The sequence below is a fragment of the Nonomuraea sp. NPDC049158 genome (assembly GCF_040648335.1).
In the GTDB taxonomy this organism is placed as follows: Bacteria; Actinomycetota; Actinomycetes; order Streptosporangiales; family Streptosporangiaceae; genus Nonomuraea.
Genome location: NZ_JBEZDM010000031.1, coordinates 1 through 55,454, shown reverse-complemented (window position 1 = coordinate 55,454; position 55,454 = coordinate 1). Strand labels below are relative to the sequence as shown.

Sequence of the window (55,454 nt, the reverse complement as noted above, 5' to 3'; positions counted from 1 at the left end):
GCCGCGGGCCGGCCGCGCCCGTTGAGGAGGGCGGCGGCGCGACGCCGGGCGGGGTCGACGGCCAGCCAGGTGCCGCCCGCCTTGAGGTCGCGCCCGCCCAGCACGCCGGGGTGTTCGGGCCAGTGCTCTCCCGGCCCCTCCCAGGGCCGGTCGGCGAACTCGTCTCGCACGCCCATCAGCGTCAGGGGCTGACCCGTCTTCACGATCACCGTGCACATAGGGCAAAGCGTAGTAAACGGTTTTCCATGGGCGGCCAGGGGATGGCCAGTTGAGCCGGTCGGTCTACATGGGCGGCCAAGGGATGGCCGGCCAGTCGCGGGAGGGGTAGGGGTGCAGGCCGGTTTCGAGCAGCTTCCTGATCCGATTCCAGGTCGCCTCGACCTCGGCGAGTGTGAGCAGCTCACGCAGCCTGCGGCCGAGCTGACCCGACTCGATGTCGCGCTCCAGCTTGGTCAGCGTGGCCACGGCGTCGCGGGCCAGCGGCTTGCCCCGCCACTGCCAGAGCACGGTGCGTAGTTTGTCCTCGGCGGAGAAGCAGACGCCGTGGTCGACCCCGTAGACGTGGCCGGTGGGCAGCGGCAGCAGGTGGCCGCCCTTGCGGTCGGCGTTGTTGACCACCGCGTCGAACACCGCCATCCGGCGCACCACCGGGTTGCGGCTGCGTACGAGGCGCATGAGGTCGACCTCACGCTCGGTGTCGATCCAGAGCTGGCACATCCCGGGACCGAACGGGCCCTCCCGCAGGACGGTCGGCGGCACGATCTGCCAGCCGGTCGCCTGGGAGACCTCGAACGCCGCGACCTCGCGGGCGGCCAGCGTGCCGTCGGGGAAGTCCCAGAGCGGGCGCTCGCCGCGTACGGGCTTGTAGACGCAGGCGGCGGTGCGCGAGCCGAGCGTGATCGAGCAGTAGAGCGTCATGTTGGTCGCCTCGACGAGGCGGCCCGCGACTTCCAGGCTGCCGTCGCGGAGCAGCTTGAGCGCCCCCTCGTCCTCCATGGGCGACGGGTGCGACGGCGGCCTGGTAGCCGGCTCGCTCTCCGGAGCGCTCATGATGTCGCCTCACCCCCGCGATAGCCGTTGAGACGGACGCAGACGTGTCCCTCGGGGTCGAGTGGCTGCCCGCAAAGGGGACAGGCCGGTCGGCCCGCAGCGACGAGCTGGAGCGCCCGCTGGGTGAACGCACGGGCGACCCCGGCGCTGATCCGCACCCGCAGCATGGCGGGCTCGGGTGCTTCGACGGCTTCCTCGTCGATGATCTCCTGCGCTTCGATCACCACCTGTGAAGTATCGGGATCCCAGGCCAGTGCCATGGTGCCGACCCTGAAGTCCTCCGTGACAGGCACCTCTAGGGGCTTGTCGTCCGTCAGGTCGGCGGGCGCCATGGCGGGCACGTGCGCGGTGCCCCCGCTGCGGCGCAGCACCTCGTCGAGCAGCTCGTCCAGCCTGCCCGCGAGCGCCGCCACCTGCAGCTTCTCCAGCGCTACCGTGGTCAGTCTGCCCTCGGCTCTGGCCTGCAGAAAGAAGGCTCGCGCGCCCGGTTGCCCCAAGGCACCGGCCACGAACCTCTCTGGTGGGTCGTAGTCGAAGACCGGCATAGCCTGACCTTACGTGGTTCCGGGTCCACCGCCGACGGCGGCATCGCTCCCGGAGAGTTTTTCTCCCCCGTCTTTCTCCTCCGAATCCTCGGGAAGCTGCAATTCCCCCATATCGTTAAGCCTGAGAACAAAGGGGCGCAAGGGGGCATAGCGAATGACGGTGAGAGCTCCGGGATCTGCAGTTATCCGCTGAAACTGATCCAGGTGGAGCCCCAGCGCGTCGGCGACGATGGCCTTGATCACGTCTCCGTGGCTGCAGGCCAGGTAGACTCCTTTCTCCCCCAGGCGTTGATTCCACTCCCGTACGGCGGCCACGGCCCGGTGTTGCATTTCCGTCAAGGCCTCCCCTTCCGGAAATGTCACCGCACTGGGGTGCGCCTGCACCACCTGCCACAACGGCTCCTTCGCCAGCTCCTTGAGCGGCCGCCCGGTCCACGCCCCGTAACCGCACTCCACGAACCGTTCATCGGTCTGTACGGCCATGCCGCGCCCCTCGGCGACGGCCAGGGCCGTCTCCTGGCAGCGTTCGAGCGGGCTGGAGACGATCGCGTCGAGCCGGACGCCCGCGATGCGCCCGGCCAGCGCCGCGGCCTGCGCCCGGCCCGCCTCGCTCAGGTGCACTCCTGGAGTGCGGCCGGCCAGCACCGGCCCGGTGAGTGCGGTGAGCCCGTGGCGGGCGAGAAGGAGGGTGGTCACCGACCAAGTGTCGCAGGCGTGGATCACGGCGTTTGACGCACCCGGGCGGTAACCTGGCGGGATCATGGAGCAGCGCTATGTCGGCCGGAGCGGCCTGTCGGTGTCCCGTCTGGGGCTCGGCACGATGACCTGGGGGCGTGACACCAGCGCCGACGACGCGGCGGCGCAGCTGCGCACCTTCATGAGCGCGGGCGGCACCCTGGTCGACACGGCCGACGTCTACACGGGCGGCGACGCCGAGCGCCTGCTCGGCCGGTTGCTGCGCGACTCGGTGCCGCGCTCCGAGCTGGTGATCTCGACCAAGGCGGTGGTGACGCCGTCGGGCCGCCGGCCGCGCGACGCCTCAAGGCGCCATCTGATCGCCGCGGTCGACGACTCACTCAACCGCCTGGGCCTCGACTACATCGACCTGTGGCAGCTGCACACCTACGACGCCGAGGTGCCGCTGGAGGAGACGATGGCGGCGCTCGACGCGATCGTCTCCTCGGGCCGGGCCGTCTACGCGGGCGTCTGCGACTACGCCGGCTGGCAGCTGGCCGCCGCCGCGGTCATGCAGCGGTCGATCCCGGGGCGCATCCCGATCACCTCCGCCCAGGCCGAATACTCCCTGCTGGCCCGCGAGCCGGAGCGCGAGCTGCTGCCCGCCGCCGAGCACGTGGGCGCGGGCGTGCTGGCCTGGTCACCGCTCGGCAGGGGGGTTCTGACGGGGAAGTATCGGACGGGTATCCCGGCCGATTCGCGGGCTGCTACGCCGCATTTCGCCGATTTTGTCCGCCCTTATCTCGACGAACGCAGCCGTCGTGTGGTCGAATCCGTGATGACCGCGGCCGACGGGCTCGGGGTCTCGCCGTTGGCGGTGGCGCTCTCATGGGTACGCGACCAGCCGGGCGTGTCCTCCGCTATCGTCGGTGCCCGTACGCACGCTCAGCTCGCCGGCGCACTGACCGCCGAGGACGTGGTGTTGCCGCGAGAGATACGTGAGGCCCTGGATGACGTGTCGTCGCTCGACTGAGGGCGAACGAGAGTCATGCTCGCGTGTCACGCGTCGATACCGAATCGCAACTTTAGCCGGAAAACGCCTGCGACACACCGCCGATGTCCATAAAGATTTCCTCCGTAAGCGACGCAGGAGGGGACGGATGGGCAGCAGGACCGCGATCTCGGCTGGAGCTCTCGCGCTGGCGCTGGCCGCGATCCCGGTCGTCTCCTCGCCCGCGCTGGCCGAGGCGGCCGACTGCAAGCGCGGCGACGGGCTGCTGTCCGGAGTGACGAACGGCCTGTGCGACGTCGTGGAGGCGGTCACCGGCACGGTCGACAGCCTCACGGGCGACACGCTCAAACCTGTGACGAAGAAGGTCGACGGCACCGCGGACGATCTCCTCGGTACGGTGGGCGACGCGGTCCCGACGGCGATCCCCACCAGGTCGGGGCAGCCCCAGCCGACTCCGTCGGACGACCTGCTGCCCAACACCCTCAGCGAGGCCTGCCTCCCGGTGCTGGCCTGCGAGCATGACGGCCAGCCGCACAACAAGGACCCCGAGCACGTCCTGGAGACGCCGGATCCCCACGACTCCGCCAAGCCCACTCCCACGGCGAAGCCGAACAAGCGGGAGAAGAAGGAGTCGACGACGACCCTCCCGACGGGCGGCCCGACGCCACCCGATACCGAGCCGCACCAGCTGGACACGAACGCCGACCCGATCAAGATCCAGACCGCCGACACCGACGAGCCCCGCATCGACCTCCTGTGGCCCAACCCCTTCGCCCAGGACCTCACGGCTCCCCTGCGCGACCAGCCGATCATCCGCCCGTCGAAACCCGCCTCGGACGTCCTGGGCACCTCGTTGACGATCGCCCTGCTGACCTCGGCGATCCTGGCGACCCGCATCGTCCAGCAGCGCCGCCAGCGCACGGAGCAGCCGGACTCGATCCCCTTCGAACCGGCCAGAGCCAACAACGGCCGCCGCCACCGCCTGGCTTAGCGCCCTGCTCGACAGCCGTGGCGGGCGCGAGCAGATTGATCTTGTACTCCACGATCAGCACCTCCGCTGTCTCCGGGAACAGGGTGAGTGCCGCGTAGCCGCCGCGGTGGCCGCCAGATGCCCGATCAGCAGGCCGCCCACCGCCGGCAGCACCGTGCGATGCCGCAGCCCCGCCGCGATCGCGTAGGCCCAGTCCGCCCCTGGCGTCACCACGAAGGCCGACGACACCGCCCGGCGCCTCAGCTCCAGACACGCTGTCGCGCGGCGAGGCCGACCTGATCTGCCGGCGCGGGGTGTGGCTGCTGCACGGTGCAACTCCACCACGGCGAAAGTGCGGTGCTGCCACGCCAGGCGGGACACGACGGTGGCCGCCTGATCGCACAACAGCACCGCCGCGGCCAGCGCGTCGGCCTGGGCCGATGTTGGCGTGAGCCGCAGCTGCACGATCGAGGGCAGGCCGTGGCGTTTGGTGGCGGAGCGGCGGATCGCCATCGCGCACCTCCTGTCACAGTTGCCTCACCCACCGCACACATTACCGAACGTGACCAAGGCTTTCCATACTGTTTTCGAAAGGAGGGGTGGCGGCTTCCTCCCTGCCCTGAAGGACCGGGTCTCCGCGCCACCATTCAGATGAAGAGCGTCGTGGAGAACCGGCCCCCCGCCTCTGCGAGCCGCCGGATAGGAACACCTTCACGCAAACTACGCATAAGCTTCCATTTCATGGCTTTGGGTGGAGGAAGGGGCGAAACCGCGTGACCGGCGCTGTAGATCGTGGGGTGAGAATCTCGCGACGCGCGCAGGCTGTCGCGCCGTTCTTCGCGATGGAGTTCGGCAAGCACGCCGCGGCGCTGGAGTCCCAGGGGCATCACGTCATCAAGCTCAGCATCGGCGAACCGGACTTCGGCGCGCCCCCGGCCGTCCGCGACGCGATGCGCGAGGCCATGGACGGCAGGCCGATGCCCTACACGGCGGCGCTCGGGCTGCCCGAGCTGAGGCAGGCGATCGCCCGGTTCTACCGGAACGAGCACGGCGTCGAGGTCGCCCCTTCCCGCGTCGTCGTGACCGCGGGAGCCTCGGCCGCCTTGGTGCTGGCCACCGCGGCGCTCGTCGACACGGGCGACGAGGTGCTGATCGCGGACCCGTCGTACCCCTGCAACCGGCAGATCGCCGAAAGCTTCGGCGCGCACGTCACGCTCGTCCCCGCCACCGCCGAGACCCGCTTCCAACTGGACGCGGCATCGGTGAAGGAGAACTGGACGGACCGGACCCGAGGGATCATGATCGCCACCCCGTCGAACCCGACGGGCACCTCGGTTCCGGCCGGCGAACTGGCCGCGATCTGCGAACTCGCCCGCGAGCGTGACGCGTGGCGCCTGGTCGACGAGATCTACCTCAACCTGAGCGACCACGATGAGCGGGGCCGGCCACCGCGGAGCGTGCTGTCGTTCGATCCCGGCGCCATCGTCATCAACAGCTTCTCGAAGTACTTCGGCATGACCGGCTGGCGACTCGGCTGGTGCGTCGTCCCGGAGATCCTCGTACCGGCGATGGAACGCCTGGCCCAGAACTACTTCCTCTGCGCGTCCGCCCCCGCCCAGCAGGCCGCTCTGGCCTGCTTCACCCCCGAGTCCCTGGCGGTCTGCGAGGCACGCCGCGTCGAGTTCGCCGAGCGGCGCGCGCTCGTCCTCGACGGGCTGGCGCGGATCGGACTGCCGGTTCCCGTCCCGCCCGACGGCGCGTTCTACGTGTACTTCGACGTCGGCCACACCGGGCTCACCTCCTGGCAGTTCTGCGAGCGCGCGCTGCGGGAGGCCCACGTCGCCCTCACCCCGGGCAGGGACTTCGGCGTCCACACGGCGGAGACACACGTCCGGCTCTCGTACGCGGCGCCAGCGGACGATCTTCGCGAAGGACTCACCCGGCTCGGGAAGTTCGTGGCCACCCTTCAGTGAGCCGCGCGGCCGGCGAGCGACGCGTCACAGGTTGAAGGTGATGTCGTCTTGGTCGCCATGTTGAGGCCGTAGCTGCCGTAGGGTGGCGCGGTTGTCGACGTACGCCTGGTGGAAGAGTTCGGGGTCGTGGGCGGCGAGTTCCCGGTACAGGTCGACCGCTTCCTGTACTACCCGCAGTTGCTCGTCGTGCTCACCCACCCGGTCCAGCGCGGCCGACAGGTTGCCCAGGGCTTCGCCGAGGACACGGCGGTGGGCGGGGTTGCCGTCCGCCAGCTCACGGCACAGGCCGGCCGCTTCCCGTGCCACCCGCAGCTGCTCGTGGTGTTCACCCACCTGGTGCAGCGCGAACGACAGGTTGGCCAGGGCATCGGCGAGGTCAGACCGGTAAGCGTTGCCGTCCATCAGCTCACGGCACAGGCCGACCTCTTCCCGTGCCACCCGCAGTTGCTCCCCGTGCTCACCCACCCGGTGCAGCGCGACCGACAGGTTGCCCAGGGCTCGGCGGAGGGCGGGCCGACAACCGGGGTTGCCGTCCGCCAGCTCACGGCACAGGCCGACCGCTTCCCGCGCCACCCGCAACTGCTCGCCGTGCTCACCCACCCGGTTCAGCGCGGTCGTACATTCGATCAGGGCCTCGGCGAGGTCGAATCGGTGGGCGGAGTTGCCGTCCGTCAGCTCACGGCACAGGCCGACCACTTCCCGCGCCACCAGCAGCTGCTCGCGATGCTCACGCACCCGGTTCAGCGCGGCCGACAGGTGGATCAGGGCGTGGGCAAGGGTGGGCCGGAGGGCGGGGTCGCCGTCCGCCAGCTCACGGCACAGACCGACCGCTTCCCGCGCCACCAGCAGCTGCTGCTCGCGATGCTCACCCGCCTGGTGCAGCGCGCCCGCGAGCCTGATCAGTGATCGGCCGAAACCGGGCCGGTGGGTGGGGTGATCGTCCGCCAGCCCGCGTCGCAGGTCGACCTCTTCCCGTGCCACCTGTAGCTGTTCGCGAGGGTCACCCGCGCGGTGCAGCGCGACCGACAGGTTGCCCAGGGCTCGGCCGAGGTCGCGCCGATAAGCGGGGGCACCGTCCGCCAGCTCACGGCACAGATCGACCGCTTCCCGCGCCGCCAGCAGCTGCTCGCGAGGCTCACCTGCCCCGTTCAGCGCGACCGACAGGTTGCCCAGGGCATCGGCGAGGTCGAATCGGCGGGCGGGGGTGCCGTCCGCCAGCCCGCGCCGCAGGCCGACCGCTTCCCGGGTCACCAGCACCTGCTCCCTGTGCTCACCCACCCGCTCCAGCGCGGCCGCGAGGTCGGTCAGGGCGTCGGCGAGTTCAGGTGGGGTGCCGGTGGCGCGGGCGCCATGCAGGCGGCGGCGGGTCAGCGTGAGGGCGCAGCGGGGCAAGGCGTACGCGGGGGTGAGCCGCAGAAGCCGGGTGGTGGTGTCGGGGTCGAGGTCGGCGGCGGCAAGGGCGGTGGCGGTGGTGTGGTCCAGCTCGCGACGGTTCGTGGCGGTGGTGAGGGCGGCGTAGATGGCGTGGCGGGCCAGCCGTACCGGGTCGCCGCCCAGCAGCTGCTCGAACAGCAGCCGGGCGGGTGGGTGATGTTCGCCCGCGCGGGCCAGCAGGGTCAGGATCCGGGCGGCCTGCTCCTCGGTCGGGTCGTTCAGCAGGTGGCGGGCGAAATGGCGGTCGCCCTCCGTACGGGTCAGGCTGGTGGTGATGAACCAGTCGGCCAGCAGGTTCGGGCCGAGACGTACTCCCGCCCCTGTGGCGGGCGGGTAGAGAGAGTGAGCCCAGCGGACCAGGTTGGTGACCCGTTCGGCGGGGGCGTCGGCCAATTCAGGGACGCGCCTCAGCACCCCGATGGCGTCCGGCTCATCGGCGGGGGCGAACAGGGCCAGGGCGGCGACGATGCGGGCCAGCAGCAGGTCGGTGACCGGGCCGACCGCCCACCGGTCCAGTGCGGCGGTGCCGCGCCACCAGCGTGCCTCGTGCTCGAACAGTACGCCGGCGACCTCGTCCAGGGGCGCGGGTGAGCCGGTCGGCGCGGCTTGGCGCAAAACCGTCACCATCGCCTGGGTCAGCACCTCGACCATGGTCTGGCCCTCCCGGACCGGCGCGATCGTGTCCGAGACCGGGGGCGCCGGCGTCGCCCGCGCGGCCGCGAACGCGCGGACGGCCTCGCCGTACCAGCGGATCAGGTCGGAGGCCTCCCCCAGCGGCAGCAGCGACATCACCGGGGCGCTCTTCACCAGCAGGGCGTGTTGTTCGGGGAGGTGAGATTGCAGCGCCTGGCCGAGTTCGACGCCGTGCCGGGTGATCAGCACCACCCGCAGCCGGGCCCGCCCCTCGTAGCGCGCCAGTGCGCCCAGCAGGCTCGCCAGGTCGGTTCGGATGTCGGCGTTGTCGACCAGGACCAGTACCTGGGAGTCGGCCACCGCCGCGGCCGCGTCGACCAGGTCGGCGGCCTTGCCCTCGCGCAGCCAGCCGGCCACCCACCCGTCCGCGGCGGCCTCCTGGGCGGCCCGTAACGCCAGCCGGGTCTTGCCGCACCCGCCCGGCCCGTCCACCACCAGCAGGCCCGGCACCGCCTCCTCCTGGCACCAGGCCCACAACCAGTCCCGCTCGCCACGCCGCCCCCAGAAGGGGGTGGGGCACGACTGGGGCAGCAGCAGCTCGAACACGCTGCGCTCTCCGCCGGCCGGGCCCTGCGGGTGGTGGATCAGCGGGTCCAGAACCAAGTGCAGCGCCTCGATGGCCGCGGCGGCGTCCTCGGCTCGGGTCAGCACCACGCCGAAGTACGATCCGCTGGCGCCGGCCAACGCGGCCGCCACGACCGCGATCAGCGCCCGCCACACCAGCGGCCACTCCCCCGGCACCACCAGGGGCAGGACCCCGGCACCGATACTGGCCACCGCGCCCAGCACCCACGGGTTCTTCAGCCGGCTGAGCGTCTTCAGCCTTGCCGGGTTCTTGAGCCAGCGCCCCATCGCACCAGCATCCGCGCTCGCCCGCCCTCCATGCCAGGGCCTCACCATGACAAGCCTCAGCGAAATAAGCCTCAGCGAAATAAGAAGGGCGACGCCTGTGCGGCGTCGCCCAACGTACTAGCCCGTTCAGCCTGGTATCACGCGCCGATCGCGTGAGCGCCACCGTCCACATGGACGATCTCGCCCGTGGTGGCGGGGAACCAGTCGGACATCAGCGCCACGCACGCCTTGGCGGCGGGGACCGTGTCGGACAGGTCCCAGCCCAGCGGGGCGCGCTCCGGCCAGCTGTCCTCGAACTCCTTGAAGCCCGGGATCGACTTGGCCGCCATCGTGCGCAGCGGCCCGGCGGCGACGAGGTTGACGCGGATGTTCTGCTTGGCCAGGTCGCGGGCGAGATAGCGGTTGCACGACTCCAGGCCCGCCTTGGCCACGCCCATCCAGTCGTAGACCGGCCACGCCTTGCTCGCGTCGAAGTCGAGGCCGACGACCGCGCCGCCCTCCTTCATCAGCGGCAGGCAGGCCACGGCCAGCGACTTGTAGGAGTAGGTCGAGATGTGCAGGGCCGTGGCGACGTCTTCCCAGGTGGTGTTGAGGAAGTTGCCGCCCAGGGCGCTCTGCGGGGCGAAGCCGATGGAGTGGACGACGCCGTCGAGGCCGTCGACGTGCTCGCCGACCCGGTCGGCCAGCGTGTCGAGGTGCTCGGTGTTCTGGACGTCGAGCTCGATCACCGGCGGTGTCTCGGGCAGCCGCTTGGCGATGCGCTCGACCAGGCTCAACCGGCCGAACCCGGTGAGCACCACGGTGGCGCCCTCCTCCTGGGCCAGTTTGGCCACCGAGAAGGCGATCGACGCGTCGGTGAGCACGCCGGTCACCAGGATCCGCTTGCCTTGGAGAATTCCCACGTCAGTGCCCCATTCCGAGTCCGCCGTCGACCGGGATCACGGCCCCGGTGATGTAAGAGGCGTCGTCGCCGGCCAGGAAGCGGACGACGCGCGCGACCTCGCTCGGCGACGCCTGTCGCCCGAGCGGGATGTTCTTGGTGATGGCCTCGACGTCGAGGTCGGCCGTCATGTCGGTGGCGACGAATCCGGGCGCGACCACGTTGACGGTGATGCCGCGCGAGCCGTACTCGCGCGCCATGGACCGGCCGAAGCCGATGAGGCCCGCCTTGGAGGCGGCGTAGTTGGTCTGGCCGGCCGAGCCGGACAGGGCGACGACGGAGGAGACGAGGATGACGCGGCCGCGCTTGAGCTTCATCATGGGCCTGATGGCCCGCTTGGCCACGCGGTAGGCGCCGGTCAGGTTGGCGTCGATGACGTCGGTGAAGGTCTCCTCCTTCATCATCGCCAGCAGCGTGTCCTTGGTGACGCCGGCGTTGGCGACCAGCACCTCGACCGGGCCCTGCTCGGCCTCGACCTTGTCGAAGGCGGCTTCCACGTCGGACATGCTGGTCACGTCGCACTTGACGCCGAACAGCCCCTCCGGCGGCTCTCCCGATCGATAGGTGACCGCGACGGCGTCGCCGGTCGCGGCTAGTTCACGGGCGATCGCGAGGCCGATGCCGCGATTGCCTCCGGTGACGAGTACAGAGCGTGCCATGACACCTGACGCTATCTCCTACCGGCGGGTATGCACTTGTCCGGGGGATACAAGATCGCAGGGTTAGGATCGTGGACATGCGCCAGATCGATTCCGATTTCCTGGAGCTGCCGATGCGGCAGCTGGCGGACGCCGCCCTGCAACGCGCCCGTGACCTGGGTGCCGAGCATGCCGACTTCCGGTTGGAACGCGTGAGAGCCGAGTCGCTCAGCCTCTACGACGCCCGGCTCGAAGGAGCCATGGACGCCGACGACCTCGGCTACGCGGTCCGCGTCGTCAAGGGCGGCACGTGGGGCTTCGCCGCGGGCATCCATCTCACGCCCGAGGCGGCCGCCAAGGTGGCCGAGCAGGCCATCCGGGTGGCCGAGGTGAGCGCCCCGATCAACCGGGAGCCCATCGAGCTGGCCCCCGAGCCGGTCCACGCCGAGGTGGTGTGGGTCTCCGCCTACGACGTCGACCCGTTCGAGGTGCCGTCGGCGGAGAAGGTGGCGCTGCTGGCCGACTGGTCGGCCGGGCTGCTCAAGGGCGCCGACCACGTCTCGGCCCGGCTGCTCCAGGTCAAGGAGCAGAAGTTCTACGCCGACACGGCGGGCACGGTCACCACGCAGCAGCGGGTACGCGTGCATCCCAAGCTCAACGCGATGAAGGCGGCCAACGGCGGATTCGACGACATGTCGACGATCGCGCCTCCGGTGGGCCGCGGCTACGAATACCTGACGGGCACCGGCTGGGACTGGGCCGATGAGCTGGCCCAGTTGCCCGCGCTGCTGGCGGAGAAGCTGGCCGCGCCCTCGGTGGAGGCGGGCGACCACGACCTGGTGATCGACCCGTCCAATCTGTGGCTGACCATCCACGAGTCGATCGGGCACGCCACCGAGCTCGACCGGGCGCTCGGCTACGAGGCCGCCTACGCGGGCACCAGTTTCGCCACCTTCGACCAGCTCAACGAGCTCGTCTACGGCTCCCCGGTGATGAACGTGACCGGCGACAGGACCGTCACGCACGGCCTGGCCACGATCGGCTTCGACGACGAGGGCGTGCAGGGGCAGAGCTTCGACATCGTCAGGGACGGCATCCTGGTCGGCTACCAGCTCGACCGGCGGATGGCGCTGATGAAGGGGTTCGGGCAGTCCAACGGGTGCGCGTTCGCCGACTCGCCGGGGCACATGCCGATCCAGCGGATGGCCAACGTCTCGCTGGCCGCCGCGCCCGGCGGGCCGTCGACCGAGGAGCTCATCTCGCGGGTCGAGCGGGGTCTCTACATCGTCGGCGACAAGAGCTGGTCGATCGACATGCAGCGCTACAACTTCCAGTTCACCGGCCAGCGGGCCTACCGGATCTCGCACGGCCGGCTGGCCGGGCAGGTGCGCGACTTCGCCTACCAGGCGACCACGACGGACTTCTGGCAGTCGATGGAGGCCGTCGGCGGGCCGCAGACCTACGTGCTGGGTGGCGCCTTCAACTGCGGCAAGGGTCAGCCGGGCCAGGTCGCGCCGGTCAGCCACGGCTGCCCGTCCGGCCTGTTCAGGGGCGTACGGATCCTCAACACCGTGCAGGAGGGTGGAAAGTGAGCGAGCAGCGATCCGGGGCGGGCCATGCCGGTCTGCCGGTCCAGATCTCTCCGCAGGACATGGTGGAGAAGGCTCTGGAGCTGTCCACCACCGACGGATGCGTCGTGCTCGTGGACGAGGGGTCCACGGCCAACCTGCGGTTCGCGGGCAACACGCTCACGACCAACGGCGTGGCCCGCTCCGCCCAGCTGACCGTGATCTCGATCGCGGGCCAGGGTGTGGGCGTGGTCTCCCGTGCCGCCGTACGGCCGGATCAGCTCGCCGACGTGGTGGCCGCGGCCGACCGGGCGGCGCGCGAGGCGCAGCCGGCCGAGGACGCGCGGCCGCTGGTCGAGGGCCTGCCGGCGAGCGCCTCGTGGGCGGAGCCGGTGACCCCGACCGACATCGGGGTGTTCGAACGGTTCGCGCCCGCGCTCGGCGACGCGTTCGCCGCCGCGGAAGCGGGCGGCAGGAGGCTGTACGGCTTCGCGGAGCACTCGCTGAACTCGACGTTCCTCGCCACCTCCAGCGGGCTGCGGCTGCGCCACGACCAGCCGTCCGGGCGGCTGGAGCTCAACGCCAAGTCGGCCGACCTGAAGCGCTCGGCCTGGACGGGCGTGGGCACCCGCGACTTCTCCGACGTGGACGTGGCGGCGCTCGACGCGTCGCTGGCGCAGCGCCTCGAGTGGGCCAAGACCCGGGTGGACCTGCCCGCGGGCCGCTACGAGGCCCTGCTGCCGCCGAGCGCGGTGGCCGACCTGATGGTCTACGCGTACTGGTCCGCGGGCGCCAGGGACGCGCTGGACGGTCGCTCGGTGTTCGCCAAGCCGGGTGGCGGCACCCGCGTCGGCGAGCGACTGGCCACGCTGCCGGTGACGCTCGTCAGCGATCCGGCCGCCCCGGGCATCGAGTGCGCGCCGTTCGTGGTCGCCCACGCCTCCAGCCGCGAGAGCTCGATCTTCGACAACGGCCTGCCGCTGTCGGCGACCGAGTGGGTGCGGGACGGGCAGCTCACGGCGCTGCGGCAGACGCAGTACTCGGCCGAGCTCAGCGGGCTGCCGGTCACCCCTTCGATCGACAACCTGATCGTGCGGGCCCCCGGCGACGGGCGCTCGCTGACGGAGATGATCGCCGGCACCGAGCGCGGCCTGCTGCTCACGTGCCTGTGGTACATCCGCGAGGTCGATCCGCAGACGCTGCTGGTGACCGGGCTCACCCGTGACGGGGTCTACCTGGTCGAGCACGGCGAGGTCGTGGGCGAGGTGAACAACTTCCGGTTCAACGAGAGCCCGGTCGACCTGCTGGGGCGGGTGTCGGAGGTGGGTTCCAGCGAGCAGACGCTGCCGCGCGAGTGGGGCGACTACTTCAGCCGTACCGTGATGCCCGCCATCAGGGTGCCGGACTTCAACATGTCCACGGTCAGCCAGGCGAGCTGACCCTTTCGCCGTAGCACCGGCTGTAGGGCCACGAGCGCGTCCGGGACTCACCTGGGCGCGCTCGTGGCCGTCTCAGCGGTGCTCGCGTGCTCGCCGGGGCCGTCAGGAGTCCTCGAGGCGGAAGCCCACCTTCATGCCGACCTGGAAGTGCGCCACCTCGCCCGCGTCGATGTGCCCGCGGACCTCCGTCACCTCGAACCAGTCGAGGTGCCGCAGCGTCTCCGACGCGCGTCTGATCCCGTTGCGGATGGCCTGGTCGATGCTCTCCCCCGACGTGCCGACGATCTCGGTCACCCGGTACGTACGATCCGTCATCTCCACACTCCTTACTCGAAGGCCATGATCGCATGACCGCTGCCGCCGTCCCTGGCCGCTGTCGCGGGCGGCGCACCCGGGGTCTACCGTGGATGTCATGAAGGGGTGGCGCAAGAAGCAGGACGTCCACCAGGTCACGGACGCGAAACCGTCGCTGAGCTCGGACATCCACCGGCGGGAGATCAGCTACCTCATCAAGATGGGGATCCGCACGCTGTGCCTGATCCTGGCCGTGGTCGTCCCGGTGCCCGTGCCGTACCGGCTGCTGTTCATCGCCGCGGCCGTCTTTTTGCCATACATAGCCGTAATCGGGGCCAATGAGAGGGGCAGGGATGCCCCTCCCCCTACCTTTCACACACCGGAAGCTAACCAAAGCGAGATACCAAGGCATCGACGCGAGATCGGGTCGTGACTAAGTCTTGACGCATCCCATGGGTTGTAGGTGTACGCTTTAGGCAAGCGCTCCGGTCCCCCGTCGGAGTGCTGGTGCCGGCGTTCCGGGCCCCCGTCGGAACGCCGATGAAGCGACGCCGGGTGGTTTGCCCCCGTAACCACCCGGCGTCGCCCTTTTCCTGGGGAAACTCTCACTCGGACGATCAGTCCCATGCCCCGGAACCCTGTTGGGTAGGGCCGCTTTCCCAAAATCGTTTACGCTCTGTGCCGCTCATTATTGTCAGGAAATTGGCAACTTTGAGCATGGCTTGACACCAACAGTTCGTTGGAGTGTCAACTCTCGGTCAGCGTCTCGGCCGTGGCCGCGCCCCAGTTCTTGGCGAGCGCGGTAATCCGGGCGACGGCGTCCTCGGGCGCGGTGCCGGCGCCCTCGGCGAGCCCCAGCAGATAGGCGGTCAGCGGCGCGGCGGGCCTGGCGACGCCGTGCGCCACCTCCTTGGTCAGGTCCAGGATCAGGTCCCGGTCGACGCGGGCCGGGTCGATGCCCAGCTCCTGGCAGGCCAGGGCGGTCCACTCGTTCAGCACATTCATGCGAGCCTCCTCTAGATCGTCCATTGTGTCGCAGTCGAACCACGGCCGGCCGGGCAGCGCGACGCGCGCGTGGACGAGCGGTCCGAGCAGTCCTCTCAGGGAGCGCCCGGAGTAGCCCTCCAGCGCTCGGCGCAGCCTCTCGGCAGGCCACAGGCTCAGCAGCCACTGCTCCCGCCCGCCGTCGTCCACCGCCACCACCCCGCCCCCGGCATGGCCGGCACCCGTATCCGAGGCGCGCAGCAGCTCGGCGAGGTGTCCGGCTCTGAGGTACGGGAGATCTCCGGCGAGCAGCACCACCCGGGGGGCCGTGACCTCGCGCAGCCCGGCCCGCAACGCCGGAACCGGCCCGCCGCCCGGCGGATCCTCCCGCGCGAACGACACTCCTGGCAGGGGGCGTTCGGGGCCGACCACGATCACCCTGCGGGCTCCGGAGACCGCCAGGACGACGCCCTCGATCATCGCCCGCGCCCCGACACTCAAGCCGGGCTTGTCCAGACCGCCCAGCCGCCGCGCCTGTCCCCCGGCCAGGATGACCGCGTCGTACTCTCCGCCGATCGTCACGCCCCCACGGTACGCACCCCGGCCACGGCTCTCGGTCGGCGGGGCAGCGCCCGCACCGCGTACGGATACGGGCAAGCAGCTCCGTACGGCGTACGGCTAAGAGGGCTAGCCGCCGATCGCCGACATCGGGCGGGACGGCTGGAGGAACGACGGGTCGTCGATGCCGTGCCCGGCGCGCTTGCGCGACACGGCGGCGATCCAGCGAGCGGCGAGTTCCTCGTCGGAGGCGCCGGCCCGCAGGGGTGTCTTCAGGTCGGACTCCTCGGTGGCGAACAGGCAGTTGCGGATCTGCCCGTCGGCGGTCAGCCGTACGCGGTCGCAGGCGCCGCAGAACGGGCGTGTCACCGACCCGATCACGCCCACCCGGGCGGGGCCGCCGTCCACCAGGAAGCGCTCGGCGGGGGCGCTGCCGCGATCCTCCAGATCGTCGGCCGTGAGGTCGAACGAGGCCGACAGCATCGCGAGGATCTCGTCGGCGGTCACCATGTTCTCGCGACTCCAGCCGTGCTGGGCGTCGAGCGGCATCTGCTCGATGAAGCGCAGTTCGTAGCCCTGGTCGAGGCAGTAGCGCAGCAGCGGCACGGCCTCGTGGTCGTTGATGTCGCGCATCAGGACCGTGTTGACCTTGACGGGGCGCAGGCCCGCCTCGTGGGCGGCGCTGAGCCCGGCGATGACGTCGTCGAACCTGTCGCGGTGCGCGAGCCGCTTGAACGTGTCGCGGTCGAGGGTGTCGAGTGAGACGTTCACCCGGTCGAGGCCGGCTTCGACGAGCACCCCGGCCAGCCGGGCCAGCCCGATGCCGTTGGTCGTCAGCGACACCTGCGGCCTGGGATCGAGCGCCACGGTGCGGCCGACGATGTCGGGCAGCTCGCGGCGCAGCAGCGGCTCGCCGCCGGTGTAGCGGACCTCGGTGATCCCCAGCCGTTCGACGCCGATGGTGACCAGCCTGACGATCTCATCGGCCGTGAGGAGCTGGGCGTTGGGCAGCCAGTCGAGCCCTTCGGGCGGCATGCAGTAGGTGCAGCGCAGGTTGCACTTGTCCGTGAGGGACACCCGTAGATCCGTCGCCACCCGTCCGAACGAGTCTCGCAACATGGCGTCACCTCCAATCCGTCGCCAGAGCCCAGCCTATGTCGGTCTTCCGGCCGCTCCCAAACCCGGCAACTCACCGGAGGACAACGCGGTTCGCGATCAGGTGATTCCTCGCTGGGCGTTCCGGAACTCGGTGGCGTGGCGGGTGAGGTGTTCGATGTCCGTCAGGTAGAGGTCGGCGTGCCCGTCGGCCAGGTGGGCGGCGAACGCCTCGTTCCCGGCCGCCGCCTGCCGCCGCATGTGATCGACCATCGCCCGCAGCCGTTCGGCCGCCACCTCGGGCAGCGCCGTACGCTCCTCGCCGGAAAGGCCGTAGGCGTCGGCGAGCAGCCGGAGCCGCCTGGCCTGCTCGGTCACCGACGTCACGGCCTCGCCGTTGCCGACGGCCGACAGCGGCACGAACCGGTAGGCGGCGTAGGCGACGTCCCACAGGCGCGGCCCGGGATGGGCGGTGTCGAAGTCGATGAGCGCCACCGGCAGGCCGTCGCGGTAGACGCAGTTGTAGGGGGCGATGTCGCTGTGGCAGATGACCTCGAACGGCTCGCGCGCCGGGAAGTACCACTCGGCGTCCTGCGCCGCGAAGCCGGTGGTGGCCTCGTGATAAGCCCGCATGAGTACGGCCAGCGCCTCCAGCGCGGCGTCACTCCAGGCGTAGGCGGGCAGCGGGTAGTGCGCCACCTCGCCCGGGACGAAGTCGAGGATCTCCCGGCCGGCCTCGTCCAGCCCGTACGCGCGGGGCGCCCCGTCGAACCCGGCCGCGGCGAGGTGATCCAGCAGACGGTGTACGGCCGGCGTCCAGGGACCGGTCGGCCGCCGGACGGTGTCTCCCACCCGGACGACCTCGTTGACCCCGCCGCCCGCCAACGGCTCTTCGATCATTCGCGGGACTCTACGCCATCACCGCGTCCCTCTGCCTGGGTGGCGCGCACCTAGGAACAGCGCTGCCTACACCGGCCGCTACACCGTGACGGGCGCCCATCTGGACTATGTGGACGACACCGGGTTCACCGCGACGGGCGATATCCGCGACGGCGTCCTCTCTCACGAGCATCTGGTGCTCTACCGGAAAGCCTGAATACAGAAATGCCCGGCCCCCGTGCCGGGGACCGGGCATTTCTCGAGCCGCGTACGGTCAGTGGCGGCGGCCGACGACCTTCACCCAGTCGGTGGCCTGTGAGCCGTCGAGCCACTCGGCGCCCTCGAAGACCGCCTTCCAGGTGCCCGAGGTGTAGGCCGGGACGCGGGTGGAGAAGTAGCCGTCACGGCTGGTCCGGACCGACTCCACGTACTCCCACCGGCCGCTGCCGTCGGCCTTGAAGAGGATCGAGATCCGCTTCCAGCCGAGGCGGTGCCACGACTCCGACTCCTTGCAGTAGTCGGCGTGGTGGACGGACACGAAGCCGCTGATGTAGTCCTCTTCGCACTGCACCGACAGCTTGCCCTCGAGGTTGAGGGGCTTGCCGCGCCAGGCGGGTTCGGGGTTGGCGTCGAACTGCAGGGCGGTGTGACCACCGTCGGGCTCGGGTTCCGCCAGCGCCGGAGTGGCGGCGGTCGCCACGACCGTGGCGCCCAGAGCTGCCGCGGCCAGTCCGGCGGCGAGACGTCGCATCATGAATGAACTTCCTTCCCCGTGGTAGAACGCGCCCCAAGGACAGAGCACGTCAACGCCATTGACGCGTTGGGGAAAGGAAAAGTTGCGAAAGCCCCGATCACAATCTTGCAACGACAATTCACCCGACGGGGTTTATGACACCGTTTTTAGGTGTTTATCCCGCTTTCATGGATTTTTGAGACCTTTGGGGCGTAATGGTCGGTTCCGAGATAGCGGACCCGCCAGTAGCCGCCGTTGCGGCCCCGCACCGTCCTGCCGAAGTCGCCCGTCTCGCCGGTGGTCGCGATCGCCGCCCGCTCCCACGTGTCCTCGGCCTCCGCGCGCCACAGGATCTCCACCTGCTGGTCCGCGAACGGCGCGTAGTCCTCGTAGCCGCGCGGGTCCACCCTGGTCAGGGAGCCGCGCAGCCGTACGGAGTCGGCGCCGCCCGCCTTCTCCGCCCGTACGGACGACATCTTGGTCTCCCGCTTGAGCTGGAACGTCTGGTTGCGCGTCACGCTCTGCCCGTCGTCGCCGGTCGCGGTGGCGGTGATCGTCCAGGTGCCCGACGGGTAGAAGCGGGTGAGGACCTTGTCGGGCAGGAACCGCCAGGTCTGCCAGCCGTCCAGCATCCGCATCCCGACCGGCACCGTCCGCCACTCCGGCATGAACGGCAGCGCGGGTTCCACGGTGATGGGCCGCGGCTGCGGCCGCCTGGCCGACGCCCAGATGTCCGGCCCGAACCAGGCCGGCCACCCCTCCCCGACAGGCCGCGCACCGGCGTCCACGGCCTGGGCGGGATCCACGACGGCCTCTCCGCCCGGAGCGGGCTTGATGCCCGGAGCGGCGACGCGCAAGGCGCCTCGGTGCCCGACGAGTCCCGGGCGCGGAGCCGCCGTACCACGCCGGGCCGCCCCCGTCGGACCGGGCGCGAGCACCCCGGTACCCGTGGAGGAGGCGGGAGGCGTACCGGGGACCGACGGTACGGCGCCGACGGGTGGTCCGCCGGTGATGGGCGGCTGGCCCGTGGCGCCGGGCGTGGAGCCGGGCTCCACCTTGATGCTCACCCCGTCCTTGCCCTTCACCCCCTTGGCGACCACGTCGATCACCAGGCGGACGGTGTTCCCGGCCCCGACGACGGGGCTTGCGGGCCGGATGTTGATCTCACGAATGGCGAGCTCGCTCGCTGCGGAGGACGCCGGTATGGGCACCGCGAGGGCCCCCGCCGCGAGCGAGACGAGAAGAAGACTTCTGGTCATGGTCGAGACGCTAGGAAGCACCCGGTAATGACCAGGACCACGACGCACGCCCCGAACGGCAAAGGATCAGCCGGAGTACAGGCCCTCGATGACGTCGGCGTACTTGGCGTGGATGACCCGCCTCTTGAGCTTCAGGCTGGGCGTCAGCTCCTCGGTCTCGGCCGTCCACTCGGTGCCGAGCAGCGCCCACCGCTTGACCTGCTGCACCCTGGCCAGCTTGGCGTTGGCCACCACGACGGCGGCCTCCACCTCCTTGAGCACGGCGGAGTGCTCGGCCAGTTCGGCGAGCGAGCCGAACGTGATGCCGCGCGCCTGGGCCCAGCCGGGCGCCACCTCGGCGTCGAGTGTCAGCACGGCCACCGGGTAGGCCCGGTTGTCGCCGTAGGCGAGGGCCTGGCCGATGAGGGGGTGCTCCTTGAGGTGGTTCTCGATCTCGGCCGGGGAGATGTTCTCGCCGCCGGCGGTGATGATCAGCTCCTTCTTGCGGTCGACGACCCGGTAGAAGCCGTCGTCGTCGACCGAGCCGATGTCGCCGGTGTGCAGCCAGCCGTCGTCGTCGATCAGCTGGGCGGTGTCCTCGGGACGGTTGTGGTAGCCGCGGGTGTTGAGGGGGCTGCGGGCGAGGATCTCGCCGTCCTCGGCGATGCGGACCTCGACGCCCGGCTCCGCCCGCCCGACGGTGCCCAGGCGGTAGCAGGAGGGGCTGTTGCCGGTGAAGGCGCCGGTCGTCTCCGTCATGCCGTACACGTCGATGACCTTGAGCCCGAGACCGGCGTAGAAGCGCTGCACCTCGGCGGGCAGCGGCGCGGCGCCCGTGGCGGTCCACTCGGCGCGGTCGAAGCCGATCATGCCGCGGATGATGGACAGCAGTGAGGAGTCGGCCTGCTCGTAGGCGGCGGCGATCTCGGGGGTGAGCGTGCCGCCGTACTGCCCGGCCTCGACGTAGGCGACGCCGGCGGCCATGGCCCGTCGTACGGCGTCCTGCTGCTCGTCGGTCTGGGTGGCGAGGACGGCCAGCAGGCGGGCCATCATCTTCTCCCACACGCGCGGCACGCCGAAGAACATCATCGGCTTGACCTGCCCGAGCGTGGCGCCGAGATTGGCCAGGTCGGTGCAGAAGTACACGTGGGAGACCTTCACCAGGGGCAGGTAGAGGCTGAGCACCCGCTCGGCGATGTGCGCGTAGGTGAGGTAAGAGATCTGCGTGCCCTGGAGGGGCAGCGAGGTGATGCGGTCGGTCGACTCGACCTCGTAGAAGACGTTCGTGTGGGTGAGGGGGACGCCCTTGGGCCGGCCGGTGGTGCCCGAGGTGTACAGGACGGTGGCCACGTCGTCCGCGGTCACGGCGCGCCAGCGGGCCTCGACCTCGTCCGGGTGCGCGGCCAGCGCGGAGCGGCCCAGCTCCAGGAAGTCCGGCCAGGACAGGAACCGGTCGTCGTCGGGCGCGCCCTCCAGCATGATGATCTTGCGGAGTCCCGTCAGCCGGTCCAGCACCGGCTGCCAGCGGGCCAGCTCGGCGGGCCCGCCGAGCACCACGATCCGGGCGCTCACATCGGCGGCGACGAACGCGATCTGGTCGGGCGCGAACGTCGAGTAGACGGTGCAGCCGACGCCGCCCGCGTGCACCGCGCCGAGGTCGGCGAGCACGTGCTCGCTCCTGTTGATCATCATCAGCGCGACGGATTCGCCGGGTTCGAGGCCGAGCGCGGCGTATCCGGCCGCAATCTCGAGCACCCGCTGCCTGGCCTCGCCGTAACTCAGCGTGTTCCAGCCGCCGTCGACGGGGTCGGAGTAGGCGGGCGCGTCGGGGTAGCGCTCGGCCAGCTCGCCGAGCTGCCCGCATACGGTACGGCCGGCGATTAACCGCTCGATCTCGGCCCGGACTTCGAGGACATCTGCCATGGCACCCGCCTCCAGTCAGTACTCACTTGCCCAGCTGGCATGCATCGCACCACACCGCCGGGGTAGCGGCAAGACCATGGCATCGTCGTCACGTAGAGTGATGGATCGCGCACAAAGGAGGGCGGCGCATGACCAAGAGCGAAAGGACGTTCTTCGGGCATCCGTGGGGCCTGGCGACGCTGTTCGGCACCGAGATGTGGGAGCGTTTCAGCTGGTACGGCCTGCGCGCCATCCTGGCCACCTTCATGGCGGCCTCGCCCGCCCAGCACGGCCTCGGCATGACCGAGCAGACCGCGCAGGCGGTGGTCGGCGTCTACGGCGCGCTGATCTACCTGGTGGCGCTGCCCGGCGGCTGGATCGCCGACCGGGTGCTGGGCCCGCGCAGGTCGGTCTTCCTGGGCGGCTTCATCATCATGTGCGGCCACATCAGCATGGCCCTCCCGGTCGGCGACTCGTTCTTCATCTGGCTCGGGCTGCTGCTGATCATCGCGGGCACCGGCCTGCTCAAGCCGAACATCTCGGTCATGGTCGGCCGGCTCTACCGCGACGAGGACGACGGGCGCAGGGACGCCGGGTTCTCGCTGTTCTACCTGGGCATCAACATCGGCGCCTTCCTCGCGCCGATCGTGGTGGGCGAGCTGGCCGCGGGCGGCCGCTGGCATCTGGGCTTCGGCGCGGCGGCGGTCGGCATGGCGCTGGGCCTGCTGCAGTACACGCTGGGCAGGAAGAGCCTCAGGGGCGTCGGCGACGAGCCGGGCCTGCCGCTGACGCCGGCCGAAGGGACGCGGGCCGTCAAGGTCGTCTCGTTCGCGGTGGCGGTGACCGTGGTGGCCATGGCGATCTGGGTGGCGACGGGGACGTTCACGCTGTCCAGGCTCACGGTCGTGGTGACGGTCGTGGTGCTGGCGGTGCCGGTGCTCTACTTCGGCTACATCATGCTCGGCAGCCACGACCTGACCGAGGACGAGCGGCTGCGGATGAAGGCCTACATCTGGCTCTTCGTGGCGGCCGCCATCTTCTGGATGATCTTCGACCTGGCGCCGAGCAAGCTGCTGTTCTTCGCCCAGCACAACACCGTCCTGTCGCTGTTCGGCATCCCCATCCAGGCGGCGACCACGCAGTCGTTCAACTCGCTGTTCATCCTGCTCCTGGTGCCGGTGTTCGCGGCGCTGTGGACGAAGCTGGGGACCCGGGTGAGCACGCCGCAGAAGTTCGCGTTCGCGTTGTTCATGGCGGGTCTGAGCTTCGTGGTCATGGCGCTGGCGGCCAAGCTGGCCGAGACGGGCAAGATCTCGGTCTGGTGGCTGGTGCTGGTCTATCTGATCCAGGTGTTCGGCGAGCTGTCGCTGAGCCCGGTCGGGCTCTCGGTCACCAGCAAGCTGGCGCCGCGGGCGTTCAAGGGCCAGATGCTCGGCATCTGGTTCATCGCGGTCTCGGTGGGCGACGCGGTCGGCGGCCAGACCGGGCGGCTCAGCGACGTGCTGTCCGAACCCGCCTACTACCTGCTCCTGGCCTCGACGGCGGTCGTGGCGGGAGTGGTGTTGCTGGTGTTCACCCGGCGGCTGCGGGTACTGATGGCGGAGCACCACACCCAGCCGCTCCGGTAGAAATCTCTCTCGTGTCGGAAATTCTCGATCTCGTAGGCATCTTCGTCTTCGCCCTGTCGGGCGCGCTGATGGGCGTACGCAAGCGGCTCGACGTGGTGGGCATGGCGGTGATCGCCGAGATGACCGCGCTGGGCGGCGGCGTCGTGCGCGACCTGATCCTCAACGTCCGGCCCACCGCCTTCCAGAGCTCCGGGTACGTGCTCGTGCCGCTCGCGGCCACGGTCATCGTGTTCTTCTGGCATCCGCACGTGGCCAAGGTGATGCCCGCCATCCTGGTGCTCGACGCGGCGGGCCTCGGGCTGTTCTGCGCGGTGGGCACCGAGAAGGCGCTCGACTACGGGCTCGGCCCCCTGCACGCGGCCCTGCTCGGCGTCACGACGGCGGTCGGCGGCGGCATGCTGCGCGACGTGCTGGCCGGGGAGATCCCGACACTGCTGTACGACCGCCAGCTCTACGCGGTCCCCGCGACGCTCGGCTCGGCGGTGATGGCCGCGCTCTACACCCACGATCTGCACGGCTGGCCCGCCACGCTGGCCGCCGCCGTACTGGCCTTCGGCCTGCGCATCGCCGCGATGCGCTACAACTGGCGGGCCCCGCTCGCCCGGGGCGTCAAACCCCCGGAATGAGCCGGGCGCCTCAGACCATCGGCATGAGCGAGTCGGGCAGCCGCGGCCTGGTCCCGGCGGCTCCGCGCTCGTGAGCCGCCGCGATCCGGCTGACGGCTTCGGCGAGCACCTGGGGCGGGTGCGTGTACGGCAGGCGCAGGTAGCCCTCCAGCGTGCCTTCCAGCCCGAACCAGGGCCCCGGCGCGAGGCGTACCCCCTGATGGGCCGCGGCGTCGGCGAGGGCGACCGAGGAGCCCCCGTCCAGCCGCACCCACAACGAGCCGCCGCCTTTCGGCACGGTGAAGCTCCACCCGGGCAGCCGTTCGCGGAGCACGGCGGCGAGCGCGTCGCGGGAGGCCCGCAGCGTGCGGCGGCGCTCGGCCCTGGTCTGCTCGATCCGGTCGAACAGCCGCGCCACCACGAGCTGCTCCAGCACCGGGCTGGCGATGTCCACGGCCCCGCGGTAGACGGCCAGGCGGCGGGCCAGCGCGGCCGTGGTGCGTACCCAGCCGATGCGCAGCCCGCCCCACCACAGCTTGGAGGCCGAGCCGATGCTGATCATCCGGCTGTCGGTGTCGAAGGCGGCCATGGGCGCCGTGCGCGGCACCTCGTCCAGGGCCAGCTCCGACCAGGTCTCATCGATCACCAGCACGGTGTCGGTACGCCTGGCGGCCCCGGCGATCGCGGCCCTGGTGGCGTCGTCCATGAGCGCCCCGGTCGGGTTCTGGAAGTCGGGCATCAGATAGGCCAGCCGGGCCGCGGACTGGCGCATGGCGCAGGAGAGCAGGTCTGCCTGCCAGCCCTCGTGCGAGATGCCGACGGGCACGATCCTGGCGCCGCGCTGGCGGGCCACGTCCATGGCGTGCGGGTAGGTGGGCGACTCGACGAGCATCGGGTCGCCCGCGCCGACGAGCAGGCCCAGCACGAGCTGGATGGCGTGCTGGGAGCCGGTGGTGACGAGGATCTGCTCCGGCCTGGTGGCCAGCCCGCGGCCGGTGTAGTGGGCGGCGATCCGCTCCCTGAGCGCGAGCAGGCCCATCGGGTCGTAGCCGTGGCCCATGCCGTACCTGGGCAGGTCCGCCACGGCCTCGGTCATGGCCTCGGCCAGCGCCGACGGCGCGGGCGGGGCGGCGCAGTGCAGTGGGATGAGCCCGTCGCCGTCGACGGACAGCCACGGGTTGTCCGCCGACATGGCCGGGTCCGGCAGCGCGGTCCAGCTCCCCGAACCCTGCCTGCTCTCCAGGTAGCCCCGCTCGCGCAGCAGGTCGTAGGCGGCCGTTACCGTGGTGCGGCTGACCTCCAGGGTCTTGGCCAGGTCACGCTCGGCGGGCAGGCGCACCCGCACCGGCAGCTGCCCGTCCATGATGAGCGCGCGCACGGAGTCGGCGAGCGCGCGGTAATAGGGCCGGGCGCCCGCCGGGACGTCCACCAGCCTGGCCACCTGAGTCGCCGACAAATGCCTCATAAGGCCACTTTCCGGGATTGGCCCTGTTTTGGCAAGCCGCATCCCTGCCACTCTAGGACCACTATGAGCGAAGCGACCGTCCCACGCCCGAATACCCTCCCTGTCCGCCTCCTGCGTCTTTACGGCGGCCTGGCGCTGTACGGGCTGGGCATCGCCTTCCAGCTCGTGTCCGGGCTGGGCAACGCCCCGTGGAACACCCTGCACCAGGGCCTGGCCATGCGGACGGGCCTGTCGGTCGGGACGATCATCCTCGTGGTCGGCGTGCTGGTGATGCTGCTGTGGATCCCGCTGAAGGAGAAGCCCGGCCTCGGCACGATCAGCAACGTCCTGTTCGTCGGCCTGTTCGCCGACGCCGGCTTCTCCGTCCTGCCCACCGCCACGCACTGGGCGGCGAGCTGGCTCTACCTGGTGCTCGGCGTGCTGTCGATCGCCCTGGCCACTGTCCTGTACATCGGCGCGGGGATGGGCGCGGGACCGCGTGACGGCATCATGACCGGCCTGACCCGGCTGGGCCTGTCGCTCCGGCTCGCCCGCTTCCTCATCGAGATCATGGTGCTGGCCGCCGGCTGGCTGCTCGGCGGCACGGTCGGCGTCGGGACCCTGATCTTCGCGCTGGCCATCGGCCCGCTGACCCAGCTGCTCACCCGCTGGTTCCCCATGTCGTGACCCCGGCCGCTCGCCCGCCGGCTCTCCAAGACTGATCTCGCGGCCGTGCCCGCTCTCGACGCGACGTGCGCGGAGCGGCCGCGAGATCGCCCTTCCGCCGGTAGCGTCGATACATGCGGATCGAGGACTATGCGCTCATCGGGGACATGCAGTCGGCGGCCCTGGTCGGCAGAGACGGCTCCATCGACTGGCTCTGCCTGCCCAGATTCGACTCCCCCTCCTGTTTCGCGGCCATGCTCGGCAGCGAGCGCAACGGCCACTGGTGGCTCGGCCCGACCGGCAGGCGGCCCGCCACGCGGCGGCGCTACCGCCCCGACACGCTCATCCTGGAGAGCGAGTGGGACACCCCGACGGGCACGGTCCGCGTCATCGACTTCATGCCGCCGCGTGACCGCAACCCCGACGTGGTCCGCATCGTCGAGGGCGTCTCGGGCACGGTCGAGATGTCCACGCAGCTCAGAGTCCGCTTCGACTACGGCAGGATCGTGCCGTGGGTGCGCCGCACCAACGGCCACCTGCAGGCGATCGGCGGCCCCGACTCCATCTGGCTGCACTCCCCCGTCCCGCTCAAGGGCGGCGACTACGCCCACCGCGCCACCTTCACCATCAAGGAGGGCGAGCGGCTGCCGTTCGTGTTCACCTGGCACCCATCGCATCAGCCGATGCCGTCGCAGATCCACGCCGAGACCCAGCTCGCCGAGACCGAGGCGATGTGGACCGAATGGGTGGCCAAATGCTCCTATGAAGGCCCCTACCGCGAGGCCGTCGTCCGTTCGCTGATCACCCTCAAGGGCCTCATCTACGACCCCACCGGCGCCATCGTGGCCGCGCCCACCACCTCCGTCCCCGAAGACCTGGGCGGGGTGCGCAACTGGGACTACCGCTACTGCTGGCTGCGCGACGCGACGATGACGCTCGACGCCCTGATCAACTCCGGCTATCTGGACGAGGCCGCCGCCTGGCGGGCGTGGCTGCTGCGCGCGATCGCGGGCCGCCCGCAGGACCTGCAGATCATGTACGGCGTCGCGGGCGAGCGGCGGCTGCCGGAGACGCAGCTCGAGTGGCTGGACGGCTACGAGGACTCCCGCCCGGTCAGGATCGGCAACGACGCCGTCAACCAGCTTCAGCTGGACGTCTACGGCGAGGTGATGAGCTGCCTGTTCTTCTCCAGGACCTCCGGCGTGGCCGCCGACGACCGCGCCTGGGCGATCCAGCGTCAGCTGCTCGACTACGTGGCCGAGCACTGGGACGAGCCCGACGAGGGGCTGTGGGAGGTACGCGGCCCGCGCAGGCACTTCACCCACTCCAAGATGATGTGCTGGGTGGCGCTCGACCGTGCCGTGAAGTACGTGGAGAGGTTCGGCAGGACCGGCCCCGTCGACAAGTGGCGGGAACTGCGCGACGTCGTGCACGCCGAGATCTGCGACAAGGCCTACGACCCCACGCGCAACACCTTCACCCAGTACTACGGCTCGACGGCCCTCGACGCCTCGCTGCTGCTCATGCCCATGGTGGGCTTCCTGCCGGCCGACGACCCGCGCGTGCTCGGCACAGTGGCGGCCATCGAGAAGGAGCTGATGTCCGACGGTTTCGTGCTGCGCTACCCGGTGGCCGAGGACAACGACGTCGACGGCCTGACCGGCGGCGAGGGCGCGTTCCTGGCGTGCAGCTTCTGGCTGGTCGAGGTGATGGCCATGCAGGGACGCAAGGAGGAGGCGACACGGCTGTTCGAGCGGCTGCTCGCGCTGCGCAACGACGTGGGGCTGCTCGCCGAAGAGTACGACCCGCGATACGACCGTATGGTGGGAAATTTCCCCCAGGCGTTCAGCCACGTCCCCCTGGTGCACGCGGCCCGCGCGCTCTCCCGGCTGTGCTGATCTGATGGTTCAGGCGGCGAGCCGGGCCAGCACCTTGGCGAACTCCGGCGGCGGCGCCACCACGAGTCGGGCCAGGCCGTCCTGCAGGACGATGTCCGCCCTGATGAGGGTCAGCCGCCCCTCGTGCCACCAGTAGACCTGCGGGCTGAGCCCGTCGGTGCGTACGGCGTGCACGCGCAGCCGCTCCAGGGCCCGCACCACGCCGATCCCGTCGACCGGGTGCACGATCAGCGTGTACGGATCCGGCAGCACCACCAGCACCCCGTCGGCGGGCAACGGCAGATAGTCGCCGAGCCAGCGCAGATGGGTGGCGGCGGCCGGGGTCCGGCTGGTCAGGCGCCACACCGGCGTGCCCGACAGCTCGATGGACTCGATCTCCAGCCGCTCGTCCCGCCCGACGTTCGTGACGGCCAGCTCCAGCGCCCGGCCCGACGGGACGGGCCAGCAGCCGGCCTCCTCGGGGCGTACCGGCCTGGAGCCCACCGTGAGCAGCTCGACCAGGTCGCCGTTGATGTGGCGGCCGATCACCCTGGTCAGGTCGGCGACCTCGTCGACCGCCTCGACGCGGGTCCGCAGCAGCGGCTTGACCTGGTCGAGGTCGCACACGTCGAGCAGCTCGTCGGCCGCCGCGACCGCGTTGGCGAGGTGCTCGGAGACCAGCATCGGCCAGTCGTCCCTGGGCCTGCGGCCCGCCTCGCGGCGCAGCCCGGTGAGCCTGACCAGGATCTCCCTGCCGCCACTCAGCGTCAGCGAGGCACCGTCGGCGGCGAAGTCGCAGGTGAAGCCGAGGGAATCGGCGACGAGCCCGAGCAGGGAGTCGAGGTCGGTGTCCTCGATCGAGCGTCGCGAGGGCTCCCGGTCACGCCTGAACAAGTTCACGCACCGTGTCCCCTCTGTCCGTTTCGTCCGTATACGTGTATTCCTACCTTGCCTGCTCCTCGTCGCGGAACAGACCAGCCAGCGAGCACGATTCGGTATCGATAGCCCCAAGAGCCCCAAGCCACACACTCATCTGTGGTGCGCCGTGACCCACCGGCAACCCCGCCAGGACGGGCACTCCGAGCGGCAGCAGCCGGTCTTTAAGCACGGGATAGGGATCCCCGCAGCCCACCCACGTACCGAGGGCGATCCCGCGCACGCCGTCGAAGGCACCCGCCTGCAGGAGCTGGGTGAGCATCCGGTCGACGCGGTAGGGCTCCTCGCCGATGTCCTCCAGCAGCACGATCTTCCCGGCGAACGACGGGTGGTAGCGGGTGCCGCACATGGAGGCGAGCAGCGACAGGTTACCGCCCGCCAGTATGCCCTCGGCCCGGCCGGGAGACAGCACCAGGTCGCCGAGGACGGGCGGCGCCTGGCGGTCCAGGGCGGCCCGCAGGTGCTCCCAGGTGCGCGGCTCGGCCCCCTTCTCCTCGGCGATCACGTCGCAGGCCGGCATCGGGCCGTGCAGCGTGGGCACGCCCAGCTCCGCCGCGAACGCGTGGTGCAGCGCCGTGATGTCACTCGACCCGATCAGCGTCTTGGGTCCCGCCGCGCGCATGAGGCCCCAGTCGAGCAGGCCGAGCAGCCGGGCCGCGCCGTAGCCGCCCCTGGCGCAGAACACCGCGGAGACGGCCGGGTCGCACCAGGCGGCCTGCAGGTCGGCGGCGCGCGCCGCGTCGGTTCCGGCGAGGTAGGGAAGCTCCTGGCGGCCGAGAACGTGCTCGCCGACCACGACCTTCAGCCCGAGTCCCTCCAGGCGCTCGACCCCCCGCCTGAGCAGGACGGCGTTCGGCGGCCCCGAGGGCGAGACGACGGCGACGGTGTCACCCTGCCGCATTGATCAACTCCTGGACGGGCGGCGACGCCGAGGTTGGCTTTTTCACCCGCCAAACGGTGTCACACTTACCTCTCGTATGCGACTTCCGCCCCACATCCTCGTGGTCAACGGCATCAAGGTCCGCAGGCCGGTCTTCCTGCTCGGTGCTCCGCACTCCGGCGCGGACCTGCTCGCCCGCGCCCTGAAACGCTCCCCCGGCTTCCACATCACGATGGGCCGGACGTCCGTCGCCCACGTGGTGTACGCCTTCGCCCGCAAGCCGTCGATCGGCCAGACGTCGGGAGCCGTACGCGTGCTGCGCGACGCGCTGGCCGAGTCGTGGCAGGTGCTGCCCCGCTCGTGCGGCCAGTGCGCCGAGGCGTGCAGGGAGGCGGGCGGCGTGACGAGCATGGGCCCGTGCGTGGCCACCAGCGAGGTGACCAGGTTCGGCGACGGCAGCCCCGACCTGCTCTACAGCGCGCCCGTGCTGCTGCGGGCCTTCCCCGACGCCCGGTTCGTGCAGCTGATCCGCGACGGCCGCGACGTGACCGCCGACATGCTCGACGACCCGGACTGCCTGGCCTGGTTCAAGCCGGTGATGCTGTCGGAGGAGACCGAGTTCCCCAACCCGTTCCTCGGCGTCAACCGCGACGAGCACCGCGACCGCTGGAAGGGCATGCCCGCCGCGGGCAAGAGCGCTCTGCGCTGGCGCAGCGCCGTACGGCTCAGCGCCACGCTGCGCAAGGAGCTGCCCGCCGACCAGCTCCTCACGCTGCGCTATGAGGATCTCGTGCAGCGGCCCGCGGAGCCGGTGGCGGCGCTCACGGAGTTCCTGGAGACGCGCGTCTCCAAGATCGGTTTGTACGCCCCGCGGGTCTCCGAGGTCGGCTCCTGGCGTACCCGCCTGCGGCCCGGCGACCTCACCCTGGTGGAGAAGGTCGCCAGGCAGGAGCTCACGCGACTGGGCTATCTGAAGCGCTGAACTGGGTGCGGTAGAGCTCGGCGTAGAGCCCGCCGCGTGCCAGCAGCTCTTCGTGGCGGCCCCGCTCGGCGATGCGGCCGTCCTGGACGACGAGGATCTCGTCGGCCTCCCTGATCGTCGACAGCCGGTGCGCGATCACCAGCGAAGTGCGGCCGGCCAGCGCGGTCTTCAGGGCCTGCTGCACGGCCGCCTCCGACTCCGAGTCCAGGTGCGCGGTGGCCTCGTCGAGCACCACCACGCGCGGCGCCTTCAGCAGCAGCCTGGCCAGCGCCAGCCGCTGCTTCTCGCCACCGGACAGCCGGTAGCCGCGGTCGCCGACGACGGTGTCCAGCCCATCGGGGAGCGCCTCGATGAGGTCACCTATCTGCGCGGCCCTGAGAGCGTCCCAGATCTCCTCATCGCTCGCCCCTGGCCTGGCGTAACGGAGGTTGGCCCCGATCGTGTCATGGAAGAGATGAGCGTCCTGCATGACCACGCCCACGGTGTCGCGCAGCGAGGCGAGCGTGGCCTCGCGCACGTCGAGCCCGTTGATCCGCACCGCGCCCTCGTTGACGTCGTAGAGCCGGGAGACCAGCGAGGTGATCGTGGTCTTGCCCGCCCCCGAGGGGCCGACCAGGGCGATGAGCCGGCCGGGCCCGGCCGTGAACGACACGCCGCGCAGCACCTGCTGGGACGGGCCCGTGTCCTGCCTGGCCACCGACTCCAGGGAGGCCAGCGACACCTCCTCGGCCGCCGGGTAGCGGAACTCGACGTCGTCGAACTCGATCGTCACCGGCCCGTCCGGCAGCGGCCGGGCGCCGGGCTTCTCCGACACCATGGGCTTGAGGTCGAGGATCTCGAAGACCCGGTCGAAGCTGACGAGCGCGGTCATCACGTCCACCTGCACGTTCGACAGCGAGGTGAGGGGTCCGTACAGCCGCATCAGCAGGGCGGCCAGGGCCACCAGGGTGCCCAGCTCGAAGGCGCCGCCGACGGCCAGCACGCCGCCGATGCCGTACACCAGCGCGGTGGCCAGCGCCGCGACCAGGCCGAGCGCGACCCGGAACACGGTGGCGTACATCCCGACCGTCACACCCACGTCGCGCACCCGGCCGGCGCGGGCGCTGTAGACGGCGGTGTCGTCCTCGGGGCGGCCGTAGAGCTTGGCCACCATCGCGCCCGCCACGTTGAACCGCTCGGTCGTGACCGAGCTCATCTCGGCGTCGAGCTGCATCTGCTCGCGGGTCAGCGCGGACATGCGCCGCCCGACCCACTTGGCGGGCACGATGAAGATCGGCAGCAGCACCAGCGCGACCACCGTCACCTGCCACGACAGCGCCAGCATCGCGCCCAGCACCAGGACCAGGCTGACCACGTTGCTGACCACCGAGGACAGCGTGCTGGTCACGGCGCGCTGGGCGCCGATCACGTCACTGTTGAGCCGGCTGACCAGCGCGCCGGTCTGCGCGCGCATGAAGAAGGCCACCGGCATGCGCTGCACGTGGTCGAACACCTCGGTGCGCAGGTCGTAGATCAGCCCTTCGCCGATGCGCGCGGAGAACCAGCGCTGCACGAGCGTGAGAGCCGCGTCCACCAGCGCGAGCGCGCCGATCGCCACGGCCAGGCCGACCACGACGCCACCGCGCCTGGGCAGGATGCCGTCGTCGATGATCGCCTTCATCAGCAGCGGATTGGCGATCACGATCACCGCGCCCGCCATCACCAGCAGCAGGAACGCGGTTATCTGCCCGGTGTAGGGCTTGGCGTAGCGCGCGATGCGCCGGACCGTGCCCGGCGTGAGCCGCTGCTTGGTCACGGAGCCGTCGCGCCGCAGGGACGCCCATACCTGGGGGCCGAAGCCCCCTCCCATCATCGCCATTCGGGGGTCCTCCTCCCCCGGCTCAGCACCCGGGAGCCCCGTGGGATTCCCGGGTCAGCTCAGCGCGAAACCCGGCGCGATCGAGTCAGCTCAACGCGACACCTCAGCGGCTCCCGAGCCGGCTCGACGCTCAGGCTCCGCCAAAGAGCGCTTTGAGGCGGCGTGCCTGCTCGACACCTTCCGCCACGCTCTGCTCCTCCAGGGTGCGCGCCCGCGCCCCCTGGAGGAGTCGCTTGGTCGCCGCCGCCGCGTCCCGGTTGGTCGACAGCAGCTCGGCGATCTTGTCTTGTACGGCTCGCGCCAGGTCATCCGCCGCGACCACGCGTTCGGCGAGGCCGATCCGCATGGCCTCCTCCGCCCCGATCGTCCTCGCGGTCAGGCAGATGTCGATCGCCTTGGCCAGCCCCACCAGCTCGACCAGTGGCTTGGTGCCGGTCAGATCGGGCACCAGCCCCAGTGCGGGCTCTTTCATGCAGAATTTGACGTCGTCGGCCACGATGCGCAGGTCACAGGCGAGCGCGAGCTGAAACCCCGCACCGATCGCGTGCCCCTGCACGGCCGCTATGGAGACGATCTCCGGTCGGCGGAACCACAGGAACCCTTGTTGGGCCTTCCTGATCTGCTGCTCGAACGCTGTGGTGTCGAGTTGTGCCGCCGAGCTGAACGAGCCCTGTCCGGGCACTCCCTCAGACGTGAACATTCGCAGGTCGATACCTGCCGAGAAGGACGGTCCCTCACCTTTCACGACGACGATGCGCACCTGCTCAGGCAGGTTGTCCCCGATGTCAGCCAGTGCCGCCCAGGTCGCGAACGTCTGTGCGTTTCGCTTACTGGGCCGATCCAGCGCGATCGTCGCGATCTCACCGTCCACCTCGAAGCGAAGTCCGATCTCCGCCAGCCTTTCGGCAGAGACTTCCTCCGTGTACCCCCCACGCTGTGGCGCCTGCGCTTCCGCCATCGCCCGCTCCCTCATTTGCCTTAGCCGTCGCGCCCGAGCCTACAGAATGTCATTCTGGGACTCGGGCGCGACGGCGGCTGACTTGGGACGAGCGGCTGCGGTCGCACGTTCCGAGGCGGCCGTCAGCGCTTGGACTTGCCTCGGGTCGCTCCTCCGCGCCCGCGCAGAGTCACACCGGACTCGCTCAGGATGCGGTGGATGAACCCGTAAGACCGACCGGTCGAAGCGGCCAGGGCGCGGATGCTCTCGCCCGCGGCGTAGCGCTTCTTGAGATCGCCGGCCAGTTTTTCACGATCGGCCCCGGTTACCCGGGTGCCCTTCTTCAGTGTCTCGGCCACGAGTACCTCCTGTAGTGCCGGACTTCCGCAGCGTTACTCCGCCATGATCAGTCATTTCAGCGGGATCGGCTACCTACTCCACGGGAAAAGATCCGTACCCACCCAAATTAAGATCAGGCAAGTGCCACAAGATCGGAAAATTCCTCGCTCCACGCGTCTTCAGTTCCGTCTGGTAGCAAGATCACCCTATCCGGTGACAAGGCGTCAACGGCACCCTCGTCATGGGTGACGAGCACGATCGCTCCTGAATATGACCTCAGAGCGTTCAGAACTTGCTCGCGGCTGACCGGATCTAGGTTGTTCGTGGGCTCATCGAGCAGAAGTACGTTCGCACTGGACAGGACCAGCATGGCCAGCGCCAGCCGGGTCTTCTCGCCGCCGGACAGCACGCCCGCCGGCTTGTCGGAGTCGTCGCCGGAGAACAGGAAGGAGCCGAGGACCTTGCGCAACTCGGTGTCGGTGAACTTGTCGCCGGCCGAGCGCATGTTCTCCAGCAGGGTGCGCTCGCCGTCGAGCGTCTCGTGCTCCTGGGCGTAATAGCCGATCTTCAGGCCGTGGCCGGGCCTGATCTCGCCGCTGTCGGGCGTTTCGACCCCGCCCAGCAGCCGCAGCAGCGTGGTCTTGCCCGCGCCGTTGAGCCCGAGGATCACGACCCGGTGACCTCGGTCGATGGCCACGTCGACGTCGGTGAAGACCTCGAGCGAGCCGTAGGACTTGGACAGGCCCGCGCCCGTGAGCGGGGTGCGCCCGCAGGGCAGGGGGTCGGGGAAGCGCAGCTTGGCGACCTTGTCGCTCTGGCGCTCCTCCTCCGTGCCGGCCAGCAGCCGGTGCGCGCGGCGCATCATGTCCTGGGCGGCCTTGGCCTTGGTGGCCTTGGCCCGCATCTTGTCGGCCTGCGACAGCAGGGCGCCCGCCTGCTTCTCGGCGTTGGCCCGCTCGCGCTTCCTGCGCTTCTCGTCGGTCTCGCGCTGCGCCAGATAGGCCTTCCAGCCGACGTTGTAGTGGTCGATCACACTGCGGTTGGCGTCGAGGTGCAGCACCTTGTTGACCGTCGCTTCAAGAAGACCCACGTCGTGGCTGATGATCACCAAGCCGCCCTGATGCGATCGCAAAAAATCACGAAGCCACCCGATTGAGTCCGCATCTAGGTGGTTTGTCGGCTCGTCAAGAAGGAGAGTTTCCGCTCCGCTGAAAAGAATGCGCGCCAATTCCACGCGCCTTCGCTGGCCGCCGGAAAGCGTTTCCAGTGGCTGCCCGAGCACCCGGTCGGGCAGGCCCAGACTGGAGGCGATGGAGGCGGCCTCGGACTCGGCCGCGTAGCCGCCGAGCACGTGCATCTGGTCCTCGAGCCGGCCGTACTGCTTGACGGCCTTGTCGCGGGTGCGCACGTCGGCGGAGGACATGCCGAGCTCGGCCTCGCGCAGCTTGCGCAGCACCTCGTCGAGCCCTCTGGCCGACAGGATGCGGTCGCGGGCGAGCACCTGCAGGTCACCGGTGCGCGGGTCCTGCGGCAGGTAGCCGACGGCGCCGCTGGTGGTGACGCTGCCGCTGGCGGGCATGCCCTCGCCGGCCAGCACCTTGGTCAGCGTGGTCTTGCCCGCGCCGTTGCGGCCGACGAGCCCGATCTTGTCGCCGGGATTGACCCGGAACGAGGCGTTCTCTATGAGTAGCCGCGCGCCCGCGCGCAGCTCGATGTCACTGGCGATGATCATGATTGACGGAACACTCCCGAGCTAGGGGTAAGAAGAGGTGGGCGTGGGGGGACGCCGGTCAATCGGGAGTGTGCATACAGATCAGTGTAGAGCCCCCGCCGGGAGCCCCACCTCTGCTTAATCCGCCGGCAGGTGGTCTCCGATCAGCGCGAGGTTCTGGATCGCGGCCAGGCCGTACTGGGCGGCGTCGTTGGTGGAGACGAACGGCGCTTCCAGCACATGCGCCAGGACGTGCGGCCCCTCGACCCGGGTCAGGCGCCAGTCCGGCTCGCGTTGCAGGGGGTTGCGGTTGAGCTGGTCGCCCTCGTCGAGGAAGAACTTGCGCCAGGCCAGGTCCGCCAGCTCGGCGTCGCCCGAGCGGGCCGCGGCGTACGCGGCGAGGCGGCTGTGCGCCTGCACGAGCGAGATGCCGCTCAGCGGCCGGCCCACCTCGGCGGCCTGCCGCTCGGGGGAGGCCAGGTAGAGCCGGCAGTAGTCCAGCCACGCCTGCTCGAACCCGGGGACGTCCAGGTCGAGCGCGATCAGCTCGGAGCACATCTCGGGCAGCCCGAAGACCGACGACAGGTGGGAGACGGAGATCTGGTCCCGCGAGGTGTCGAAGCGGCCCGTGGCCAGGTCGAGGCGGGCCTCGCCGGTCAGGAACCCGCGCGGCAGCGCCCCGATGCCGGCCATCGTGCCCAGCAGCCTGTCCTTGGCGTGCTCGTCGCCGTACCGCTCCCACCGGGTGAGCCAGGCCGCCGCGAGCGCGCCCCAGTCGGTGCCGAGCCCGACCGCCAGGGCGGCCGGATCGGGGGTGTAGACGTCCTCGCGCACCTTGCGCGTGGGGTCGATCACCAGGAACGTCTCCTCGGGCCTGGCCAGCTCGTCGAGCAGGTCGCCGGTGCGCTCGTCGGCGGTCAGGTAGTAGAACAGGCGCCGGTAGGCGGCGTTGGAGATGCGCAGCTGCTTGGCGCTGCAGCCCCAGTGCTGCACGTTGTGCCTGGTGCCCAGGCCCTTCCAGCGGCCGAGGTGATAGACGTCGACCTCGCCGGTGTGGCGGGTCATGGCCTCGGCGAAGCGGAAGACGTCGGCCCGTCCCGTGCGCAGGTACTGGTACCAGAGCCACAGGTCGGGCGAGAGCTCGGAGTTGTCCCAGGCATAGCCGCCGACGTCGTAGCGCCAGGTGTGCCGGTCGGCGTCATAGGTGTGCATGACGTCGCCGTAGTCCCAGAACCCGTACCACCTGCGCTGCTCCCGCTCGCGCCGGTAGAAGTCGAACAGCAGGTCCAGCCGGTCCTCGATCGCGGCATGGGCGGGCAGGGAGCGGTCCGGCAGCGCCCAGTCGCCGAACACGCCCGCCTCGCGGACGCGTTCCGGGGCGGCGGCCAGCAGCGCCGGCTCGTTCATCGCGTCCGCGTGCCCGGCCAGGGCCTCCGATGACGGCGTGGCGTCGTGGACGCGCAACGTGAGCTCGTGGGTACGCGCGATGCCCTGGGCATGGCCGAAGCCCGGCTCGTAGTCCTCGTAGGTGATCTCCAGGCCCTCCAGCTGCTCGGCGAAGGTGTCCTGGCCCATGCCGTCGTGGTAGAAGCGCAGGTCCATGGCGGGCGCGGAGGGCGACCAGAGCCAGACGGTCGCGGTGGCCAGGTCCGTGGCGGCGCCTCTGACGTCGAGCCGGGTGGGGTGCAGCCGCCAGAAGTCGCGCAGGCCGAAGCCGAGGCCGCCGCTCGCGCCGCCGAGGTAGCCGTACCCGGCCGAGCGGGTGCCCGACGGCACGCTCACCCAGGCGTGGCCGTCGGCGGTGCGTTTGCGCAGGGTGAAGCCGTCGGCCGAGGTCTGGTCGAGGGTGTAGTCGTTCCAGGCGGGGATGAGGTGCAGGCGGTTCGCCACCTCGGGGTTGCCGATCGGGCCACACGGCCTGCCCTCGGTCTGGGCCCGCCGTACGGCTTCCCCGGGGTCGCGGCGCAGCCCGGTCAGGCCGCGTACCGCCTCGGTGAGGAAGCCGTCCTGCCCGGCCAGCCGCACGTGGCGGTCGTGGAGCTCGTCGCGCATGACCACGTCGGCGCGCAGGCCGAGCCCGGCCAGGAAGTCGCGCTCCGGGTCGCCGTCCCAGACGAAGGTGTGCATGACGCGCACGTCCTCGGCGCCCGCGTAGAAGTACAGGCGGACGGTGAACGGCAGCCGGCCGCCGTGGTCTCCCGTCAGCCGGACCACGGCCCGGACGGGTCCGTCCTGCTCGACGGTGACCTCGCGGACGATGCCCGTGGCCTGCTCGCGGGTGACGGTGCCGCCCTCGTCCGGGGTGGGGCCGTCCTGGTGGAGGCTGACCAGGCGGACGTTCCTGGCGATCTCGCGGGAACCGTGGGAGACGGAGCGGGCCAGCGTGTCACCCGCCTCCTCGATCGTCCAGGTGACGGGTCCGGTGCTCACCCGCAGCACGCCGCCCTCACGGACAACGGTGACGGGCCGCTCCGGCACGCCACCAGGCTGCCCCGCCGCGAGTTCGTACGACGCGGCGGGCTGGGCCTGCGGCCCGATCGCGTGCGCCGACCACTTGACCGACCCGTCCGGCCAGGTGGCGCTCACCCAGCTCTGCACCGGCACCGCGCGGCCCTCGGGATCGGTGAGCGCGAACGGGGAGTCGCGCTCCACCGTGCCGCGCTCCCACGGCACCCCCCAGGTCACGCCCTGTTCCTTGGGCCGGTCGAGCCAGTTCAGCGTGGTCAACAGATCTCCTTGAGTCGCCCGGCGACGATCGCCGCCACCTCGTCGGCGCCGCGAAAGCAGAAGTGGGTGTCGTCGGCGACGCCGTCGGGATAGAGCGGGTGCTCGCCGGGCGCGAAATGGGTGAACAGGGCCTTGGAGCCCTCGGGTCCGAGCCGCTCGTACAGCTCAGTGGTCGCGACGGTCAGGTCGATCAGCGGCAAGCCCTCGGCCGCCGCCAGCTCGCGCACCTGGCCGGGATGGTCGCCATGCGTCGGCACCAGCCGATCGCCGTCGAACCTGCGCCGCTGCACCGGCGTACACAGCACCGGCAGCGCCCCCGCCCCACGCGCCTCCTCGGCGAAGACGCGAAGATTGTCGCGGTACGGCAGGTCAGGCTCCTTCTGATCGTTGTGCCCGAACTGGAGCACCACGACATCGCCGAGGGCGGCCTCCCGCAGGAGCGCCGCCCACAACCCCTCCGCCCGGTGGCTGGCCGTGGTGGCGCCACCCTTGGCGAAGTTCCGCACCGGGCCGCCGACATGGGCGCCGAGCTGCGCCCCCCAGCCCGACATCGGCGCCTCGAACGCCGGACAGGAGGCGACCGTCGAGTCACCGGCCAGCAGCACGGTCCGGGTCACTCCTTGACGCCTCCGATCAGCACGCCCTTGGCGAAGTGCTTCTGCAGGAACGGATAGAAGAACAGGATCGGCAGCGTCGCGATCACCACGACCGCGAACTTCAGCCCCTGCTCCGGCGGCACCCAGGTCCGGTCCATCTGGGCCAGGGCGTTCGCGGCGTCGTTGCTGGTGAGCTGCCGGACGAGGATCTGCAGCGTCCACTTGCTCGGGTCGCTGATGTACAGCAGCGGCGACATGTAGTCGTTCCAGATGGCCACCGCGTAGAACAGCGAGAACGTCGCGATGATCGGCTTGGACAGCGGTAGGACGATCTTGAAGAACACGCCCATCTCGTTGCAGCCGTCGATCCGCGCCGCCTCTTCCAGGGCCTGCGGGAGCTCCTGGAAGAAGCTCTTCACGATGATCAGGTAGAACGGGTTGATCGCCAGCGGCAGGATCAGCGCCCAGTAGCTGTCGAGCAGCCCCATGTCGCGCACCACCAGGTAGGTGGGGATCATGCCGCCGGAGAAGACCAGCGTGAAGATGATCAGGTTCAGGACCAGCGCCCGGCCCGGCAGGTACCTCTTGGCCAGCGGATAGGCCATGGTGAAGGTCAGCAGGAGCTGCACCACCGTGCCCACGGCCGTCACGACCACGGTCGTGAGCAGGGCGCGGATGAAGGTGTCGGTGGCGAAGATGTAGCGATAGGACTCGGTGACGAACTTCTCCGGCCACAGGAAGAACGGCCGCGAGGAGATCTCCGCCTCGCCCGCGAACGAGCCCGCCAGCACGTAGAGCAGCGGCAGGATCGTGATCAGCGCCACCCCGACGAGCAGCACGACGTTGAGCGTGTCGAAGACGCGGCTGCCGAGCGAGCTGTTGTTGTTGACCGGCGGCTTGGTCGCGCTCTTGGTGTTCTTGGTCTCTGTCATGGTCGACATGCCGGGGCTCCTTAGAACAATCCACGCTGGCCGAGGCGCTTGGCCAGCCAGTTGGAGCCGAAGATCAGGATGACACCGGCCACGCCCTTGAACAGGCCGACGGCGGTGGAGTAGCTGATGGCGCCCTGGGTGATGCCGACGTAGTAGACGTAGGTGTCGAACACGTCCGCCACCGAGCGGTTCAGCGAGGTGGTCATCAGCCAGATCTGCTCGAAACCGGAGTCGAGCAGGTTGCCGGAGGCGAGGATCGCCATGACGACGACGGTGGGGCGGATCGCGGGGAGCGTGACGTGCCAGAGTTGCCGGAAGCGTCCCGCGCCGTCCATGCGCGCCGCCTCGTACAGGTTCGGGTCCACGCCCGCCAGCGCGGCCAGGTAGAGGATCGTGCCCCAGCCGGTCTGCTTCCACAGCTGCTGCAGGATGATCAGCGGCCGGAACCAGTCCTCCTGCGCCATGTAGTCGATCTTCGAGGTGTCGCCGAGGATGTCACGGATCCACCCGGACAGCACGCCGAAGTCGGCCGCGAACAGCAGGTACGTCAGCGACGCGACGATGGTCCAGGACAGGAAGTGCGGGATGTAGATCAGCGACTGGACCGAGCGCTTGACGATGTTGATCCGCAGCTCGTTCAGCAGCAGCGCCACCACGATCGGCGCGGGGAAGACGAAGACGACGTGCAGCAGCGCCAGGAACATCGTGTTGAACATCAGCCGGCCGAAGTCCGGGCCGGCGAACAGCTCCTCGAAGTGCTTGAACCCCACCCACGGGCTGCCGGAGTAGCCGAGGAACGGCAGGAAGTCCTGGAAGGCGATCGTCACGCCGTACATCGGCAGATACTTGAAGATCGCGAAGTAGGCGACGCCCGGAAGCAGCATCAGATAGAGCCAGCGATAACGCATCAGCGCCGTGCGGAACGGCACTTTGTCGGCCCTACGCTTCTTGGCCTTGGGTGCCGCCTTCACGGGAGGCGGCGCCAGGTCGGTGGCCACAGCGGCCCCTTTCCTCATCAGAAATCCGCCGAGCGGCCCGCCTCTGCGGTCCTGGGGAGGCGGGCCGGTGGGCAGATCTCGTGTCAGCGGTGAGGGGCCCGGGCGCGGCCCGGACCCCTCAGGCGGGGTCTACTTGGGGAGCTTCGAGACCAGGTCGTTGACCTCGGCGGCCACCTGCGTGCCACCCGAGTCGTACCAGCGCTTGATCTCGGCCTTCAGCTGGTCCTCGGTGAAGGTGCCCGACAGGTACTTGATGCGGGCGTCCGGGATGATCGTGTCGAGCTGCGCGCCCTTCGAGACGGCGGTGGGCGAGACCACGGGCAGAGCCACGTTGTGCACGGCCGTCTTGAGGTCCTCCGCCGTCAGCTCCTTCTGCAGCGCGAGCATCTTCTTGTACGGCTCTCCGGACGGCACGCGCTGGTAGGCGATGCCGCCGATGTCGTTCATTCCCTTGGTGCTGAGCTGGGTGAAGGCGTCGTCCACGTTGTCCTGGACGGTCTTGACCGCGGGGTCGTCCTCGTTGATCAGCGCGGCGGTGTCGCCGTTCTCGACCTTGAAGTTGCGGCCCTCGATGCCGTTCTGGAGCAGGACCTGGCCCTCCTTGGTGGCCAGCTTGTCCAGCACCTTCAGCACGTTGTCCAGGTCGGCCTCGGTCCGCACGCTCTGCTTGGAGATGGCCAGGACGTCGTTGTAGCCGGTGAACGGGTAGGAGAACTTCTGGCCGTCGGAGCGCTTGAGGTTGCCGACCATGGTGACCTTGTCACCGTAGTTCTGCGGGTCGTCCTCCTTGAACAGGTCGAGGACCTGCCGGGAGCGGACATTGACGTCGATGATCATGCCGCCCTTGTTCTGGTGGAACGGCTCGTTCCACTTGGCGGCGTCGAGGGTGGCGAAGTCGGGGTTGACCATGCCGCCGTCGACCATCTTCTTCAGCCACCGGTTCGCCTCGAGGAACTCGGGGGTGTCGAAGCCCGGCACGATCTTGCCGTTGCGCTCGCCCCAGCCGTTCGGGGCGCCGAACCAGGTCTCGATCACGTCATACGGGCTGGCGGTGGCGTAGTTGCCCGGCCACTTCGGGATGACGAGACCGTAGGTGTCGTTCTTGCCGTTGCCGTCCGGGTCCTTCTCGGTGAACGCCTTGGCGACCTCGTACAGGTCGTCGACCGTCTTGGGCTCTTCCAGGCCGAGCTTCTTCAGCCAGTCCTTGCGGATCACGATCGCCGAGCGCAGCAGCGGGCGCATCCGGTAGAAGCCGTAGGTCTTGCCGTTGATCGAGGAGTTGAGCGCCGTCCGCGCGTCGGCGGGCTTCAGGTTCGGGTACTTGTCTATCTTGTCGGTCAGATCCCAGAAAGCACCGGCTTGGGCGGACTTGACGAACGCCGGCATATGCGGGTCCACGTCCACGACCTGCGGGATGTTGTCCGAGGCGAGCATGACGTTGAGCTTGTCGGCGTACTCGGCGTTGGGGACCCACGTGACCTGGAGCTTCTTGCCGAGGAACTTCTCGACCGCCTGCTGCATCTCGCCCTTGGGATCGGGCGCCGTGCCGAACAGCCGCGTCATGAAGGTGATCGTGCCGGCGTCGGTCTGGGGCGCGGCACCACCGGAGCAGGCGGAAGCGGCGAGAGCAGCCGTTAGCGTTACCGCACCGGCGATGAGCCGGCGGCGACGGGGTGCGCTCATGAGTTACCTTTCGAATGCAGGCGCGTCTCGTTCTCCGCGAAGAAACGCAGACAGAGCCACGTGTTGAGGTGAATCCACGCCCCGAAGCTGATCACCGGCGCGAGGATGGGCGCCGCCGAGGTCGCGTAGGCGATGGCTAGAAGCGCTAGCAGCAGGAGCACGGACGATGCCGGACGCATGAGCGCTAGCTGTGACGCCTTGGGCCAGTAGGCCCACAGCGGCAGGTCGTAGTGCGCGTAGAGCGGTCCTAGGTAGGCCCCCACACCAGCCAGTGCGATGAGGGCCACGAAGGTCGCGATCCGCAATGCTCCCGAACCGGGTCCGAGAGCGGAGAAGTACAGGTAGTTGCCCACCAGGATGGTGCCGAGCACCGCCGCCGGCAGGACCAGCAGCGAGGCGCGGACGAACTCCCGCCGGTAGACGGTCCAGAATTCCGGCCAAGCCTGAAACGATTCACCCTGGCCGTGCCGCCGGGCCAGCGTGTAGGCGGCGACGGTGGCGGGCCCGAGCCCGAGGATCACGCCACCCAGGAGGGTGAACACGATCCAGAGGAGGTTCAGCCGGGCCGCCCAGATGAGCTCTGAGCAGGCAGCCTGAATCCTGATCGACGTGGCGGGATGGTTCATCCGGCACCACCTTCTCGTGGCGTGTGCGCGGACACGGGGGTGGAGTGTTGCGCCGCCGTTCCTAGTCCGTTTCGTACGGGTGAACGGCGGTTGGTGCGAAATTAGTGTTGAATCGACTCAATGTCAATGATGTGAAACCCGCAGATTCGCATACTCCCCGATCATCGGGGCCATCTGCCGGAATCCGATCTTGCCGCCGCGCAGCGCTGGACCGCCGGTGCTCCCGTCGTCCGTCCAGCGGAACGAGACCACATCGTTGATCGAGAAGGTGATCTCACCGCCCAGGACGTCCAGGCGCACGGCGTACGGCCCGACGGCGTCCAGCGCCGCCGGCAGCGGGTCGGCACCCTGCGTGACCAGGTGAAACCCGTGACTCTTGCGCAGGTTGCAGGTGTGCAGAGCGCGCTCTGACGGCCACATCCGCCGGAAATAGGACACGTGGTAGGCGTCGATGTCGCCGTGGTGATACTGCTCGTACGGCCCGTCGCGCGGCGCGAGGCCCGGGTCGAACAGATCCTCACCACCCCGGCCGCGGGCATGGAAGAACATGATGCACAGCCCCGGCTCCCTGACCGGCCAGAAGTCCCACTCGATCCGTACGTCGGCGGGCAGGTCCTCGGGGCACCACAGCACCACGTTGGCCGCCTGCCCGTCGGCGGGCGGTCTGAGGCTCTCCAGCCGCATCCGCCCCATCGGGAACGTGGTCGCCCCGTCCCCCTCCAGCCGGAATCCCGCCAGGTCGTCGGGGCCGGCGAGCGGGTTGCGGTAGATCTCCGTCAAGGTGGACTCCTGTGCAGGTCGCTGGACTGCCGGACCACCAGGTCCGGCTGGAAGATGACCTGCCGGTGCCGGTGCAGCTCCGGCTCCGCCACCTCCTCCAGCAGCAGGTCGATGGCGGTACGCCCGAGCAGCTCGCGCGGCTGGCCGACCGACGACAGCGGCACGGTCGCCGCCGCGGCGAAGTCGATGTCGTCGTAGCCGACGATCGCCATGTCGTGCGGCACCCGCAGTCCGTGCGCGGCCATGGCCTGCAGGAATCCCAGGGCGAGCAGGTCGTTGGCGCAGAAGGCGGCCGTCGGCCGCTCCTCGACGGGCAGCGCCGCCACGCGCTCGCCCGCGGTCCGCCCGTGGGCCACGCTCAGCGCGGGCATGAACCAGGCGACCAGCTCGACCCCGCCACCCGGCCCGCCGCCGGGCTCGACTCCCCCGCCGGGCTCGGTGTCCCGCGCCTCGGAGACGGCGCTCGTGATCCCTAAATGCCGGTCCCCCACCTGCTTGATCGACCGCGGCCCGCCGACGAACAGGATCTTGCGGTGTCCCCGCTCGATCAGGTGGACCCCGGCGATATGGCCGCCGAGCCGGTCGTCGACCGCCACCGAGCACTGGAGCCCGGCGGCCGCGCTGTCGACGAGCACCACGGGCGTGCCCCTGGCGGCGAGCTCCGCCAGTCTCGGGCTGCTCGCGTCGACCGGTGTGATCAGTATGCCCATGACCCGCTGCTGTTCGAGCTGGTCGAGATGGCGCAGCTCGCGGGCCGGGTCGGCGGCGCTGTTGCACAGCACCACCATCGTGTCGTGCTCGTCCGCCAGGGCGTCGGCGCCCTGCGCGACGTCGGCGAAGAACGGGTTGGCCACGTCGAGCACGATCAGGCCGACCGTGCGGCTGCGGCCGACCCGCAGGTGGCGGGCCACCTCGTTGCGGACGAAGCCCAGCTCGCGGATCGCGTCGAAGACGCGCTTACGCGTGGCGGGGGAGACGATCTCGGGGCGGTTGAGCACGTTGCTCACAGTGCCCACGGAGACGCGTGCCCGCTGCGCGACCTCCTTGATGTTCGTGGTCGACATTGATCCTCACGAGGCCGCTCCAACGTTGAACGCGGCTTATCATAGCCTTACTCATGATCTTTTTGAATCGACTCAAGACACCGATCTTCCGGCGAGCATACACTCACGGTCAGTGCTCCTCCGACGGGCGTTGCTCTCAGGGGTCACCGCTGACGATGTCGCCTACGATTCATCGCCCGTAGCGGGTGGGTCCACCACGCGGATGCGTACCGCGCGGAACAGCGCGGGCGTGTCCTTGAGTACGGCCAGCTTCGGGTCGGGGACGACGAGGAACGGCTCCGTCTCTAGTGCCAGCAGGCCGGCCAGACGCCGGTCGGCGCGCAGCGCGTCCACGGCCCGGCGATCGCCGCCGAGCACGACCGCGTCCAGCTCGCCCAGGCACGGCGACAGGACGCGCACCACGGTCTCGGCCGCCGCCTCGAAGGCCTGATCCGCCTGGTTCTGGCGGCGTCTGGCGAAGCGCTGCTGCGACCACCCGCCCGCCGCGGTACGCCCCTGGACCAGGCGAGACCCGACCTTGGACACCACCAGCCGCGACCCGTGGAACATGCCGGTCGCGTAGCCGCCCATCCGTACCAGGATCACCCCCACACGCCGATCGGCCCGCGCGTGGGTGACGAGCCTGGTCACGTACGGTGGCCCGAGCGGCAGGGGCGGGAAGGGCACGTGCAGCTCCGCCAGCGCCCCGTCGGCGGCCACCAGGCGCACGACCTCCTCGTCACCGGCGGCCTCGAACGGGCCGTGCCGGTCGGCGAAGCCGTCGATCCACGGGTGCACGCGCTCGGGCACCACGGACACCCATCGCCCGCCACCCTTCGCCGGTCGCGCACTCATGCCGGAAGGGTAACTGACCGGAGACCGCGCCCACGCTTCCCCTGGGGTCGGGAACTCAGGGAAAGATATAAGTGAAGGCCGACCAGTGGGCCCGGCCCGGCCTGTACCCGCCTCGCCGCATCGACTACGTGCTGAGCGCCTGGCCGCGGGCGGGCGGCGCGGGCCATCCGGTGCGCTGCGAGGTGGTGGGCGACGGGCCTGAACCCGCCTCCGACCACTACGCGGTCCCGGCCGAGCTGCGCTATTAGCGCCTCAGAGCCACCCCTGGGACTTGGCGCGCTGGACCGCCTCGATGCGGTTGCGGGCGTGGGTCTTCTGGATGGCCGACGACAGGTAGTTGCGTACGGTGCCCTCCGACAGGTGCAGGTGCCGGGCGATGTCGCCGATGGTCGAGCCGTCCACCGCGGCGGCCAGCACGTCCCGCTCGCGCGCCGACAGCGGATTGGGCCCCGCGCTGAGCGCCGCCGCCGCCAGGCCCGGGTCGATGACCCGCTCCCCCGCGTGCACGCGCCTGATCGCCGCCGCCAGCTCCCGGGCCGGGCTGTCCTTGACCAGGAAGGCCGCCGCCCCCGCCTCCATGGCGGTCCGCAGGTAACCGGGACGGCCGAACGTGGTCAGGATCATCACCCGGCAGCCGGGCACCTGTGAGGTGATCTTGGCACTCGCGCTGAGGCCGTCCATGACCGGCATCTCGATGTCGAGCAGCGCGATGTCCGGCAGTTGCCGGAGCGCGACGGACACGGCCGCCTCGCCGTCGGCCGCCTCGCCGACGACCTCGATGTCGGGCTCCAGGCCGAGCAGCGACGCCAGGGCGCCGCGTACCATGGCCTGGTCTTCGGCCAGGATCACCCGGATCACGCCGCCGCTCCCACGGGGACCAGCACCCGCAGCCGGAAGCCCGCCTTGGCTCCCGGGCCCGCCTCGACGTTCCCGCCCACTTCGCGCACCCGCTCGGTCAGCCCCTGTAAACCGCTGCCGAGCCGGAGCGGCTCCTCGGCCTGCCCGTCGTCCATGATCTCCAGGATGGCCTGTTCGCCGTCGTACGTCACCTCGATCCGGCAGCAACTCGCCCGCGCGTGCCGTACGACGTTGGTGGTGCCCTCGCGTACCGCCCAGCCGAACAGGCCGTCGAGCAGGCCGGGCAGCGGCGTGCCCGAGACCCGTACCAGCGGCTCCACGCCCGCCGCCCGCAGCACGGCCCTGGCGTTGTCCAGCTCTTCCGGCAGGCTGCGCTGCCGGTAGCCGGTGACGGCCTCGCGCACCTCCGTCAGCGCCTTCCTGGCGACGGTCTCGATGTCCTGGATCTCCTGGCGCACCTTCGGGGAGTCCTCGGCCAGTCGCCCGGCCAGCTCGCTCTTGAGCACGATCAGCGACAGGCTGTGGCCGAGCAGGTCGTGCAGGTCGCGGGCGATGCGCAGCCGCTCGTCCGCCGCGGCGAGCCGGGCCACCTCGCTCTGCGCCTCGCGAAGTTGCACGGCCAGCAGCCTGGTGTTGCGTACGCCGATGAACAGCGCGCCCAGCGTGACCACCTCCATCCCCAGGATGAGGAGGGTGGTGCTGTCGGAGTGGTGCAGCAGCCCGCAGCCGACGACGACCGCCAGCATTCCGGCGATGCCGATGGCCGCCCGCCGGGGCGGCAGGATCATGGCGAAGAGCACCGTGACGTATATGGGCAGGGCCAGCCAGCCGCCGCCGAAGACCAACGCGCCGACCACCGCCTGCGCCGTGGTGAGGGTGAGCAGCGGGTACGTCGACCGCGACCGCTCCGTCATGCTGCGCGGGCTCATGACGGTCGCCAGGTACGAGATCACGAACGCGATCAGCGACAGCCACGCCCAGACGGCCTTGGCTCCGTGGAACTCCCCGCTCAGGATCTCCCCCACCAGGAGGATCAGGTAGACCATGCCGAAGGAGATCCCGTACAGCCGCCGGTAGCGGGACGAGGTCTCACCCGTCCCGCCGAAGGTGAACCGGTTCGTCCAGCTCATGCCCGAACAGTAGCCCGCCGGTAGGCGTAGGCGGCGGCGCCGCCGAGCACGATCCCCCACGCCACCACGATCAGCGCGTCCGACATGGACACGCCGTGGCCCGCGATCACGCTCCAGCCGAGGCTGGCGTAGTGGTAGGAGGGCATGAAGCCGGCGATGGTCCGCATCGTGCCGCCGATGGCGTCGATGGGAAACCAGAGGCCGCCGAGCAGCGACAGGGTGAACATACAGATCATCGCGGCGGGCTGGGCGGCGTCGGCGCTCAGCAGGGACCCGATGAACAACCCGAGCGCGATGAACGGGATCGCCCCCACCCACAGCGACAGCAGCAGCGCCACCCACTGACCGGCGGGCATCGACACGCCCTGCTGCAGCACGGCCGCCACGCTGACCAGCAGCAGGGACGGCAGCACGAGGACCAGCGCGGCGCCGAGCTTGGTGACGATGATCGCCCAGCTCGGCAGCGGGGTGATCTGCAGCTGACGCAGCCAGCCGGACTGGCGTTCCTGCGCCCAGGGCACGGCCGAGCTCATCATGGACGAGGCGAGCGCGCCGTAGGCGGCCATCGACACCAGCAGGTAGGTGCTCATCCGCACGCCGGCCGAGTCCGTCTGGGTGCCGTAGATGTTGGCGTTGATCAGGTAGAAAACGACGGGGAACAGCACCACGAAGATGATGTACCGGCGGTTGCGCAGCATCCGCAGCGCCTCGGTCTTGGCGTAGTACAGCATCAGGACTCCCTGGTGAGGGCGAGGAAGGCGTCCTCTAGGTCGGCGCCGGTGAGGTGGAGGCCGCGCACGTCGAGCGTGGTGCCCCGGTAGAGCCCGGCGAGGGTCGCGTCGGCGTCGGAGGTACGCAGCGTGGCCGTGCCCGCGGCGATCTCGACCGCCGTGACGCCGGGCAGCAGGTCGAGCCCGGCCGCGGGCTGCTCGCCGAGGGTGAAGCGGACGACCTGCCCGCCGACGCTCGCCTTGATCCGGGCGGCGGTGTCGTCGGCCACCACCTTGCCCCTGGCGATGACGATCACCCGGTCGGAGTGCTCGTCGGCCTCCTCCAGGTAGTGCGTGGCGAACAGCACGGTCCGGCCGCCCGCCGCGTACGCGCGCATGCTCTCCCAGAACCGCAGCCGCGACTCCACGTCCATGGCCGCGGTCGGCTCGTCCAGCAGCAGCGCCTTGGGCGCGCCCGCGATCGCCAGGGCGAACCTGACACGCTGGGACTGGCCGCCCGACAGCTTGTTCGCGCGCCGGTTCACCAGGTCGGTGAGGTCGGCCAGCTTGAGGATCTCCTCCAGGTCCAGCGGCTGGGGATACAGCCTGCGGACCAGGTCGATGAGCTCCTTGACCGTCAGCTCGGGGATGAGCTGGCCGCTCTGCAGCATGGCGCCCATCTGGCCGGCGGCGACGGCCTGGCGGGGGGTGCGGCCGTACACGCTGACCGTCCCCCTGGAGGGGCGCAGCAGGCCGAGCAGCATGTTGATGGAGGTCGACTTGCCGGCGCCGTTGGGGCCGAGCAGGGCCACGGTCTTGCCGGGCTCTATCGCCAGGGACACATCATCGACGGCAAGGACGTCCCCGTAGTCCTTGCTGACGTGGTCGAACACGATGGCGTTCATGGCATCAACGCTAGGACGGTGGATCTTGCCCGGTTAGTGCGTTCCCTCCGGGGTTGGCGGTGACATTTGTCAGGCGACGCGCCGCACCAGGCCCGTGTCGAGGCTGTAGTAGGCGCCGACCACGGTGGCCTTGCCGGATAACAGGGTGTCGGCTCTCAGCACCGACACCGTCCGTACGATGTGCGCGTGGACCATGTCGTCAACTTCACCGCTGGAACCGGTGTAGACGGGTTCGAGGGCGGCGACGATGCTGGGCAGCTCTCCGGGCAGAGTCTCCCGCTCGCGCAGCGCCCTGGCCGCAGCGGTGACGGCGCCGCAGCGCTGGTGTCCCAGGACGACGACGAGGCTGGCGCGTAAGTCCTGCGGGCCGTACTGGACCGCCGCGGTGACGAGCCGGTCGACGGTGTGCGCCGCCGTACGGACGACGAGCAGATCGCCCAGCCCGGCGTCGAAGACGACCTCGGGCGGCACCCGCGAGTCGATGCACGACAGCACCACCGCGTAGGGAGACTGCCCCGCCGCCACCTGCCTCCTGCGGACGGGGTCCTGGCGGGGGCGGCGGGACGCGCCCGCCGCCCAGCGCCGGTTGCCGCGCTGCAACGCCGCCCAGGCCTGCAGGGCGGCGTCATCACAGAACGGGACATAACTACAAGCAAGCGTTTCGTCACCCACAGCTAGGTGATTCCCGGACGGGACATCACCTAGCGGACAGATCTCAGAGGCGGCAGGCGTAGATGTCGGTGGCCAGGATGGCCCTTGCCCCGATCTCCCAGAGCTGGTCCATCACCTGCTGGTGCCCGCGCCGCCGGACCATCACCCGGACGGCGACCCAGCCCTCGCGGTGCAGCGGCGAGACCGTGGGCCCCTCCATACCGGGCGTGAGCGCGATGGCCTCCTCGATCCGCTCGGCGCGGATGTCGTAGTCCATCATCACGAAGTCGCGGGCGTGCACGACGCCCTGCAGGCGGCGGACGAGCTGCTCGATGCCGGCGTCCGCGCCGTTGCCCTGCTGCCTGATCAGCACGGCCTCGGAGCGCATGATCGGCTCGCCGAACACCTCCAGGCCGACGTTGCGCAGCGTGGTGCCGGTCTCCACGACGTCGGCGACCGCGTCGGCCACGCCCAGCCTGATGGCGGTCTCGACCGCGCCGTCGAGCTTGATGACGCGGGCGTCGACGCCCGACTCCGACAGGTATTTGCCGAGCACCCCGGCGTAGGAGGTGGCGATGCGCAGGCCGTCGAGGTCCTTGACCGACGTCATGGCACCCGCCCTGGCGGCCAGCCGGAAGGTGGAGCCGCCGAAGCCCAGCGGCATGATCTCCTCGACGGGGGCGCCGGAGTCGACGCGCATGTCCCGGCCGGTGATGCCGGCGTCGAGAGTGCCCTCGCCGACGTAGACCGCGATGTCGCGCGGGCGCAGGAAGAACAGCTCGCAACCGTTGTCCTCGTCGAGGACGACGAGCTCCTTGCTGTCCTTGCGGGACCGGTAACCGGCCTCCTTGAGCATGGTCTGGGCGGCCTCACTGAGCGCGCCCTTGTTGGGTACGGCCAGACGCAACATGTCCGTGGTGTCCTTGATGTCTCGCGGGCTGTTAGGTGTACGGGCTGACGGGCGCGGGCGCCCTAGAGATGCTTGTACACCTCGTCCAGCCCGATGCCCTTGGCGAGCATGAGCACCTGCACGTGGTAGAGCAGCTGGGAGATCTCCTCGGCGGCTCGGTCACTCGACTCGTGCTCGGCGGCCATCCAGCTCTCGGCGGCCTCCTCGACGACCTTCTTGCCGATGGCATGGACGCCGGCGTCAAGCGCGGCCACGGTGCCCGAACCCGCGGGTCGGGTGCGTGCCTTCTCTGACAGCTCGGCGAACAGCTCTTCGAAGGTCTTCATGATCTCTCTCGTCGGTCGGCTGGCATGCGTGACAAGCCTAGTCTGCGCGCGCGGGTCAACGGGCCCCCGTCCGCCACGCGAGACCGGGCCGCACGCCTAAAGCGCTGTTGACTATCACTTCTTACTCATCTACTGTCACACCGGCTAAATCAATTGTTTGGAGCAATTTTTAACGATTTATGGAGACTTAGTGTCGACGGAAAGTCCCTTTCCGCATTCGCTCCGTGTCCTACTAAAACCGGAAATACTCCGGAATCCAGCACCCGTCTACGCCGCCTGGCGGGAAACGGAACCGTTCTTCTGGTATGGCGAACTCGGCACCTGGGTGCTCACCCGGTATGCCGACTGCGCGGCCGTACTCAAAGGGCTGGACCGTTTCACCTCCGACTGGCGGCGGCTCGGCGAGCGGACGCCCGCCGAGCTGGTCATGTTGCAGACCGTCGATCCGCCCGACCACCCGCCCGTGCGGCGGCTGCTCACCGCCGCCTACCGCGCCCAGGACCACACGGCCCTGGCTGGACGCACCGAGCAGCGCGTACGGCGGCGCCTGGCGGCGCTGGCGGGCACCGAGTTCGACTTCGTCCACCGGCTGGCCATCCCGCTGACGGTGGAGACGATCTGTGAGGTGCTGGGCGTGGATCCCCCGGATCTCGACTGGCTCAACTCCGTTTCCCCGCCCGTCATCGACACCATGGACGGCGGTCTGCGCCCCGAGGTGATACCGGCGGGCCTGGCCGCGCGGGCCGAACTCGACGCGTTAATGGAACGCTGGATGGTCGAGCATCGCCCGGACGGCATGTTCGCATATATCAGTAAAAAGCTGCCAAGCGCCAGTGCCGACCGCCGTCTGGTGCTGAATTCGCTCCGCTCCACCTTCCACGCCGGCTTCGAATCCTCGGCCCGGCTGCTGACGCTCTCCCTCCTCGCCCTGACTGACAATCCCGGCAGCCTCCTCGAATTCTCCAAAAATCCCGATTTAGCGGTTGAAGAGTTGATTCGCTATACCAGCCAGGTCCAGGTGCTCGCCCGCGGCTGCCTGACCGACACCGAAGTCGGCGGCCGGAAGGTCCGCAAGGGAGAGGGCGTGACCCTGATCATCGGGGCCGCCAACCGCGACCCCGCCGCCTTCTCCGACCCCGACGCCCTTCGACTGGACCGTACCCCCAACCCCCACCTCGGCTTCGGCCGCGGCCTGCACGCCTGTTTGGGGGCCGGTATCGCCGCCATGCAGACCAGGGCGCTGTTCACGGAACTCGCCCGCGGCCACCCGGCCGTCAGGCCGCGCGCCGAGCCGGTGATGTGGGACAGCGGCACCCTGCGCGGGGTACGGACGCTGCCCGTCGAGCTGGGGAGGTGACCAGACATGCGATACGCCTACTGACCGACGGTCGCCGTGGTCCGGGCAGGCCACGGCGACCGACACTTCACCTGGGGGAACTCGATGAACCAGCCGACGCCCACCCGCGCCCGGTACCGGGACGCACTGGCCGTGCCCGAGTTCCGGGCGATCTTCCTGTCGCATGTGGTCTGCATGCTGGGCACGATCGTGACCCAGTTCGCCCTCACCGTGCTGGTCTACCGCCAGACCGGCTCGCCCTTCCTGGCCGCGCTGGTGTTCACCGTGGCGTTCGTCCCCTACCTGTTCGGCGGGGTACTGCTGTCGGCCCTGGCCGACCGGGTGGCGATCCGGCCCCTGCTGGTGGGCTGCAACCTCACGACGGCCGCGCTGGCCGCGGCCATGGCGCTGCCCGGCTCGCCCGTGGGCGTCGTGCTGGCGCTGGCGTTCGGGATGGGGCTGGTGGCCCCGGTCTTCGCGGGCGCGCGGGCCGCGGTGCTGCCGCGCGTCCTCGACGGCGAGGTCTACATCGCCGGCCGCAGCCTGTTCCGGCTGGTGGCGCAGGCCGCGCAGGTGGGCGGGTTCGCGCTCGGCGGGCTGCTGCTCATCGCGCTGACCCCGCGCGCCGCCCTCCTGCTCAACACGGGCGCCTTCCTGGTGTCGGCGGCGCTGCTCGCCATGGGGGTCAAGGCCCGTCCCGCCGCCGCCTCGGCCCGGTCGCTCTCGCTCGTACGCGACTCACTGGCGGGGCTCGGGCGGGTCTTCCGGCTGGTACCGCTGCGCCGCGTCCTGGTGTTCGGCTGGGCCGTACCCGCCATCGGGGTGACACCCGAGGCGCTGGCGGCCCCGTACGCCCAGCTGGCCGGGTTCGGGACGGTGGGGCTGGGGCTGCTCATGTCGGCCCTGCCGGTCGGCACGGTCCTGGGTGAGGTGCTGTGCCTGTGGCTCCCCTCGCCCGCCCGCCGGCTGCGGCTGATCGTGCCGCTGGCGCTGCTGATGTTCCTGCCGCAACTCGCCTTCGGCCTGCGTCCCGGACTGCCGCTCGCGGTCGGGCTGCTGGTGCTGTCGGGCATGGGTCTGGCGCACCACCTGGGGCTGGACCAGCTGCTCATGGACGCGGCCCCGGAGGAGGTGGTGGGCAGGGCGCTGAGCATCCAGACGGCTGGGCTGATGTTCTGGCAGGGCATCGGCTTCGCCGTAGCGGGCTCGGCCGCCCAACTGCTCGCCCCGCCGGTGGTCATCACGGTGGCCGCGGTGGCCGGCCTCGCCCTGGTACCACTGCTCCGACCCCGCCAGCACTCCCAAGGGCCCAGCCACGACGGACCGTGACCACTTGACCTTGCCGTAGCGTCAACGTGTCCAATAGGGCCCATGAGGATCGGCGAGCTTGCCACGCTGGCGGGGGTTTCCACCCGGACCGTACGTCACTACCACCACCTGAACCTTCTCCCCGAACCCGAACGGCTCGCCAACGGCTACCGGGAGTACCGACTGCGAGACGCCGTGGCCCTCACCCGCGTACGCAGGCTGGCCGAGCTGGGCATGTCCCTGGACGAGATCCGCGACGTCCTGGCCGACGACCAGGGCCGCGAGCTGCGGGAAGTACTCCTGGAGCTGGACGCCGACCTGGCCCGGCAGCAGGAGACGATCGGCGCCAGACGCGACCGGCTGGCCGCGCTGCTGGCGGAGACGGACCTGCATCCCGACTCGACGGTGTCGCCGGACATGGCGACGGTCCTGCGCGTTCTCTCCGTCGAGGGCTCGAAGTTCGCGGAAATGGACCGGGAGCTGCTGGCTCTGATGGACACCGTGGCCGACCCCGCCGACCGGGCCGGGTTCGTCGATCTGTTCCGCCCGCTCACCGAGCCCGAGGCGGCCGCCCGGGGACACGCCCTCTACGCGCGGCTGGACGAGCTCGCCGACGCCGACCCCGGCGACCCCCGCGTCACCACGCTCGCCGCCGACCTCGTCGCGCACTTTCCGGACGAGATGGTGACGGCGATGCTCGCGAACCTGGACGCGGCGCCCGATCACCTGCGCCCGCCCACCACCGAGAACGCGGATGGCGACCACTGGCTGACGACGATGTACGCGGAGATGTCCGCCGCCCAGGCCGAGGTGTTCCGGCTGGTCATGGTCATGCTGAAGGAGCGAGGGTGATGGTGCGGATCGCGCGCGCCGTGCTGTTCGCCATGGTGCCCATGGAGCTGCTGCTCGCCGTCCTGCTCGTGTCCGGCGTGCCGCTGCCCCGCCCACTGCTCGCGGCAGCCGAGGCGGCCGTCGTCGCGGTGCTCGTCCTGGAGGCGGCGACCCTGTACCGGCTGTTCGGCGCCGAGCGCCGAGGCGGCGCGGACCGGCGGACGGCGTTACGGGCGGCCTGTGGGCGGCTGGTCCCCGATCAGGTGCGGCGGATCATGGGGTTCGACGTGAAGGGCATGGTCAGCCTCGCGCTGTGGGTCGCGCGGCGCCGCCACGGTGTGCCGTACGGCGCCACCGCCCTGTCCTACTCCCGCGCGCAGACCACCACGATGATGATCTTCCTGTTCGCGATGGTCGTGGAGCTGATAGTCGCGGAGATCCTGCTGCGGGCGTTCGGCGCGCCGGTCGGCCTGCGCGCCGTCTTCCTCGTGGCCGACGCCTATACGGTCCTGATCGTGCTCGCGGCCATCGCGGCCTCAGTCACCCGGCCCCACGTCGTCTCCGCCGACGAGGTACGCATCCGCTACGGCGCGTTCTTCGACCTGCGCGTCCCGCGCGAGCGGATCGCCCAGGTACGCCAGGTCCGCAACTTCAACGAGAACGGCATGATCAAGGTGGAGGGCGACCGGCTGGCCGTGGCAGTGGCCTCCCAGACCAACCTGATCCTCGAACTGACCGAACCGATCACCGCCGTCCGCCCCCTCGGCCGCCGCGCCGAGGCCCGGGTGATCCGCTTCTTCGCCGACGATCCCGGCGCCGCGATCTACGCGCTGCGACCCCGCCGGGAACACGTACCCGACTCCTGAGCAGAAAACGGCGCTGCCCGCCGTACCCCCGATGAAGGGGTACGGCGG

Annotated in this window: 55 protein-coding genes (1 of these 55 running past the window's edge); 17 read left to right on the top strand and 38 right to left on the bottom strand. The window is 70.1% G+C overall.

Annotated elements, in window-relative coordinates; all coding sequences use genetic code 11:
* The 4 genes from AB0B61_RS43605 to AB0B61_RS43590 all read right to left on the bottom strand — a co-directional run.
* Nucleotides 1-218 carry the beginning of an NRDE family protein gene (locus tag AB0B61_RS43605; protein WP_358445498.1) on the bottom strand. It extends 448 nt beyond the left edge of the window, so 218 of the gene's 666 nt are visible here — the first part of the coding sequence; the start codon lies at nt 216-218; the stop codon falls past the left edge of the window.
* A 64-nt stretch (nt 219-282) separates the two neighbouring features.
* Nucleotides 283-1,050 (bottom strand): SCO1664 family protein, encoded by a 768-nt coding sequence (locus AB0B61_RS43600; protein WP_358445496.1) that lies wholly within the window; start codon nt 1,048-1,050, stop codon nt 283-285.
* Nucleotides 1,047-1,595, bottom strand: a complete 549-nt coding sequence (locus AB0B61_RS43595; RefSeq protein ID WP_219528509.1) for a DUF3090 domain-containing protein — start codon at nt 1,593-1,595, stop codon at nt 1,047-1,049. Before AB0B61_RS43595 ends, AB0B61_RS43600 begins: the two co-directional genes overlap by 4 nt.
* Before the next feature lie 9 nt (nt 1,596-1,604).
* On the bottom strand, nt 1,605-2,291 hold the full coding sequence (locus tag AB0B61_RS43590) for an MSMEG_4193 family putative phosphomutase (protein WP_358445493.1): 687 nt from the start codon (nt 2,289-2,291) through the stop codon (nt 1,605-1,607).
* A gap of 64 nt (nt 2,292-2,355) precedes the next feature.
* On the opposite strand from AB0B61_RS43590, the gene AB0B61_RS43585 reads away from it, so the two are divergent.
* Nucleotides 2,356-3,303, top strand: a complete 948-nt coding sequence (locus AB0B61_RS43585) for an aldo/keto reductase (protein ID WP_357649448.1) — start codon at nt 2,356-2,358, stop codon at nt 3,301-3,303.
* Between the two features lie 127 nt (nt 3,304-3,430).
* Nucleotides 3,431-4,273, top strand: coding sequence for a hypothetical protein (locus tag AB0B61_RS43580; RefSeq protein ID WP_358445491.1), 843 nt, complete (start codon nt 3,431-3,433; stop codon nt 4,271-4,273).
* Nucleotides 4,274-4,327: 54 nt separating this feature from the next.
* Here AB0B61_RS43580 and AB0B61_RS43575 read toward each other — a convergent pair whose 3' ends face one another.
* Nucleotides 4,328-4,765 carry a hypothetical protein gene (locus AB0B61_RS43575; RefSeq protein WP_358445488.1) on the bottom strand — a complete coding sequence of 146 codons (438 nt, stop codon included), beginning with the start codon at nt 4,763-4,765 and terminating at the stop codon, nt 4,328-4,330.
* Between the two features lie 284 nt (nt 4,766-5,049).
* Here AB0B61_RS43575 and AB0B61_RS43570 point away from each other — a divergent pair, with 284 nt between their 5' ends.
* Nucleotides 5,050-6,225 carry a pyridoxal phosphate-dependent aminotransferase gene (locus tag AB0B61_RS43570; RefSeq protein ID WP_358445485.1) on the top strand — a complete coding sequence of 392 codons (1,176 nt, stop codon included), beginning with the start codon at nt 5,050-5,052 and terminating at the stop codon, nt 6,223-6,225.
* 24 nt (nt 6,226-6,249) lie between these two features.
* On the opposite strand, the gene AB0B61_RS43565 is transcribed toward AB0B61_RS43570, so the two are convergent.
* The 3 genes from AB0B61_RS43565 to fabG all read right to left on the bottom strand — a co-directional run bounded on the left by AB0B61_RS43565 (nt 6,250) and on the right by fabG (nt 10,803).
* Entirely contained in the window at nt 6,250-9,204 is a 2,955-nt protein-coding gene (locus AB0B61_RS43565) for a hypothetical protein (RefSeq protein ID WP_358445483.1), read from the bottom strand.
* 137 nt (nt 9,205-9,341) lie between these two features.
* Complete coding sequence (gene fabI / locus AB0B61_RS43560; protein WP_358445481.1) at nt 9,342-10,106, bottom strand: enoyl-ACP reductase FabI; 765 nt, start codon at nt 10,104-10,106, stop codon at nt 9,342-9,344.
* 1 nt (nt 10,107) lies between these two features.
* Nucleotides 10,108-10,803, bottom strand: coding sequence for a 3-oxoacyl-ACP reductase FabG (gene fabG / locus AB0B61_RS43555; protein ID WP_358445478.1), 696 nt, complete (start codon nt 10,801-10,803; stop codon nt 10,108-10,110).
* A gap of 77 nt (nt 10,804-10,880) precedes the next feature.
* Between fabG and AB0B61_RS43550 the strand changes: the two genes are divergently transcribed.
* Both AB0B61_RS43550 and AB0B61_RS43545 read left to right on the top strand, forming a co-directional pair.
* A complete protein-coding gene (locus AB0B61_RS43550) occupies nt 10,881-12,374 on the top strand; it encodes a TldD/PmbA family protein (protein ID WP_358445475.1) in 1,494 nt (497 codons plus the stop codon).
* A 59-nt stretch (nt 12,375-12,433) separates the two neighbouring features.
* The gene (locus tag AB0B61_RS43545; RefSeq protein ID WP_358445655.1) at nt 12,434-13,789 is read left to right on the top strand and encodes a metallopeptidase TldD-related protein; all 1,356 of its coding nucleotides are present in this window, start codon (nt 12,434-12,436) and stop codon (nt 13,787-13,789) included.
* 102 nt (nt 13,790-13,891) lie between these two features.
* Here the strand turns inward: AB0B61_RS43545 and AB0B61_RS43540 are convergent, their stop codons facing one another.
* Complete coding sequence (locus tag AB0B61_RS43540; protein ID WP_358445472.1) at nt 13,892-14,104, bottom strand: dodecin; 213 nt, start codon at nt 14,102-14,104, stop codon at nt 13,892-13,894.
* Between the two features lie 97 nt (nt 14,105-14,201).
* Here AB0B61_RS43540 and AB0B61_RS43535 point away from each other — a divergent pair, with 97 nt between their 5' ends.
* Nucleotides 14,202-14,516, top strand: coding sequence for a DUF3099 domain-containing protein (locus AB0B61_RS43535; protein ID WP_357958553.1), 315 nt, complete (start codon nt 14,202-14,204; stop codon nt 14,514-14,516).
* Between the two features lie 314 nt (nt 14,517-14,830).
* Here the strand turns inward: AB0B61_RS43535 and AB0B61_RS43530 are convergent, their stop codons facing one another.
* The 3 genes from AB0B61_RS43530 to AB0B61_RS43520 all read right to left on the bottom strand — a co-directional run bounded on the left by AB0B61_RS43530 (nt 14,831) and on the right by AB0B61_RS43520 (nt 17,620).
* Nucleotides 14,831-15,649: an NTP transferase domain-containing protein gene (locus AB0B61_RS43530; protein ID WP_358445469.1), complete on the bottom strand. Its 819-nt coding sequence runs from the start codon at nt 15,647-15,649 to the stop codon at nt 14,831-14,833.
* Between the two features lie 105 nt (nt 15,650-15,754).
* Nucleotides 15,755-16,744, bottom strand: coding sequence for a GTP 3',8-cyclase MoaA (gene moaA / locus AB0B61_RS43525; protein ID WP_358445466.1), 990 nt, complete (start codon nt 16,742-16,744; stop codon nt 15,755-15,757).
* Nucleotides 16,745-16,840: 96 nt separating this feature from the next.
* Nucleotides 16,841-17,620 carry an aminoglycoside phosphotransferase family protein gene (locus tag AB0B61_RS43520; RefSeq protein ID WP_358445463.1) on the bottom strand — a complete coding sequence of 260 codons (780 nt, stop codon included), beginning with the start codon at nt 17,618-17,620 and terminating at the stop codon, nt 16,841-16,843.
* Here AB0B61_RS43520 and AB0B61_RS43515 point away from each other — a divergent pair.
* On the top strand, nt 17,562-17,816 hold the full coding sequence (locus AB0B61_RS43515) for an Atu4866 domain-containing protein (RefSeq protein ID WP_358445460.1): 255 nt from the start codon (nt 17,562-17,564) through the stop codon (nt 17,814-17,816). The genes AB0B61_RS43520 and AB0B61_RS43515 overlap by 59 nt on opposite strands.
* Nucleotides 17,817-17,873: 57 nt before the next feature.
* On the opposite strand, the gene AB0B61_RS43510 is transcribed toward AB0B61_RS43515, so the two are convergent.
* The 3 genes from AB0B61_RS43510 to AB0B61_RS43500 all read right to left on the bottom strand — a co-directional run bounded on the left by AB0B61_RS43510 (nt 17,874) and on the right by AB0B61_RS43500 (nt 21,493).
* Nucleotides 17,874-18,353, bottom strand: coding sequence for a hypothetical protein (locus tag AB0B61_RS43510; RefSeq protein WP_357649421.1), 480 nt, complete (start codon nt 18,351-18,353; stop codon nt 17,874-17,876).
* 146 nt (nt 18,354-18,499) lie between these two features.
* Entirely contained in the window at nt 18,500-19,591 is a 1,092-nt protein-coding gene (locus AB0B61_RS43505; protein ID WP_358445457.1) for a hypothetical protein, read from the bottom strand.
* Nucleotides 19,592-19,657: 66 nt separating this feature from the next.
* On the bottom strand, nt 19,658-21,493 hold the full coding sequence (locus tag AB0B61_RS43500) for an AMP-dependent synthetase/ligase (protein ID WP_358445454.1): 1,836 nt from the start codon (nt 21,491-21,493) through the stop codon (nt 19,658-19,660).
* Between the two features lie 128 nt (nt 21,494-21,621).
* On the opposite strand from AB0B61_RS43500, the gene AB0B61_RS43495 reads away from it, so the two are divergent.
* Together AB0B61_RS43495 and AB0B61_RS43490 are read left to right on the top strand one after the other, a co-directional pair.
* Nucleotides 21,622-23,100: an oligopeptide:H+ symporter gene (locus tag AB0B61_RS43495; protein WP_358445450.1), complete on the top strand. Its 1,479-nt coding sequence runs from the start codon at nt 21,622-21,624 to the stop codon at nt 23,098-23,100.
* 11 nt (nt 23,101-23,111) lie between these two features.
* Nucleotides 23,112-23,726, top strand: coding sequence for a trimeric intracellular cation channel family protein (locus tag AB0B61_RS43490; protein WP_358445447.1), 615 nt, complete (start codon nt 23,112-23,114; stop codon nt 23,724-23,726).
* A gap of 10 nt (nt 23,727-23,736) precedes the next feature.
* Here AB0B61_RS43490 and AB0B61_RS43485 read toward each other — a convergent pair whose 3' ends face one another.
* Nucleotides 23,737-25,170, bottom strand: a complete 1,434-nt coding sequence (locus AB0B61_RS43485) for a PLP-dependent aminotransferase family protein (protein WP_358445444.1) — start codon at nt 25,168-25,170, stop codon at nt 23,737-23,739.
* Between the two features lie 63 nt (nt 25,171-25,233).
* Between AB0B61_RS43485 and AB0B61_RS43480 the strand changes: the two genes are divergently transcribed.
* Both AB0B61_RS43480 and AB0B61_RS43475 read left to right on the top strand, forming a co-directional pair.
* A complete protein-coding gene (locus AB0B61_RS43480) occupies nt 25,234-25,836 on the top strand; it encodes a hypothetical protein (RefSeq protein ID WP_358445441.1) in 603 nt (200 codons plus the stop codon).
* A gap of 113 nt (nt 25,837-25,949) precedes the next feature.
* The gene (locus AB0B61_RS43475) at nt 25,950-27,713 is read left to right on the top strand and encodes a glycoside hydrolase family 15 protein (protein ID WP_358445439.1); all 1,764 of its coding nucleotides are present in this window, start codon (nt 25,950-25,952) and stop codon (nt 27,711-27,713) included.
* A gap of 9 nt (nt 27,714-27,722) precedes the next feature.
* Here the strand turns inward: AB0B61_RS43475 and AB0B61_RS43470 are convergent, their stop codons facing one another.
* Together AB0B61_RS43470 and AB0B61_RS43465 are read right to left on the bottom strand one after the other, a co-directional pair.
* Nucleotides 27,723-28,592 carry a hypothetical protein gene (locus AB0B61_RS43470; protein WP_358445436.1) on the bottom strand — a complete coding sequence of 290 codons (870 nt, stop codon included), beginning with the start codon at nt 28,590-28,592 and terminating at the stop codon, nt 27,723-27,725.
* 43 nt (nt 28,593-28,635) lie between these two features.
* Nucleotides 28,636-29,529 (bottom strand): LD-carboxypeptidase, encoded by an 894-nt coding sequence (locus tag AB0B61_RS43465; protein ID WP_358445434.1) that lies wholly within the window; start codon nt 29,527-29,529, stop codon nt 28,636-28,638.
* Nucleotides 29,530-29,605: 76 nt separating this feature from the next.
* Between AB0B61_RS43465 and AB0B61_RS43460 the strand changes: the two genes are divergently transcribed.
* Nucleotides 29,606-30,490, top strand: a complete 885-nt coding sequence (locus tag AB0B61_RS43460; protein ID WP_358445431.1) for a sulfotransferase — start codon at nt 29,606-29,608, stop codon at nt 30,488-30,490.
* On the opposite strand, the gene AB0B61_RS43455 is transcribed toward AB0B61_RS43460, so the two are convergent.
* From AB0B61_RS43455 to AB0B61_RS43395, 13 genes are all read right to left on the bottom strand, one after another.
* Entirely contained in the window at nt 30,462-32,348 is a 1,887-nt protein-coding gene (locus AB0B61_RS43455; RefSeq protein WP_358445429.1) for an ABC transporter ATP-binding protein, read from the bottom strand. The genes AB0B61_RS43460 and AB0B61_RS43455 overlap by 29 nt on opposite strands.
* Before the next feature lie 130 nt (nt 32,349-32,478).
* Complete coding sequence (locus AB0B61_RS43450; protein ID WP_358445427.1) at nt 32,479-33,306, bottom strand: enoyl-CoA hydratase/isomerase family protein; 828 nt, start codon at nt 33,304-33,306, stop codon at nt 32,479-32,481.
* 122 nt (nt 33,307-33,428) lie between these two features.
* Nucleotides 33,429-33,644, bottom strand: coding sequence for a helix-turn-helix domain-containing protein (locus tag AB0B61_RS43445; protein WP_020547488.1), 216 nt, complete (start codon nt 33,642-33,644; stop codon nt 33,429-33,431).
* A 113-nt stretch (nt 33,645-33,757) separates the two neighbouring features.
* Entirely contained in the window at nt 33,758-35,356 is a 1,599-nt protein-coding gene (locus tag AB0B61_RS43440) for an ABC-F family ATP-binding cassette domain-containing protein (RefSeq protein ID WP_358445425.1), read from the bottom strand.
* Nucleotides 35,357-35,473: 117 nt separating this feature from the next.
* Entirely contained in the window at nt 35,474-38,062 is a 2,589-nt protein-coding gene (locus tag AB0B61_RS43435; protein WP_358445422.1) for a Tat pathway signal sequence domain protein, read from the bottom strand.
* Entirely contained in the window at nt 38,059-38,679 is a 621-nt protein-coding gene (locus AB0B61_RS43430) for a rhamnogalacturonan acetylesterase (RefSeq protein WP_358445419.1), read from the bottom strand. The genes AB0B61_RS43435 and AB0B61_RS43430 overlap by 4 nt, the downstream gene beginning before the upstream one ends.
* Nucleotides 38,676-39,599: a carbohydrate ABC transporter permease gene (locus AB0B61_RS43425; RefSeq protein ID WP_358445417.1), complete on the bottom strand. Its 924-nt coding sequence runs from the start codon at nt 39,597-39,599 to the stop codon at nt 38,676-38,678. Before AB0B61_RS43425 ends, AB0B61_RS43430 begins: the two co-directional genes overlap by 4 nt.
* Before the next feature lie 11 nt (nt 39,600-39,610).
* Nucleotides 39,611-40,588 (bottom strand): ABC transporter permease subunit, encoded by a 978-nt coding sequence (locus AB0B61_RS43420; protein ID WP_358445414.1) that lies wholly within the window; start codon nt 40,586-40,588, stop codon nt 39,611-39,613.
* Between the two features lie 129 nt (nt 40,589-40,717).
* Nucleotides 40,718-42,271, bottom strand: a complete 1,554-nt coding sequence (locus tag AB0B61_RS43415; protein ID WP_358445411.1) for an extracellular solute-binding protein — start codon at nt 42,269-42,271, stop codon at nt 40,718-40,720.
* Complete coding sequence (locus AB0B61_RS43410) at nt 42,268-42,897, bottom strand: DUF624 domain-containing protein (protein WP_358445408.1); 630 nt, start codon at nt 42,895-42,897, stop codon at nt 42,268-42,270. The genes AB0B61_RS43415 and AB0B61_RS43410 overlap by 4 nt, the downstream gene beginning before the upstream one ends.
* A gap of 123 nt (nt 42,898-43,020) precedes the next feature.
* Nucleotides 43,021-43,677, bottom strand: coding sequence for a DUF1961 family protein (locus tag AB0B61_RS43405; protein ID WP_358445406.1), 657 nt, complete (start codon nt 43,675-43,677; stop codon nt 43,021-43,023).
* The gene (locus tag AB0B61_RS43400) at nt 43,674-44,741 is read right to left on the bottom strand and encodes a LacI family DNA-binding transcriptional regulator (protein ID WP_358445403.1); all 1,068 of its coding nucleotides are present in this window, start codon (nt 44,739-44,741) and stop codon (nt 43,674-43,676) included. Before AB0B61_RS43400 ends, AB0B61_RS43405 begins: the two co-directional genes overlap by 4 nt.
* A gap of 162 nt (nt 44,742-44,903) precedes the next feature.
* Nucleotides 44,904-45,575: an acVLRF1 family peptidyl-tRNA hydrolase gene (locus AB0B61_RS43395; RefSeq protein ID WP_357958486.1), complete on the bottom strand. Its 672-nt coding sequence runs from the start codon at nt 45,573-45,575 to the stop codon at nt 44,904-44,906.
* A gap of 71 nt (nt 45,576-45,646) precedes the next feature.
* Between AB0B61_RS43395 and AB0B61_RS43390 the strand changes: the two genes are divergently transcribed.
* Nucleotides 45,647-45,823 carry a hypothetical protein gene (locus tag AB0B61_RS43390; protein ID WP_358445400.1) on the top strand — a complete coding sequence of 59 codons (177 nt, stop codon included), beginning with the start codon at nt 45,647-45,649 and terminating at the stop codon, nt 45,821-45,823.
* A gap of 4 nt (nt 45,824-45,827) precedes the next feature.
* Here the strand turns inward: AB0B61_RS43390 and AB0B61_RS43385 are convergent, their stop codons facing one another.
* The 7 genes from AB0B61_RS43385 to AB0B61_RS43355 all read right to left on the bottom strand — a co-directional run bounded on the left by AB0B61_RS43385 (nt 45,828) and on the right by AB0B61_RS43355 (nt 51,065).
* Complete coding sequence (locus tag AB0B61_RS43385; protein WP_358445397.1) at nt 45,828-46,433, bottom strand: response regulator transcription factor; 606 nt, start codon at nt 46,431-46,433, stop codon at nt 45,828-45,830.
* Nucleotides 46,430-47,563: a sensor histidine kinase gene (locus AB0B61_RS43380; RefSeq protein WP_358445394.1), complete on the bottom strand. Its 1,134-nt coding sequence runs from the start codon at nt 47,561-47,563 to the stop codon at nt 46,430-46,432. Before AB0B61_RS43380 ends, AB0B61_RS43385 begins: the two co-directional genes overlap by 4 nt.
* A complete protein-coding gene (locus AB0B61_RS43375) occupies nt 47,560-48,294 on the bottom strand; it encodes an ABC transporter permease (protein ID WP_358445392.1) in 735 nt (244 codons plus the stop codon). Before AB0B61_RS43375 ends, AB0B61_RS43380 begins: the two co-directional genes overlap by 4 nt.
* Nucleotides 48,294-49,178 (bottom strand): ABC transporter ATP-binding protein, encoded by an 885-nt coding sequence (locus AB0B61_RS43370; protein ID WP_358445389.1) that lies wholly within the window; start codon nt 49,176-49,178, stop codon nt 48,294-48,296. The genes AB0B61_RS43375 and AB0B61_RS43370 overlap by 1 nt, the downstream gene beginning before the upstream one ends.
* 69 nt (nt 49,179-49,247) lie before the next feature.
* Entirely contained in the window at nt 49,248-49,850 is a 603-nt protein-coding gene (locus tag AB0B61_RS43365; RefSeq protein ID WP_358445386.1) for a carbonic anhydrase, read from the bottom strand.
* 43 nt (nt 49,851-49,893) lie between these two features.
* Entirely contained in the window at nt 49,894-50,739 is an 846-nt protein-coding gene (gene hisG, locus AB0B61_RS43360) for an ATP phosphoribosyltransferase (RefSeq protein ID WP_358445383.1), read from the bottom strand.
* Nucleotides 50,740-50,801: 62 nt separating this feature from the next.
* Nucleotides 50,802-51,065, bottom strand: coding sequence for a phosphoribosyl-ATP diphosphatase (locus AB0B61_RS43355; RefSeq protein ID WP_214636287.1), 264 nt, complete (start codon nt 51,063-51,065; stop codon nt 50,802-50,804).
* Between the two features lie 190 nt (nt 51,066-51,255).
* On the opposite strand from AB0B61_RS43355, the gene AB0B61_RS43350 reads away from it, so the two are divergent.
* From AB0B61_RS43350 to AB0B61_RS43335, 4 genes are all read left to right on the top strand, one after another.
* On the top strand, nt 51,256-52,422 hold the full coding sequence (locus tag AB0B61_RS43350; protein ID WP_358445380.1) for a cytochrome P450: 1,167 nt from the start codon (nt 51,256-51,258) through the stop codon (nt 52,420-52,422).
* Nucleotides 52,423-52,506: 84 nt separating this feature from the next.
* Nucleotides 52,507-53,730, top strand: a complete 1,224-nt coding sequence (locus AB0B61_RS43345) for an MFS transporter (RefSeq protein ID WP_358445377.1) — start codon at nt 52,507-52,509, stop codon at nt 53,728-53,730.
* A 42-nt stretch (nt 53,731-53,772) separates the two neighbouring features.
* Nucleotides 53,773-54,561, top strand: coding sequence for a MerR family transcriptional regulator (locus tag AB0B61_RS43340; RefSeq protein ID WP_358445374.1), 789 nt, complete (start codon nt 53,773-53,775; stop codon nt 54,559-54,561).
* Nucleotides 54,561-55,406 carry a hypothetical protein gene (locus AB0B61_RS43335; RefSeq protein WP_358445371.1) on the top strand — a complete coding sequence of 282 codons (846 nt, stop codon included), beginning with the start codon at nt 54,561-54,563 and terminating at the stop codon, nt 55,404-55,406. The genes AB0B61_RS43340 and AB0B61_RS43335 overlap by 1 nt, the downstream gene beginning before the upstream one ends.
* Nucleotides 55,407-55,454 lie beyond the last annotated feature (48 nt).

What these genes read in the sequence shown, in the direction of transcription:
- AB0B61_RS43600 (WP_358445496.1), bottom strand. Translation starts at nt 1,050, where the DNA reads ATGAGCGCTCCGGAGAGCGAGCCGGCTACCAGGCCGCCGTCGCACCCG.
- AB0B61_RS43595 (WP_219528509.1), bottom strand. Translation starts at nt 1,595, where the DNA reads ATGCCGGTCTTCGACTACGACCCACCAGAGAGGTTCGTGGCCGGTGCC.
- AB0B61_RS43585 (WP_357649448.1), top strand. Translation starts at nt 2,356, where the DNA reads ATGGAGCAGCGCTATGTCGGCCGGAGCGGCCTGTCGGTGTCCCGTCTG.
- AB0B61_RS43580 (WP_358445491.1), top strand. Translation starts at nt 3,431, where the DNA reads ATGGGCAGCAGGACCGCGATCTCGGCTGGAGCTCTCGCGCTGGCGCTG.
- AB0B61_RS43575 (WP_358445488.1), bottom strand. Translation starts at nt 4,765, where the DNA reads ATGGCGATCCGCCGCTCCGCCACCAAACGCCACGGCCTGCCCTCGATC.
- AB0B61_RS43565 (WP_358445483.1), bottom strand. Translation starts at nt 9,204, where the DNA reads ATGGGGCGCTGGCTCAAGAACCCGGCAAGGCTGAAGACGCTCAGCCGG.
- fabG (WP_358445478.1), bottom strand. Translation starts at nt 10,803, where the DNA reads ATGGCACGCTCTGTACTCGTCACCGGAGGCAATCGCGGCATCGGCCTC.
- AB0B61_RS43550 (WP_358445475.1), top strand. Translation starts at nt 10,881, where the DNA reads ATGCGCCAGATCGATTCCGATTTCCTGGAGCTGCCGATGCGGCAGCTG.
- AB0B61_RS43545 (WP_358445655.1), top strand. Translation starts at nt 12,434, where the DNA reads ATGGTGGAGAAGGCTCTGGAGCTGTCCACCACCGACGGATGCGTCGTG.
- AB0B61_RS43540 (WP_358445472.1), bottom strand. Translation starts at nt 14,104, where the DNA reads ATGACGGATCGTACGTACCGGGTGACCGAGATCGTCGGCACGTCGGGG.
- AB0B61_RS43535 (WP_357958553.1), top strand. Translation starts at nt 14,202, where the DNA reads ATGAAGGGGTGGCGCAAGAAGCAGGACGTCCACCAGGTCACGGACGCG.
- moaA (WP_358445466.1), bottom strand. Translation starts at nt 16,744, where the DNA reads ATGTTGCGAGACTCGTTCGGACGGGTGGCGACGGATCTACGGGTGTCC.
- AB0B61_RS43520 (WP_358445463.1), bottom strand. Translation starts at nt 17,620, where the DNA reads ATGATCGAAGAGCCGTTGGCGGGCGGCGGGGTCAACGAGGTCGTCCGG.
- AB0B61_RS43510 (WP_357649421.1), bottom strand. Translation starts at nt 18,353, where the DNA reads ATGATGCGACGTCTCGCCGCCGGACTGGCCGCGGCAGCTCTGGGCGCC.
- AB0B61_RS43505 (WP_358445457.1), bottom strand. Translation starts at nt 19,591, where the DNA reads ATGACCAGAAGTCTTCTTCTCGTCTCGCTCGCGGCGGGGGCCCTCGCG.
- AB0B61_RS43500 (WP_358445454.1), bottom strand. Translation starts at nt 21,493, where the DNA reads ATGGCAGATGTCCTCGAAGTCCGGGCCGAGATCGAGCGGTTAATCGCC.
- AB0B61_RS43495 (WP_358445450.1), top strand. Translation starts at nt 21,622, where the DNA reads ATGACCAAGAGCGAAAGGACGTTCTTCGGGCATCCGTGGGGCCTGGCG.
- AB0B61_RS43485 (WP_358445444.1), bottom strand. Translation starts at nt 25,170, where the DNA reads ATGAGGCATTTGTCGGCGACTCAGGTGGCCAGGCTGGTGGACGTCCCG.
- AB0B61_RS43480 (WP_358445441.1), top strand. Translation starts at nt 25,234, where the DNA reads ATGAGCGAAGCGACCGTCCCACGCCCGAATACCCTCCCTGTCCGCCTC.
- AB0B61_RS43475 (WP_358445439.1), top strand. Translation starts at nt 25,950, where the DNA reads ATGCGGATCGAGGACTATGCGCTCATCGGGGACATGCAGTCGGCGGCC.
- AB0B61_RS43465 (WP_358445434.1), bottom strand. Translation starts at nt 29,529, where the DNA reads ATGCGGCAGGGTGACACCGTCGCCGTCGTCTCGCCCTCGGGGCCGCCG.
- AB0B61_RS43460 (WP_358445431.1), top strand. Translation starts at nt 29,606, where the DNA reads ATGCGACTTCCGCCCCACATCCTCGTGGTCAACGGCATCAAGGTCCGC.
- AB0B61_RS43455 (WP_358445429.1), bottom strand. Translation starts at nt 32,348, where the DNA reads ATGGCGATGATGGGAGGGGGCTTCGGCCCCCAGGTATGGGCGTCCCTG.
- AB0B61_RS43450 (WP_358445427.1), bottom strand. Translation starts at nt 33,306, where the DNA reads ATGGCGGAAGCGCAGGCGCCACAGCGTGGGGGGTACACGGAGGAAGTC.
- AB0B61_RS43440 (WP_358445425.1), bottom strand. Translation starts at nt 35,356, where the DNA reads ATGATCATCGCCAGTGACATCGAGCTGCGCGCGGGCGCGCGGCTACTC.
- AB0B61_RS43425 (WP_358445417.1), bottom strand. Translation starts at nt 39,599, where the DNA reads ATGTCGACCATGACAGAGACCAAGAACACCAAGAGCGCGACCAAGCCG.
- AB0B61_RS43415 (WP_358445411.1), bottom strand. Translation starts at nt 42,271, where the DNA reads ATGAGCGCACCCCGTCGCCGCCGGCTCATCGCCGGTGCGGTAACGCTA.
- AB0B61_RS43410 (WP_358445408.1), bottom strand. Translation starts at nt 42,897, where the DNA reads ATGAACCATCCCGCCACGTCGATCAGGATTCAGGCTGCCTGCTCAGAG.
- AB0B61_RS43400 (WP_358445403.1), bottom strand. Translation starts at nt 44,741, where the DNA reads ATGTCGACCACGAACATCAAGGAGGTCGCGCAGCGGGCACGCGTCTCC.
- AB0B61_RS43395 (WP_357958486.1), bottom strand. Translation starts at nt 45,575, where the DNA reads ATGAGTGCGCGACCGGCGAAGGGTGGCGGGCGATGGGTGTCCGTGGTG.
- AB0B61_RS43380 (WP_358445394.1), bottom strand. Translation starts at nt 47,563, where the DNA reads ATGAGCTGGACGAACCGGTTCACCTTCGGCGGGACGGGTGAGACCTCG.
- AB0B61_RS43375 (WP_358445392.1), bottom strand. Translation starts at nt 48,294, where the DNA reads ATGCTGTACTACGCCAAGACCGAGGCGCTGCGGATGCTGCGCAACCGC.
- AB0B61_RS43370 (WP_358445389.1), bottom strand. Translation starts at nt 49,178, where the DNA reads ATGAACGCCATCGTGTTCGACCACGTCAGCAAGGACTACGGGGACGTC.
- hisG (WP_358445383.1), bottom strand. Translation starts at nt 50,739, where the DNA reads ATGTTGCGTCTGGCCGTACCCAACAAGGGCGCGCTCAGTGAGGCCGCC.
- AB0B61_RS43355 (WP_214636287.1), bottom strand. Translation starts at nt 51,065, where the DNA reads ATGAAGACCTTCGAAGAGCTGTTCGCCGAGCTGTCAGAGAAGGCACGC.
- AB0B61_RS43345 (WP_358445377.1), top strand. Translation starts at nt 52,507, where the DNA reads ATGAACCAGCCGACGCCCACCCGCGCCCGGTACCGGGACGCACTGGCC.
- AB0B61_RS43340 (WP_358445374.1), top strand. Translation starts at nt 53,773, where the DNA reads ATGAGGATCGGCGAGCTTGCCACGCTGGCGGGGGTTTCCACCCGGACC.
- AB0B61_RS43335 (WP_358445371.1), top strand. Translation starts at nt 54,561, where the DNA reads ATGGTGCGGATCGCGCGCGCCGTGCTGTTCGCCATGGTGCCCATGGAG.